The following is a 57,671-nucleotide window of genomic DNA, read 5'->3' on the forward strand; positions in this document are numbered from 1 at the left end:
AGATGACGGGGCGGAATGTCAATCCTGGTCTAACAGAGCCTATAGAATTCTTATCGGTCATGCTGATCATTTCCTCTCCGGGCCTCCTTTGGTAGATACGAAGCACCACCAAGATAGCCCTGCGATCTGGTCAGCATGCCCCTTGCGGGAAGTGTCGACTTTATGCTGCCGTTTTTGTCGATTTAGATGTTACGGAATACAGCCGTTCTTCGATTTGCCCTTCTTCACGACCGCGGCGGACCCGCAGCGCGGGCAGCGTTCGATTTCGTAGGCGGAGCCGGCCGCGTCGTCGAACGCCGCCGCGCGGATCACGTCCCTGACGGACTCGATAGCGCGGCGGCGCTCGGTCTTGCTGAGGTTCGCCATGCCCTTCTTGAAGTTGAGGACCAGGTCTTCGGCGTTCATGCTGCCCCCATCATCGCGGTCTATGGGGTCAACGATATGGCACCGTGGGGACACATGTATGTCAATCCTGGTCTAACAGAGCCTTAAATAATCATTTGGCTGCCCGCTGGCTAAGTGAGTAGACTTTTTTGGAAATGCCGAGCACCCAACATATTTGCCTCAATAAAACCGCAGATCACAGACTTGTATTATGTCGGTGTGGTCGGGGATTCGGTAAAAGTCTACTCACTTAGTTTTGCGTGATGCATATTGTCCGCAACCGGACCCCAGCCGGGGTGATTCCATCGCAAATTCCGGTTTCGGGGGCAGCTAATTAGGCTCCGTACGGGTTCCGGTTTCGCTCGATGCGCTGACGGATGTGGGCGTACTCGATTATCAGCAACACCAGCAGTAGGGCCATGACCGCCAGGTAGCTCACCACAGCGCCCATCAGGCCCAGCAGCTCAATCAGGATCACCGGCAGCACCACGCTCACGGCGAAGCAGATCAGGTAGATCTTGGTGACGTCGCCGGCGTGGCGCAGCACCGTGATGATGGCGTAGATAAAGTCGATTGCCGCGGTGACGCCGCCGGCGACAACCATCAGCAGTGCCAGCGTGCGGTAGCGCTCAAAGTTAAGGCCGTACATAAAGCTCATGATGGGGATGCCGGGGCCTGCCATAAATGCGGCGCACGCTCCGGTGATGACTACGATCAGCGCCATAACGGCAACAATAATCAGGTCAAAGCGGCGACGCTTGCGCGGATTCGCCCAAATGCTCGATAGACGCAGGAGCTGCGGTTTATAGATAAATCCAATGCTCAACAAAATAGCCTGCGCCGGAAAGAACAGGGCATTAAAGTACAGCTGATACTTGTAGGCCAGTGTGCCTTCCATCACAAACTTGGGCATGCTTTCGATAAGGTTGAACAGGAACAGCGCACCAAAGAGCGGGGCGCACTGGACAAACAGGTGGCCGACCTCGCGCAGGCTCACGCGGCGCGATTTTTCGGTCTCGAGCAGGGCGAGCGGGGCGGTGACCAGCACGAGCGAGGCAACCGCGGCGATGCCCATGGCCATGGCGGCGATGGGCATGCTGCGCGTGAGGAGCAGGGCAACGCCAAAGACCGCGATGACGCCAACGGAACGCAGCGTTTGGCTCATACCGGCCAGGTAGAGTTTATCGGCCTGCTGCAGGCGGCCTTCGTACGCGTCGGCGACGCCGTCGATCACCTTATACAGGTAGACGCCCAGGCCAATCGTGGCCATCTGCGCATCGTAGCCGCGGGCGCTGCTGTATACCAGTCCGCATGCCAGCGCGAGCGCTCCGCAAAGCCAGCGGTTGAGCTGGTAGGAGGCGAAGGAGGTTTTTTCGTCGATGTCCGAGACCTGAAAGTTGCGCACACCGTAGTTGCACGCGATCATGATGAGCGTGCCGGTGACAAAGGCGATGGAGAACTTGCCGGCTTCCTCGGCGCCCACGAGCTGCGTCGACACAATGGTGAGCAGCGGAAACGCCATGCCCCATACGGCGGTGCCCAGGGTATTCCAAAGGTAGTCGCGATGGGTGGCGTGATCTTCGTACTCGGCTTCTTGCGCGGAGAAGCCGCCGCCGTAGACGGCTCCGAGCAGGCGGTTCCACCAGGCATTGACCATGCGGTGGATGGGGCCGGGCTGGCGATCGCGCTCGCGGCGACGGCGTGTGGCCTGGCCGTTGTCGGGACCGCCGGCGTTACGTTGGCTTAGCTCTTGGATGCGTGCGAGCTCCTCGGCGGTGTGAGACGCGGGGAATAGACCGTTCTCGATGCGTCCGCCCTGCCCGTGCGCCCCGCCCGATACGGTGGGGTCGGTGACGCCGTTACGGCGGGCGATGGCGTGGCGAATGCTGTCGAGGGGCGTGATGCTCAAGGCGAGTCCTTTCTATTACTGCGCTCTAGTATAGACGCGACGGCGTCCGCTCGTGTTTTTGAACCGGTTGTTCAATAATTTCGGCGGGCGGCTGTAATTTGTCGGCAAACGTGCGGTATCCTGATGAAGTTTTGTGACACCCCTATGCCGCCCGCGCGGTAGCAAGGAGCTATGAACCATGGACGTCGCCGCATTCCTGCTGGCTCTTGTGCCGATCATTTGGCTTGTCGTGATGCTGCTGTGCTTTAAATGGCCAGCTTGGAAAGCCGCTATCGGATCGTTTGTCCTTTCGTGCGTGCTTGCCCTTGCGTGGTGGCATTTGCCGACGGCGCAGATAGCCACGGCCTCGCTCGAGGGCTTTTTGATGGCCCTGTGGCCCATCGTGCTCGTGATTATCGCCGCCGTCTTTACGTATAACCTGTGCGTGCGCACGGGTGCCATGGACGTGATCGGCAGCATGATCACCTCCATCAGCAGCGACCGTCGTCTGCTGGCGCTGCTCGTGGCGTGGTGCTTCGGCGGCTTTATGGAGGGCATGGCCGGCTTTGGTACCGCCGTTGCCATTCCCGCCGGCATGCTCGCGGGCCTTGGTTTTGGGGCCGTGCCTGCCGTGCTGATCTGTCTACTGGCCAACGGCGTGCCCACGCCCTACGGCTCCATCGGCATCCCCACGGTGTCCGTTGCCGACCTGGTGGGCCTGGACCCGCTGCATTTGGCGACCGTTCAGCTGGTGCAGCTCGCACCGTTCTTTGTGGTGATGCCGCTGCTCATTGTATTGGTCGCGGGCCGTGTCGCCGATGATCAAGGCAACGTTGCGAGCGTAAGCGAGCGTCTGCACGGCGTTGCCGGCGTGGCGCTGCTTTCCGGTGTGTCCTTTGTCGGCGCGGCCTTGGTCGTTGCCATGTTCGTGGGTCCCGAGCTTGCCGTGGTCGTGGGCTCCATCGTATCGCTTGCGCTGACCGCCGCGCTTGCCATGCATGCCGAGAAGTCGGGGCATCTGGATGCACGCTTTCACATGAATATCGAGGCCGGCGAACAGCTCACCGCTAAGTCGGCGCTTTCTGCCTGGTCGTGCTTCATCCTGATTTTTGTGCTGCTGTTGGGTACCTCCAACCTGGTGCCCGTCGTGCACGCCGCGCTCGCGCCGTTTGCGAGTCACGTGCAGGTGTATTGCGGCGAGAACCCCGGCACGCTTACGTTTTCGTGGATCAACACGCCGGGTGTTTGGATTTTCCTGGCTGCGTTTGTCGGCGGTGCCATTCAGGGCGCTTCGCCGCGCTTGATGGGCGAGGTGCTGGCCGCGACCGTCAAGCAGATGATGCCGACGGTCGTGACCATGCTTTCAGTGCTGGGTTGCGCCAAGGTGATGGGCTATGCGGGCATGATCTCTTCGATCAGCGCGTTTTGCATTGCGGTCGCCGGCGGCCTGTACCCGATTCTGGCTCCGTGGATCGGCGCCGTCGGTGCGTTCGTGACCGGTTCGGGCACGTCCTCAGGCATGCTGTTTGGCCCCATCCAGAGCCAGGCCGCTACGGCGCTGGGTGTGAGCGACTACTGGATGGTCGCGCTGAATGCGCTTGGCGTTGCCGCCGGTAAGATGATTTCGCCGCAGACGCTCGCGATCGGTCTTGCCGCCGTGCATGTACGCGGTAAGGACGCTGAACTCCTGGGCGCGGTGCTGCCCTACGCTGCCGGCATGCTGGTCCTGATGAGCGCCATAGCCATGCTCGGCCAAAACCTGCCGCTGTAGTTGGCACTTGGGGACGTTCCTTTTAATATGAGCAGGACATTGTCAAGAGGCAAAATCGGGCCTGGCCCCAACGATATGGGGTCAGGCCCTCTCCCTATATCAACCCGTCCGCGGCGACCTCGGCGTGTCTTACCGACGCTCGTCTTTGCAGTTTAATATCCGCCCGTGGCGATCTCTCGCTGGGCAATCCGTTGCTACGGCTGAGGCTTCTACGTCGAACCGACAGTCTGTGCACGCGTGTGGCGCCCTGGGCGCTCGCAGAAAAGGGACCTGAGGTTCGCCTCAACGGCTTCGGATCGAACCGCTTCCGGGGTGACTGGCTTATGTTCGGGGGACCGCCCCCTATGCCTCCTCTGCCATGAGGCCGACCGCCCACACCCAGCAGGCGAGCTCGCGCGCCGTGGCCACGTTCGCCTTGTTGCCGTGCACCCCGCGCGCGAGCAGCGCCTCCCGCCTCTCGACCAGCCTCCGCACGCCCTTGGCGGCATGCCTCCGGGCGGCCGGGTCCGGGGCCTGGCCCTTGGCGAGGTCCTTCGGCCGCCCCGAGCACGTCAGGTAGTGCCACGCGGCCTCGACCAGCGTCTTCCTCAGGTGCTTGTTGCCGGCCTTGGTGATCGCGCCCCTGCGGTCGCTCTCCCCGCTGGAGTGCTCGGAGGGCGTCAGGCCGACCCACGCGGCGAACGAGCGGGCGTTCCTGAACCTGGAGAACTCGCCGGCCTCGAACACGAGGTCGGCGGCGGAAGCGGTGTCGACGCCCTTGAGGCAGCGCAGGGAGTCGACCCTCTTCCGCCACCTGGGCTTGCGGGCCTCGGCCTCGACGAGCCCCTCGAGCCTCGCCTTCTCCTCCGCCGCCCGCCTGACCGCGTCGACGTAGTAGGCGAGCACCTCCTCGTCGGCCCCCTCCGCGAACCTAATCGACTCGATCCAGGACCAGTGCGCCCGGGTCCAGTTGCCCTTCCTGCGGCCGGTGGGCGTCCTCTCGTCGAAGACGAGCCCGTGCCTGAGCAGGAACTTGGAGAGCCGCTGCTTCGAGCGCGAGAGGTCGTCCCTCGCGTCCTCGAGCGCCCTGGTCAGGTCGCGGGCGGCCTCGCACTCGTCGTCGGGGACCCACACCTCGACCACGTTGCCGACCGACAGCATGCGGGCGAGGAACTCGGCGTCGTTGCGGTCGTTCTTCCTGCGCCTGTCCGCGCTGGGCTTGATCATCTTCGAGACGGCGCCGACCACGCAGTCGACCCCCAGGCCGGAGAGCCTCTTCTGCAGGTCGAAGCCCGTGACCCCGGACTCGTACACGCACCTGGCCCCGGGGTCCACGGACCGGACCCACTCCGCGACGGCGCCGGCGTCGTAGCCGAAGGTCGCGGCGCGCACCTCCCCGGTCATGACGTCGAGGGAGACGGCCTTTATCGAGCGGGCGTGGACGTCGAGGCCGACGAAGGTGGTAGTATCGAGCATGGGAGCCCCTTCCATGAATGCGGCGTGGCCGCCACGGCTGGATTAGACACTCACCATTGTCGGCCTGATCCGCGGACTTTCATGCCGGGGGCTCCCAATGTTTTATGTCCTGCTCATATCGTCTGTGCCGGCACTTTGGGAACGTCCCTAAGTGCCAGCATCTGGGGACACTCCTTGGTTGTTGCCTGTTCAAGAATGTCCCGAATGGCTAGTCGTTTAAGAACGTCCCCAATGACTAGGCCGCTTGCGTGCGATTTTTGACCGTTGGGCGGGTGCTTCGCGGTTGCCGCAAAAACGTTTTTGCATATCGGGTACAACGGGCTTTATGTGAGTAAAGTGCGCGCCGCGTCCACGTGCCGCGTTTTTAAAGGAGGCCCCATGCCTGGTGTTACCCCTGCAGAAGTTCTGTCCAACTTTGGCATTACGCTGGTCGAAGATCCCGCCGAGAACGAGCCCCGTCTGCTGGTCGATCTACCCGCCGCGGAGCTCGTCGAGCACGCCATCCGCCGCGAAGAAGGCCGCATGGCGTCCAACGGCGCGCTGGTGATCGAGACGGGGGAGCGTACTGGCCGCTCGCCCAACGACCGCTTTATCGTCGATACGCCCGATGTGCACGACAAGATTGCCTGGGGTGCCGTCAACCGCCCGCTGTCTGTCGAGAGCTACGAGGCCATCAAGGCCGGTATCGTCGACTACCTCAACGAGCGCGACGTGTTCGTCACGCGCGGCATGGCGGGCGCCGACCGCAACCACACGCGTCGCCTGCTCGTCGCCTGCGAGCGTGCCAGCCAGGCGCTCTTCATTAAGCAAATGCTCGCCCGTCCGCTCGCTCGCGAAATTGCGCGCACCGGTGAGCCGGACTTCTGCGTGCTCGCCGCGCCGGGCTACCAGTGCGATCCTGCCATCAAGGGCCTCAACTCCAGCGCCGCCGTGGTCATCAACTTCCAGGAACGCGTGATTCTGGTCGCCGGCACCGGCTATTCCGGCGAGATCAAAAAGTCCATCTTCAGCGTCATGAATTACCTGCTGCCTGTCGAGGACGATGTGCTGCCCATGCACTGCTCGGCCAGCATGGATCCCGTCACGCACGAGACCGCGGTGTTCTTTGGCCTGTCGGGCACCGGCAAGACCACGCTTTCGGCCAACCCCACGCGACTGCTGATCGGTGACGATGAGCACGGCTGGTCCGACATGGGCATCTTCAACATCGAGGGCGGCTGCTACGCCAAGTGCGAGGGTCTGGACGCGTTCCACGAGCCCGAGATCTTCAACGCCGTTCGCTTTGGCGCCATCTGCGAAAACGTGGTGCTCGACGAGAACCGCAAGCCCAACTATGATGACGTCTCGATCACGCACAATACGCGCGTGGCCTATCCCGTTGAGCATATCCCCAACGCGTGGACCAAGGGCATGGGCACCACCCCGAGCGTCGTGCTGTTTTTGACCTGCGATGCCTTTGGCGTGCTGCCGCCCATCTCGCGCCTGACGGCCGATGCCGCCATGTATCACTTTGTGACAGGCTTTACGGCCAAGATCCCCGGCACCGAGGTCGGCGTCACCGAGCCCACGCCCACGTTCTCCTCGCTGTTTGGCGAGCCGTTTATGCCGCTCGACCCTATGGTCTACGCCAAGATGCTCGGCGAGCGCATTGCCGACGGCCGCACGCGCGTGTACCTGGTCAATACCGGCTGGATCGGTGGCGGCTACGGCGTTGGCCATCGTATCGAGCTTGCCTACACGCGCGCCCTGGTGGCCCGCGCCCTCGACGGTACCATCGAGGACAGCGAGTTCGTGCACGACGATATCTTTAACGTCGACATTCCCACCACGTGCCACGGTGTGCCCGACGGCATCCTGGTGCCGCGCCAGTACTGGCAGAGCACCGCGCGCTACGACGAGGCCGCGCACAACCTGGCGGTGATGTTCGAGGAGAACTTCGAGAAGAAGTACTCGCACCTGCCCGAGTCCGTCAAGGCCGCCGGCCCGCACGCCCAGGTGCCCGCCGAGGCCCGTCATCGCGGCCGCGGCCTGCTGGGATTTCGTCTCTAGCATCGCCGCGAGTTCAAAACCACCACAAAGGGGACAGGCACCTTTGTGGTGGTTTTGCTCGGGCGGAAGACTCGGGTTACAATACGCCTGACATATCGCCCCCTTCTCCGGATGGGGGCAGCGTAAGCGCTCTTGTGGCGGCACCGTAGGACTTTGAAGGTGGCCGTCGTAAGGGCGCTTTTTGTTTAGGCGCCCGGGCTCGGGCGCACGCTATGAAGGGAGAGCACATGAAGAGTTTCGTTGCCGAGGATTCGTTTTGGGAACTGTTTCCGCAGGCGGCTATCGGCGTTGTGGTCGTAAAGGGCATGAAGCCCGCGGCGCAGATTTCCCAGGAGGACGTGGATGCGATTGCCGCGCTGCTTGACCGCGCCAATATCGATGCGGAGCGTCACCTGACGAGCGATACCATCAGCGAGAATGCGCCGGTCAAGGCATGGCGCGAGGCGTATCGTCTGTTCAAGACTAAGAAGGGCGCGCGTTGTTCGATTGAGAACCTGCTTAAGCGCGTGCTCAAAGGCAAACCGGTCGGTCATATTACGCCGGCGGTGGATATCTACAACACGGTGTCGCTGACCTATGCGCTGCCTGTTGGCGGTGAGGATGTGCACGCGATTGAGGGCAATCTGCGCTTGGCGGTGACCGATGGCGGCGATGCGTTCCTGCCGCTTGGCGAGGAGACAGATGATCCGACGCTTTCCGGCGAGCTCGCCTATATTGACGATGCGGGCGCCGTGTGCCGCTGCTGGAACTGGCGCGACGGCGTTCGCACGGCGCTGTCCGACGATTCGGCCGATGCATTCCTGGCGATTGAGTGCGTGGAGCCCGAGCGGATGGGGGATTGCCAGGCTGCCGTTGATCGCCTCGCTGAGTTGCTTGAGCGCTATCTGGGAGCGACGGTTGTCGTCAAGACGCTTGTGACTCGCGACAATCCTTGCGTGGAACTGTAGCGACGCCTGCGGATCAAACTCGACGGTCACAACCACCACAAAGGTGCCTGTCCCCTTTGTGGTGGTTTTTATGTTGATGGGTTAACAAATGGGGCGCGTGGGGCTGCCGGTCGCTGAGTACGGCTAAGATGTTTACCCGTTAGCATCATGCAAGCGAAAGGCGGTTGTCTCCCATGCAGCAGAGCGACGAGACACGTTTCGAGGACTTTGTCGGACTGATCAGCGGTCTCTACAAGGAGATCCAGCGCATTAAGGCATCTGAGGGCGCAAGGCTGGGCCTCAAGGGCTCCGATGTTATGTGCCTGTACTATCTGGAGCGCAGCAAGGACGGCTTGACTGGGGCCGACCTCGCCCGCATGGCAGGCGTGACCCGTGCCGCTGTCTCGCGCACGCTGGCGCATCTGGAGGAGGGCGGCTACGTCGAGGTCGAAGATTCGGGCGATGCTGCCGTTAAATACCGTGCCCCGGTTCGTCTGACCACGTTGGGTGGCGAGAGCATGAACGAGGCCGATCGCATTATTCGCGAAGTGCTCGACACCACCGGCAAGACCATGGGCGTGGAGCAGCGCGAGCAGATGTACGCGTCGTTGCGCACGATTCTCAACACCCTGCGCGAGCTGTAGAGCCGCTGGGGCATTTGCTTCCGATAAACAACTCCAGAGTCCCGTTTGAGCGCGTTCGCCGTGCCGGGGCATTGCTGTCGAAATTCCCTGCGCGAGGCCCGCGCAAGAAAGGATCAACTATGTCTGTCCGCATTATTACCGATTCCGCAAGCGATATGTCGCCGGCCGAGCATCCGGCGCTGGCCGTTTTGCCGCTGTCCGTCACCTTTGGCACCGATGTGTACATGGATGGCGTCGACATCGACCACCAGCGTTTTTACGAGATGCTCGTGGAGCGCGATGAGCTGCCCATGACCGGCCAGGTCAACCCGTATGCCTTTTCGCAGGCGATTGCCGAAGCACGTGAGGCCGGCGACGAGGCCGTGATTATTACCGTGGGCGCTAAGCTTTCGGGCACCAATCAGAGCGCCCGCACCGCACTTGCCGAGGCTCCGGGCGGCGACGTGTTTATCGTGGACAGCAATAACGTGACCTTGGGTGAGCGCGTGCTGGTTGAGTATGCCCTGCGCCTGGTGGACGAGGGCCGCAGTGCGGTGCAGATTGTGACGGCTGTCGAGGCCGTGCGCGACCGAGTTGTGGTTATTGGCCTGCTCGAGACGCTGGAGTATCTGGTGCGCGGCGGTCGACTGTCTGCTGCGGCGGGCGCCGTGGGTACGCTGCTCAACGTAAAGCCCGTGGTGGCTGTAGAGGACGGTCTGATCGTACAGCTGGGCAAGGCGCGCGGCTCCAAGAACGGTCGTAACCTGCTGAACCAGAAGGTCGAAAAGGCGGGCGGCGTCGACTTCGCCATGCCCCTGGCGCTTGGCTATACGGGACTTTCGGATGCGGTGCTCAAGAAGTATATTGAGGACAGCGTGGCGCTGTGGGCTGGCCACATCGAGGGCGAGCTGCCCGTCCATACCATCGGCGCCACCATCGGCACCCACGTAGGTCCCGGCGCCGTAGCCATAGCCTTCTTCCAGCCTACCAACTAACCGACCTGCCATAAACCACCACAAAGGGGACAGGCACCTTTGTGGTGGTTTATGCTTTTCCGGATGGAAAGGAGTGAGCAATGGCGTCTGAGGGCTTTTTTGAACGGGTGTACGAGGTGGTCGAGCAGATCCCCGAAGGGATGGTCGCCACGTACGGTCAGGTGGCGCTGCTCGCCGGTCGTCCGCGGAGCGCGCGTTTTGTGGGCTATGCGCTGCACAGCAATCCGCGCCCCGGCGAGATTCCCTGTCACCGTGTGGTGTTTGCCGACGGGCACATTTGCGAGGGTTTTGCTTTTGGCGGTCCCGATGCTCAACGTGAGCTTTTGCTAGGGGAGGGTGTGGCGTTTAAGGACGACATGCACGTCGATCTGGGCGCCTGTCGCTGGCCTGCCGGACTCTAACGGTTCTGCCGTGGCTAAAACCACCACAAAGGTGCCTGTCCCCTTTGTGGTGGTTTTAGTTTACCTGAGCTAACTTATGGAGAAGGCGTGGCGGAGCATATTGACACTACAAAGTAAACCATGGTGAACTATATTGTATTCAGCAACGGAGCAGGCCATAGGCGATGAAAAAGCCTGCCCTGTTGAGTTTGATTCGCATTCCTCCCCTCTGTGCGATTCAACGGTGCACTTCGGGAACGGGGCCGCTGGCAACTGACTGCCAGCGGGCCCGTTCCTGTTAGGGGAGGATTTAGCCTCACCGTCTGTATGTGTCCAAATCCCGGCGGCAGCGCCGCAGAGCTTGTCTCTAGTACACCATACCCATGGCGTCCTGAACCTCGGCCAGGGTCTGCTCGGCAATCTCGTTGGCACGACGGTTGCCCTCGTGCAGCACGTCCTTCACATAGTCCAGGTCGTTCTCATAGCGCTGGCGACGCTCGCGGATCGGCGCGAAGTACTCGTTGACCGCCTCGGTCACGTATTTCTTAAGCTGACCGGAGCCGCCCATGCCAATCTCTTCGGCAATCTCAACCTCTGAACGACCGGTGCAGATGGCGGCTGTCGAAAGCAGACCGGACACGCCGGGGCGGTTCTCGGGGTCAAACGTGATCATGCGCTCGGAGTCGGTCTGGCTCTTCTTAATGCGCTTGGCCGTCTCCTCGGCGGTCATCGAAATATTGATGGCGTTGCCGTAGCTCTTGCTCATCTTGCGACCGTCCAAGCCGGGCAGCAGTGGGGTCTCGGACAGCAACGCGTCAACCTCGGGGAACACCTTGCCGTAGCGGTTGTTAAAGCGGCGGGCGATGGTGCGGGTAAGCTCGATGTGCGGCAGCTGGTCGCGGCCGACGGGCACGACGTTGCCCTTGCAGAACAGGATGTCGCAGGCCTGATGCACCGGGTAGGTGAGCAGAAGGCCGGTGAGCTCGTGGCCCGAGGCATCCATCTCGGCCTTTACCGTGGGGTTGCGCGCCAGCTCGGCCTCGGACACCAGCGACAGGAACGGCAACATGAGCTGGTTGGCGGCGGGCACGGCGGAGTGCGCGTAGATCATGGTCTTGTCGGGGTCGATGCCGCAGGCAAGGTAGTCCATGACCATGTTGTACACGTTGTCCTGGATGTGCTCGGTGGTGTCGCGGTCGGTGATGACCTGGTAGTCGGCGATGAGCACGTTGGTCTTGGCGCCCATGTTCTGCAGCTCAACACGGCCCTTGAGGGTACCGAAGTAGTGGCCCAGGTGCAGACGGCCGGTGGGGCGGTCGCCGGTGAGCATGGTGAACTTCTCGGGCGTCTTGGCCAGGCCCTCGCGAATGGCGTTGCTCTTTTGCAGCGCGACTTCGTAGCTGTTCTCGTTTGGCATGATTGCTCCTAACGTTCGTTCGCAGGTCTTGATGATAGCGTGTTTATTGAGGGGTGGGCGTGAGTGGGTGAGGGACTGTCGGGAGCCGGCTTTCATGTCCGTCACGCCGTCCGCGCGAACGGCTGCCAACGCCTTAGCCCATCCTCGCCAGCAAACCCTAGCGCCTGTGGTGCCGCTCTTCCTTACGCTCTTCCGCCGCCTGCTCCTCCTGCTTAAAGGCGGGGTCGTCGGGGGTTACCAGCTCGTCCTCGTGCGTGCGCTTGTTGTAATGGTGGCGCAGCACGGGCTCAAACAGGTGCAGGTGCTTGGCGAAGGCTGCCGAGCCAATGGCGAGCACGGTAAAGATGAGCACGCGCATGGGGACCTCGACCTGATTAATGGCGGCGGCGCCGGCCGAAAGCATGATGCACCAGGCATAGATGAGCAGTACGGCCTGCTTTTGGTTGTAGCCCTCCTGAATCAGGCGATGGTGGATGTGGCCCTTGTCGGCCTGCCCGATGCTAATGTGGGCGCGCTTGCGGCGCACGATGGCGCTAAACGTGTCGATGATGGGCACGCCGGCAACGATGAGCGGGATGATAAGCGAGGTGAGCGCGGCGGTGCGGCTCACGTTGAGCAGCGAGATGGAGCCCAGCGCAAAGCCCAGAAGCAGCGACCCCGAGTCGCCCAAGAAGATGCTTGCGGGGTTGAAGTTGTAGCGCAAAAAGGCCAGGCAGGCGCCAAAGAGCGCAATGGAGAGCGCGGCGGCGTCGATGCGCCCCGAGAGAACGGCCATCGAAAACATGGTGAACGACGCGATGCCGCAGATGCCTGTGGCCAAGCCGTCGAGGCCGTCGATGAGGTTAATGATGTTGGTGAATGCCACCAGATAGATCACGGTGATGGGGTAGGCGAGCCATCCGAGCATGATTTCGCCGGGGGCAAACGGGTTGACGATGACGACGATCCGCAAGCCGCCGATACAGGCGATGAGCGCGGCGAGTACCTGACCGGCCAGTTTTTGTTTGGGCTTGAGCTGATAGACGTCGTCGATAGCGCCGGTCGCAAAGATGACGGTAAAGGAGAGCGCCAGCATGGGATAGCTAATGTGAAGGCGTGGGTGCGGCACCAGGACGGGCGGCCAGCCTAGGTGCCAGGTGCCTAGGATTTGCACAATGCAGGCAACGACCAGGCCCAAAAACACCGCCGTTCCGCCCAAACGCGGGATGGGCTTGGTGTTGATGCGGCGCTTAGAAGGATAGTCGACGGCGTCGAGCTTAATTGCCAAGCGCTTGACCAGGGGCACCGTGAGGAAGGTCGTGATAAAGGCCGCCGCTGCCACGCATAGATACGGTATGTAGCTCGGGGATAAAGCCATGAATCTAAAAACCGCCAAGCGTCGAAGGAAAAGGTCAAAGGTTGCTGCGCAAAAAGGCGTAGCTGACCCATGATACTCGACCGAGGGGGTGCGGAGGTTTGCACCGTGCGATTATCACGCGCTTACCAGATATTGGGATGTTGGTGGGGATTCTGCTGGATGCCACTGAGCGTCCATGTGGGGCCTGCAGTGGCGGTATTCAGAAAAATCGGCAAAAGAAAACCACCCCCCACGTTACGAAAATGAACCCACCTAAAACAGGTGGGTGCCCTCATCGACTGTTCCAGCGTCCTTAACAACGAAGGATACCTGTACTAGGTACGACTGTGTGGGCTCCCTAAATAAACGCGACGGTTCACCCAGTTGCTCCGCGGGGGGCGGAATATCTACATCATAAAGCGGCACTTTGTCGATTCCAGTCTTGACATTACAAAAATCGTGTCGGACGATTACGGCGCTTTTAGGCTCGAGCCGTCTGTGCGGCCTAGCCCTTTACGTTTGAGCTGCTGAATCGTTGTTTTGGAGCATGTTTTTATGCCGACGTCGTTGACCGAACTTTTTTCGCCCGCCTGCCATTTGTGTCCGCGCCGTTGCGGTGCGGCGCGCGATGAGGGCGCGCGCGGCGTATGCGGTGCTAACGACACGCTTAAGGTGGCCCGCGCCGCACTTCATATGTGGGAGGAGCCGCCTATCTCGGGCGAGGCCGGCTCGGGCACGATTTTCTTTAGTGGCTGTTCGCTCAAATGCGTCTACTGCCAGAACCACGAGATCTCGAACGGCAATTTTGGCCTTGAGATTTCGCCTGAGCGCCTGGTCGAGATTATGCTGGAACTGCAGGACCAGGGTGCCAACAACATCAATTTGGTGACGGCGACGCACTATGCGCACCTGTTGCCTGCCGCGATTGCCGCGGCACGGACGCGCGGGCTGGTCATCCCAATCGTCTACAACACGAGTGGCTATGAGCGGGCGAGTGCCGTGGCGGCGCTGGGCGATCTGGTCGACGTGTGGCTCACCGACTTTAAATATGCCGATGCCGGGCTTGCGCAGTCGCTTTCTCATATCAAGGACTATCCGCGCGTGGCCGTGTCGGGCTTGGCACAGATGGCGCGCGAGGTCGAGCGCCGCGGGGGAGAGCTGGTGGACGAGGACGGGCTCATGAAGCGCGGCATCATCGTGCGTCACCTGGTGCTGCCGGGGCATGCGGATGACTCGTGCCGCGTGCTAGACCTGGTGTGGCAGACGGTGGGCGATGTGCCGATCTCGGTCATGAACCAGTACACGCCCAATGCCCTCATGCGTGAACAAGGCGGCGATCTGGCGCGCGCCGTAACGCGCGAGGAGTATGAGCAAGTGCTCGACCATGCCGACGACCTGGGCTTTACGACGATGTTTTGGCAAGAGGGCGGAGCGGTAGACGAGAGCTTCACCCCAGCGTTTGACACCACCGGTGTTCTTACCAGCGCAAAGTAGCGCATTTGCCGATGATTTTTCTGGGACGGGGATTAAAAAATCATCGGTTTGTTCGCTCGCTCGAAAAGTAGTCAAAAAAGCCCCGTCCCAAAAAGACTGGGTATTGGGCGTTGACAGTTGGCGAGCCGTAGGTAAAATATCGACTTGTCCTGGGGACGTAGCTCAGTTGGGAGAGCGCTGCCGTCGCATGGCAGAGGCCGAGGGTTCGACTCCCTTCGTCTCCACCCTTGGATTTGATAAGCCGTCGACATTGTGTCGGCGGCTTTTTTTGAAAGAAAGGGCTGTACCATGGCCGAGCTTGAGTCCCAACCACTGTCTGCCGAGGAGCGCGCCGAGTTGGAAGAGCTCCGCGCCGAGAAGGCTCGTCGCGAGGCCCAGGAAGAGGCACGCCGCGAGCGTGAGGAGCTGGCCGCCCTGCGTGCCGAGCGTGCGAAGGCCGAGGAGGTCGCCGCGAACGCCGCATCCGCACCGGCGCCCGCGCCCGCACTCAAGCCCGCTGCTGCGAAGCCTGCACCCGCCGCGCCCAAACCTCAGCCTAAAAAGGTCGCTCGTTCCAAGTCCGTCGAGCCCAAGCCGAGCCGTGACGAGATGACCTTTGCCCAGCGCATGGTTACCTCCAAGGAGCCTACGGGCGAGAACGAGATCCCTGGCATGGCGCCGGCTCAAAAAATCATCATTGTCCTTGCCCTCATCGCGTTTGTCATCTTTATGGGCTACACGATCCTGACCAGCATGGGCCTGCTCTAACCGATTTACATCGGGTGCCATGCCCGAACACTCTGCTCTCGTCCAACCTTCAACCTCTGCACAACGCATCCGAAAGGTCGCCCCATGGCTTTGACCGATATCTCTCATCCCACCGACATCGCAATGCTCACCGATCTGTACGAGCTCACTATGGCCCAGGGCCTGTGGGAGAGCGGCAAGGCCAATGAGCAGGGTTGTTTTACCGCGTTTTACCGCGACCATCCCTTTGGCAGCGCCTATGCCGTCATGTGTGGCACCGCCGAACTGCCCGAGCTGGTCGAGAATCTGCGCTTTACGCCCGAGGACATCGACTACCTCGCCTCGCTCCAGGCCCCTGCCGGCGGCGCGATGTTCAAGCCTGGATTCCTCGACTACCTGCGCGATTTTCGTGCGCATGTAAACATCGACGCCGTGCCCGAGGGCGAGCTCGTCTTTCCGCGCGAGCCCATGGTGCGCGTCACTGGCCCCGCGCTGGAGTGCCAGCTGCTCGAGACGGCGCTGCTCAACATCGTCGGATTTCAGACGCTTGTCGCCACCAAGACGGCGCGCGTGGTGCTCGCCGCCGACGGTCGCCCCGTGGCGGAGTTTGGCCTGCGCCGCGCCCAGGGTCCCGATGGCGGCCTTGCCGTCGCGCGTGCGAGCTACGTTGCCGGCTGCTCCTCTACGTCCAATGTGCTCGCCGGCCGCCGCTACGGTATTCCCGTCTTTGGCACGCATGCGCACAGCTGGGTGATGAGCTTCGATTCCGAGCTCGAGGCCTTCCGTGCCTTTGCCAAGTCGAGCCCCAAGAACTGTACGCTGCTTATCGACACCTATGACGTGCGCGAGGGCTGCGAGCATGCCATTACGGTTGCCAAGGAGATGGAGGCGGTGGGCGAGCGCCTGTCGGCTATTCGCATTGATTCGGGTGACCTTGCCAAGCTCTCCAAGTATGTTCGCGGCCGTTTTGATGCCGAGGGCCTGCCCTATGTGGGGATCTCGGTTTCTAACGATCTGGATGAGTACACGATTCAGTCGCTGCTCGACCAGGGCGCGCCCATCGACAGCTTTGGCGTGGGTACCAAGCTTGCGACCTGCTATGACCAGCCGGCGCTGGGTGGCGTGTACAAGCTTTCCGCCCGCCGTGCGAGCGAGGCAGATCCGTGGACGCCGGTGGTCAAGCTCTCCGAGCAGCCCTACAAGCGCACGATCCCGGGTGTGCAACGCGTGCGCCGTTATTACGACGGCTTTGGTGGCCCGGTCTGCGACATGATTTATGACGAGGACCATCTGGCAGGGGAGGGCGCCGCGCGCGGCAATACCCTCGTGGCCGTGAACGATGCCGCTCTGGTGACAGACGTGTCCGAACTTGAGTATCGCGAACTGCTGGTGCCGATCGTGCGCGATGGCAGTGCGGTGGCTCCGCGTGAGAGCATCCAGGACGCGCGCGAGCGCTGTGCTTGGGCGCTCGATCATCTGGACACAGCTTTTAAGCGCTTCCTGTACCCGCAGACCTATGTGGTGGGCATGGAGCAGGGTTTGGCCCAGGTACGCGACGAGCTCGTGCGCAAGAACATGGCAGCGGCTTCTGCCTTTCCCTGGGCTCACTAATGGACTTGGGCGGTAGGGGGGAATCGCGTTCCTTCGGCCGCTAGCTCGCCCGTTCGCTGAACAGTTGATTGGTTTAACGCATGACGACTTCATATAAAACGATGGTGGTAAAGATCGGTTCGTCCACGGTGGTGGGTGCCGATGGCAAGGTCAACCGCGCCTTTATCGGTGGGCTTGCCGATCAGGCTGCTGCCCTGCGCAAGCTCGGCTGGCGTCTGGTCGTGGTGAGCTCGGGCGCTATCGCCTGTGGCTATCCCGTGCTGGGCTTCGACCGCAAGCCGGTCGGCGACCTGCCGAGCCTGCAGGCCTGCGCCTCGGCCGGTCAGTGTATCATCTCATCGGCCTACGACGAGGAGTTTCATGCGCGCGACCTGCTCACCTCGCTCGTGCTGCTCACGCGCCACGACACGGCGCGCCGTACGTCCTATCTGCACGCTCGCGACGCCCTGCTGCGTCTGGTGGAGCTTGGCGTGGTGCCGGTCGTCAACGAGAACGATACCGTTACCGTCGATGAGATCAAGTTTGGCGACAACGACACGCTGGCGGCGCTTGTAAGCTGCCTGGTCTCTGCTGATCTGTGCGTGACGCTCTCGGACATCGATGGCCTCTATACTGCCAATCCGCATGAGGATCCTGCGGCCGAGTTTGTCCCGGTCGTGCATAAGATCGATGCCAAGATCATCGCCTCTGCGGGCGATTCTTCCACATCGGTGGGAACGGGCGGCATGATTACCAAGATTCGCGCGAGCCGCATTCTGATGACGGCGGGCATTCAGAGCGTCATCTGCTCGGGCGAGGAGCCCGATGCACTCGTGCGCCTCGCCCGCGGCGAGAGCGTGGGCACGCTGTTCGATCCGCCGGCGGAGCGTCTGGACATCGCACCCCGCAAGCTGTGGATCGCACTGGGCGACAAGGCACATGGCTCGGTGACGGTCGATGATGGTGCTGCGAAGGCGCTGGTCAGCCGTGGCTCTTCCCTGCTTGCGGTGGGTATTCGCGAGGTCGATGGCGCGTTTGCCGAGGGCGATGTGCTCGACGTGTGCGACCCGAGCGGCATGGTCGTCGCCCGCGGTATCGCCGAGGCCGATTCGGACGTGCTGGAGCTTGCAGCCGGCCGCCGCCAGGATCAGATTGTCAGCAACCGCCTGCTGGCGGATCTGGCCGAAAAGCCGGCGATACACAGGGATAACTTGATCGTATTTGCATAAAGAAAGACAGTGCTGTGGATCGTTTCCCGCAGAGCTGTCTTTTTCGTGCCGGCACTTGGGGACGTTCCTTTTGTGCCGGCACTTTGGGACGCTCCTTTGCTAGAAGATTCGACGCAGGTCTCCGCGGTTGAGGGCTTCGTCGAAGAGGTGCTTGAATACCACGCTGCCGTGCAGGCCGTCGTGCTCGAACTCGTTGGTCACCCAGGCGTGCGAGTTGCCCACGCGGCTGAGCGTGTCGAGCTGCATGCCCGAGTCCACGTACATGTCATCGAAGTATACTGCGGCCTGGAGCGGTACCTCGTTACAGGCCAGGCGCTGCGGGTCGTAGATCTTGTCCCAGCTGGTGTCCTCCATCAGCAGGTCCATCGCCGGCTTGAAGGGCTTAAGTTCGGGCATCTGCTCAAACATCCACGGGAACATGGCCTCGCCGGTAAACATGAGCGGGCGTGCGAGGGTGTCGAACTCGGCACGATGGGCTTTCTCTTCTGCTGCGGCCCAGCGAATGGGCATGGTGTCGCCGTCGGCGTAGATGAACTCCTGCAGTGTCCAGTACAGCGGGTTCGTGCGCGTATTGGTGCGCTCGAAAGCGCGCATCAAAAAGCTGTCGGATACCGAGGCGCCGCAGCTCAGCGTGCCGTCACCATCAACAAACGCGTGGTCGATAATCCAGTGCATGCGCTCAAAGCTCGGCTTCATGCCAAAGTCGCTGCCCATGAGCTGCAGGCGCTCGACCGTCATCGGCGAACCGTCGGGCAGTGCGGGTTTTTGCACCTCGATCGCATCGGCCAGCGCCGCCACGCGCTCGACATCGGCGGGGTAGCGGTCGTAATACTGCTGGGTCTTGGCCGCCATGCGCGGGAAAGTGTGCGCGTAGACCTCGCTGGCGCTCGCCGGCACGTGCGGAATGCCGCCGCAGGTAAAGCTTGCCGTCACGCCCTCCGGGAAGAGGGACAAATAACTCAGCGTCAAAAATCCGCCGTAGCTCTGGCCGATCGTGACCCAGGGCTTGCCGCCAAAGCCCACCAGACGCAGGTACTCAAAATCGCGCACGATGGAGCTGGCGAGGTGACGCTTGAGAAAGTCTGCCTGCGAGCGGGCCGCATCGGCGCCGGTTGCCTCCGCGCGCTCGCCCAGGGCTGCGATCGTGCGTCCGTCAACACAGCTGCTGCGTCCGGTGCCGCGCTGGTCGGGCAGCACGACACGGAAATGCTTGACGGCCTCCTCGATCCAGCCGTCGCTGGTGGGCGACAGCGGACGCGGGCTCTCGCCGCCGGGGCCGCCCTGCAAAAACAGGAGCAGCGGCAGATCGTCGTTGATGCGGTCGGGTGCGCAAACCACGCGGTAGAAAAGCTTGATGCTCTCGGGCGCGCCGGCGATGGGCGCCGGCATGGCGCCGCGGCGCATAGTGCTGCCGACGGCCAAAAGCATTGGCTCAAGGCCGCGCCAGTCGAGAGGGACATCGATGCTGTGGTCCTCGACATACAGGCCGGGGACGTGGTACGAAGTGATGAGCGCCATGTAATGCTTCCATTCGTTGCGGTGTTTCGGGTTGACCAATTCTACCGCCGTCGGCGAGGATGCGCATAAATCGGCTACCATGGTTGGCAAACATCTAAGAGAAAGGGCCGCCCATGTCGGTCGATATAGCCACGTATGTCCACGATCTTGCCGTCGAGGCCAAGGCCGCTTCTGCCGCGCTTGCCACGGCGAGCGATGCCCAGCGCCAGGAGGCCGTGCGCGCCATGGCCGCGGCGCTGCGCGACGGTGTCGATTGCATCATTGCCGCCAACGAGCTCGATATGTCTTCCGCGCGCGATGCGGGCACCTCGGCCGGACTGCTCGACCGCCTGCTGTTGACGCCCGAGCGCGTTGACGGCATGGCCGCCGGCCTGGAGAAGCTCGCTGAGCTGCCCGATCCCGTGGGCCGCGTGCTCGACCATCGCGTGCTTGCAAGTGGTGTGGACCTTACGCGTGTGACTGTGCCGCTGGGTCTGGTTGCCATGGTCTACGAGGCACGTCCCAACGTGACGGCCGACGCCGCGGGCATCTGCATCCGCACCGGCAACGCCTGCATCCTGCGCGGCGGTTCGCTGGCGTATCACTCGTGCGCCATGATTGCCGAGCTGCTGGCCGATGCGCTTGAGGCCCAGGGTTTCCCGCGCGAGGCAGTGTCGATGATCGAGTCTACCGACCGCGAGGCCACCGGCGAGCTCATGAAGCTCCGCGGCATCGTCGATGTGCTCATTCCGCGTGGCGGTGCGGGCCTGATTCAGCGTTGTGTACGTGAGTCGCTCGTACCGGTGATCGAGACGGGCACGGGTAACTGTCACATCTACGTGCATGAATCCGCCGACTTTGATAAGGCGCTCAACATTATCGTCAACGCTAAGACGCAGCGCGTGGGCGTGTGCAATGCCGCCGAGTCGCTGCTGGTCGACCGCGCCGTGGCAGACACGTTTTTGCCCGCGGCTGTGGCTGTGCTGCACGACCACGGCGTGCTCATTCACGGCGACGAGGCCACGTGCGCCGCATGCGCCGACGCCGGTCTTGCCGAGGGCGACGACTACGTGGCCGCGACCGAGGAGGATTGGGGCCACGAGTATCTGGCGCTCGAGATGAGCGTGAAGGTCGTGGCGGACGAGGATGAGGCCATCGCGCACATCAACCGCTACGGCACCATGCATTCCGAGGCCATCATCGCCGAGGACGCGGACGCTTGCGAGCGCTTTTTGGATGAGATCGATGCCTCGGCCGTGTATGCCAATGCCAGTACGCGCTTCACCGACGGCGGCGAGTTTGGACTGGGCGCCGAGATCGGCATCTCGACCCAAAAGCTCCACGCCCGCGGCCCCTTTGCCGCCGAGGCCCTCACCACCTACAAATACAAGCTCCGCGGCACCGGCCAGGTCCGCCCCTAAACCTCTCGTAAGCAAAAACCACCACGAAGGGGACAGGCACCTTTGTGGTGGTTTTTGCTTCCTCGCGCATTCGTTCGTTGCTCAAGTGTATCTAAGCATATTTTCGTTAAGCAATAGATGGCATTTCGGCAGGTGGGCGGCATAATCGGTGAATAGATTCTCGCCGCTTTGCGTGCGTCGCGGGGTTATTTTTGACATGAGAGCAAGGAGATGCCCATGTCAAGAAAACCTCGGCAGAAATCGCAGATTGGCCTATATCACATTACGATGAGGGGCAACGGCAAACAGCTTCTATTTGAGGATGATGCAGACAGGGGGCGGCTGTTGTCGCTTGTCCGGTCGTCGTTATCGAGGTTCAACGTCAAACTTATTGCTTGGTGCCTGATGGGCAATCACGTGCATCTTGTCGCGAGCGATCCCGATGATAACGTAAGTGAGTCCATGCACCTTGTCATGTCTTGCTACGCAACATGGTATAACCGCCGGCATGGGCATGTCGGCCACGTTTTTCAGGATAGATTTTCGAGCACTCCCATTTCGAGCGAGGAACATCTTCTCGATGCTATTCGATACGTGCATTTCAATCCGCAAAAAGCCGGTATTTGTCCGTATGGCGAGTATCGATGGAGCAGCCATCTGGATTATGCTGAACGCGACCCAGCTATTGCGACGGTCGATTTGGCGTTTGTTCGCCTTGCGTTTCCGCGCGCTTGCGACTATCGGGCCTTTATGGACGCATCCGATGTCGTGGTTGTTCGTCCGTCAGCGGGTGGGCGCATCGATGAAGATGAAGCTTTAGATGTGGGGATATCGCTGGTTCGCTCGTTTGGGCTGAGTGAGTTTTCCGATGTTAAAGCCCTCGATAAGGCCAAACGAAATGAGATTTTGGCTGCGATGCGGAGCGCCGGCCTTTCGATCCGTCAGATTCAGCGCCTGACGGGTGTAGGGGAGTGGTCGATTCGCAAGGCAGGTTAGCTCGTTCTGATGCAAACAAAAACCACCACAAAGGTGCCTGTCCCCTTTGTGGTGGTTTTAGTGTTAGGCCTGGAAGGTGTCGCGATCGGGAGCGAAGGACTGCATGGCCGCGATGGTGCGGTCAAAGAGCTCGGGGAGTTCCCAGCCCAGCATCTCGGCGCCCTGCGAAATCACGTCGCGCGAGCAGCCGGCGGCAAAGCGCTTGTCCTTGAACTTCTTCTTGAGCGACTTGGTCGTAAAGTCCATGACGCTCTTGCTCGGTCGCATGATGACGGCAGCTCCGATCAGGCCGGTAAGTTCGTCGCAGGCAAACAGGATCTTCTCCATCTGCAGCTCGGGCTTGGGCAGCGAAGTGTTGAAATCGGACGTGTGCGACTGAATGGCACGGATGAGCTCAGGAGAGGCACCTTCGCCTTCGAGGATCTCGGCAGCGTAGATGGTGTGGTTCATGGGGTCGTCCTCATGCTCCTCCCAATCCAGGTCGTGGAGCAGGCCGACGATGCCCCAGAACTCCTCGTTCTCGGGGTCGAACTCGCGCGCAAAGTAGCGCATGGTGCCCTCGACGGTTTCGCCATGGGTGATGTGGAACGGATCCTTGTTGTGCTCGTTGAGCAGTTCGAATGCGCGGTCGCGGGTGATTCCGGCGGTAAGCGACTCTGCCATAACAGACTCCTTGTGCTCGTGGGTATCGATAAGATTGAATACTACTAGAACAAGAAAACCACCACAAAGGTGCCTGTCCCCTTTGTGGTGGTTTTGGCGTGGGCAGGTTAGTTGAGGGCGGCTTGGGCTAGGCGGGCTTCGGCGGCCTCTTCGGTGACGCCCAGGGCCACGGCGAACTCCTCTATAGAGCGGCGCTTGGCCTCCTTGAGCACACGCATGTAGTAGGAACTGGGCTTTTTATCAGCTTCCTCGGCCTGGCGAATGCGGTGCATCATGGTTTTTGCCACGCGGACCGTCTCGGGCGCGCCCAGCTTGAGCTGCTGCTTAAAGTGCGTCTCCTCAAGCGAGCTGTTGCGCTCGGTAAAAGTGTCGCACTCCAGCTCGTCGTAGTGGCTCAGCAGGTGCTCGGCATCCTGCTGAGAGATGGCGGCGTGCAGACGGTCGGCTTGCGCCACGGGGTACATGAGGATCGTCTGCGCATGTCCCTGCTTGGTCTCGAGCAGCAACATGGGCTGCGGCGTGTCGTCCCTAAAACCGACGACGGTGCAGACTCCCTGGCCCGGATGAATGACGTGTTGACCGATTGAGAACATGCTACCTCCAGCTTATACGAATTTGCGTATGTCTAGAATACCACGCTGACGTGCGCAAACCATCGCTTTATGCAGGAAAAGCACACAATTCCGATAGGTAAGAGTATTCGATATTCCGAGCAGCTCATGAACGTGTTTATGCATTTTCGGCAGGTGCACAATCAGCAGGCAAACCGCCATCTTTGAGTGGCCCTGTGCGAGCTGTAGTCATTTTTGTGCATATGCAATATCGATTAACTTTACCCTGCGACAGTAGCTACCGCTTGTGATAGAGTGCTACAAACTCTGGCTTTTGCCCTACGAGTGACCAAGAGCTCGGGGGCTTTAACACAAGGAGGATCTATGCCCGAGAAGATTGAAGAGCTGGTACGCGCTGCGCTTGCTGCGGCCCAGGAGGCCGGCGACCTTTCCGCATTTGAACTTGATGATTGCGCTATCGAGCGACCGGCCGACACTTCTCATGGCGAGTGGACCTCCACCATGGCCCTGAAGTCCGCCAAGCTGGCCCACTGCGCCCCGCGCAAGATCGCCGAGGCCGTCGTTGCCCATATGCCCGAGGACCCCGCGATTGAGAAGGTCGAGATCGCCGGTCCTGGCTTTATCAACTTCTACCTCTCCGTCGCCGTCAAGAACGCCATCTTTGGCGAGGCCCGCGAGAAGGGCATGGACTTCGCTAAGTCCAACGTTGGCGGCGGCCTGAAGACCCAGGTCGAGTTCGTTTCCGCCAACCCCGTCGGCCCCATGCACATCGGCCATGGCCGCTGGGCCGCGCTGGGCGACTCCCTCTGCCGTGTTATGGACCACGCCGGTTACGACATCCAGCGTGAGTTCTACATCAACGACCATGGCTCTCAGATGAACACCTTCGGCAACTCCATCAGCACGCGCTATATGCAGCTTGCCGATATCATTGCCAAGCAGGGCGTTGATATCGACGAGGCTCACAAGCTGCTGATCGCCGACCGTGACGCCTTCGTTGCCGACGAGAACGACGAGCATCCCGAGACCCATCCGTACCAGGACAACTTTGCCGAGACCCTGGGCAAGGACTCCTACGGCGGCGACTACATCATCGATGAGGCTGCCGAGTTCTGGCGTACCGACGGCGACAAGTGGGTCGACGCCGATCCGCAGGAGCGCATGGAGAGCTTCCGTGAGCGCGGCTATGTGAAGATGGTCGACAACATGCGCGACCTCTGCCACGCCGTCAACTGCGACTTCGATCGTTGGTACTCCGAGCGCTCGCTGTATGTGAAGGACACCGAGGGCGAGACCGCCGGCACCTCTGCCGTCGACCGCGCTTTTGAGAAGCTCGACAAGATGGGCTACCTCTACACCAAGGACGGCGCCCTGTGGTTCCGTTCCACCGACCTGGGCGATGACAAGGACCGCGTCCTAATCAAGTCCGACGGCGAGTACACCTACTTCGCCTCCGACGTTGCCTATCACTGGGATAAGTTCCAGCGCGTTGACCACGTCATTGACATCTGGGGTGCCGACCACCACGGCTACATCGAGCGCGTCCGCTGCGTCTGCGATGCTCTTGGCTATCCCGGCAAGTTTGAGGTTCTGCTGGGCCAGCTCGTCAACCTGCTGCGCAACGGCAAGCCCGTCCGTATGTCCAAGCGCAAGGGCACCATGGTGACCCTGCAGGAGCTCGTCGACGAGGTCGGCTCCGATGCCGCTCGCTACACGCTCATCTCCAAGAGCTCCAACCAGATGGTCGACTTCGATATTGAGGCCGTTAAGAAGCGCGATAACTCCAACCCGGTGTACTACGTGCAGTACGCTCACGCCCGTGTGTGCTCCATCCTGCGCCGTGCCGCTGACGTTACGCCCGAGCAGGCTGACGAGATGGGCATGAAGGCCGTCGCCGCCAAGGCCATCGGTGAGAACGTCGATTACTCGCTGCTGACCGACCCGACCGAGCTCGCCCTTTCGCGTAAGCTCAACGAGCTCACCGACCTGATTGCCAGCTGCGCTCGTGATCGCGCCCCGTTCCGTCTGACGCATTTTGCCGAGGAGCTCGCCGGCGACTTCCATAGCTTCTACGCTGCCTGCCAGGTGCTGCCGAGCGAGGGCCGTCCCGTCGACCCCGAGCTTTCGCGTGCCCGTCTGGCCGCTTGCGACGCCGTTCGCGTGACGCTCGCCCTGGTGCTCACCCTCGTTGGCGTCTCCGCGCCCGAGCAGATGTAATCTGCGGTTCATTTGACCGTGTAGGTTCGGCTTTGCTGAGCTCTATAAGCCCGATCTCCATGCGGAGGTCGGGCTTTTTGCGTTTGGCGGGGCTTTTTGGCGTGTTGGAAAATGCTACAAAAAAGCAACTATACCGCTTTACGGGGCTGAATCGCTGCCTAGCGACCATAGCGACAGCAGTGAAAATAAAACCGCAGGTAGACGGCTTGCCGAATATTAAAAATGCAGGGTATGGTTGGCTTGCGCCGTTCTTGCACCGTAATCCGCCATAGTTTTGAAAATGACCCCTTGGGGACGGAGGAAAACGGATCATTTATGTCCCGGGGGAGAGCGGTACGAAACCGTCCGCCACGAATCGGGCTTATCTACTACGTTTAGTCGCATACCCCGAACCATGTCGAAAGGCGCGATATTAAAACCGCAGGTAGCGGGATTGCGATTTTAGGAAGACCGAGGGAATGGTCAGGGGTCGCGGGCCAAACGTAGTAGATAGGCGTGATTCGTAGCGAGTCGATCCTGGGACTGACGATTCTGCTCCCGTGTCTCGTGGTCACCACGATCTTTGGGGGCTCGGCTGGCCTCTCCATATAAGTTGCAGTGGAATAGTTCCTGTTTGGGGCGGCTGCCGGATTTTTCAGGAGCGCTTTCACCGCAACTTAAGAGAGCTGGATTTCGCCGCCCGCGGCTTTGTAAAGAGTGCCCCTTTTGACTAGTCGTTTAAGAACGTCCTCAATGACTAAGTTGCAGGTGGCGGCGGTTGTGTTACACTAACGCTGCGTAGTTGACGCAATCATCTCGATACAGATCAATGATGTCCGTCGTTTTGAACGGAACTAGACTGTTTAGCCGCCCTGAAGGTTTATGCAGGGAGCATGTGATCACAGGGCTTGAAAAGAAAGTTGAGCAAACACTGTGTCTGATCAACAGCAAGAAAACGAAATAACGACGACGCAGGCCGCTCCCGCTGCACCGGTTGCGTCGGACCAGGTCACGGCGCCCGCGCAAGCCTCGGCTCCTGAGACGCCCAAGGCTGCTTCGACGCCTACGCCTACAGCGGCTGAGAAGGCCGTGTCTGCAACTAGTGAGGAGGCTGCTCCGGCAAAGCCCAAGCGCACGCGCCGCACGGCCAAGCCTGCCGCTGACGGCGAGGAGGTCACCAAGCCCAGGCGCCGTACCACGCGCACGACGCGCGTCAAGCGCACCGTTGCAACTGACTCCTCGGCGCCGATTTCCGATGAGGTCGCGCAAGCACGTGCGTTGGCGCAGATTAGCGAGGCTCAGGTGGTGCGTGCCCGCCGTCGTGCTGCCGAGCGCGAGGCCGCGGCTCTGACCGAGCTTGCAGCTCCGTCTGTGCCCGAGACGTCTGCCGCCACCGAGACCCCTGCCTCCGACCAGCCGACCGAGAAGCCGGCACCGCGCACACGCCGTCGCACGGCTGCTAAGGCAGAGCAGGTTGCCGAACAGGTAACCCCCGAGCTCACTGAGGCTTCGGTCCGTTCCGCGGCAGGGAAGGGCGCATCGCCTGCTGAGCCTGCTGTGCCTGTCGAGGCCGGCGAAGTTCCCGTTGTCGATCCGGCTTTGCGCCCGCACCGTCGCGGTCGCAAGCCCAAGGCCTTCGTCGAGGCCGAGAAGGCCGCAGCCGCAGCCGCCGCCGCTCGGGATGCTGCGGCGACCGCCGAGTCTGCAACCGCTGCCGACGCGCCCGTCCAGGATGCTACGACTTCCGAGGCCGCTCCCGCCGATGCCGAGCCCGCCGACGTCCGTCCCGGTCGCAGCCGTCGCACCGCTGCTAAGCGCACGTCCAAGGCTAAAGCCGCTAAGAAGGGCGCGTCCGAGGATTCCGCCGAGACGACCGCCGATGCATCGACTGATGTCGCCGAGCCTCAGGACGTCGAACAGCCTGCGTCCGAGAAACCCAAGCGCGGCCGTAAGAAGTCCGCTAGGGCCAAGGCCGCCGAGCAGCAGGCTGATGTCGAAGCGCAGGTCGATACCGGCGCCGAGGCCAATGACGCCGCCGCGGCCAATGCTGACACCGCCGCAACCGATGGCACCGCGCCCGCCGAGGGCGAAGACGGCGCTCGCCCCAACCGTCGCCAGCACAAGCGCAACGACGAGCGCAACGAGCGCAAGGATGACCGCAACAACGACCGCCGCAACCGCCAGCGAGATCGCAAGCAGCGCAACAAGGAGCGTAATGCCGCTCCCACCGAGCCCACGCTTTCGCGCGAGGAACTCGCGGCCATGAAGGTCGCCGAGCTGCGCGAAAAGGCCAAGGAGTTCGAGATCGAGACGACCGGCAAGAAGAAGGCCGAGCTCGTCGAGGAAATCTACACCACCGCTGCGAAGGCCGAAGGCTTCCGCGACATCAAGGGCATTCTGCAGATTCGCCCGGACAGCTCCGGCATCATCCACGCCCATGGCTACATGAAGTCCAACGACGACGCCTTCGTGCCTGCCTACCTCATCCGCTCCGCGCGCCTGCGCACGGGCGACGTCATCGAGGGCTCGCTGCGTCCTTCGCGCGGCGGCGACAAGCGCGCCGGCCTCGCCAAAATCACGACCGTCAACGGTCTGGACCCCGAGCAGATTCGCAACCGTCCCAAGTTCGGCGACCTCACCCCGGTCTATCCCAACGAGCCGCTGCGCATGGAGCACGGCAAAGACTCCATTACCGGTCGCGCCATCGACATCGTGTCGCCGATCGGCAAGGGTCAGCGTGGCCTGATCGTGTCCCCGCCCAAGGCCGGCAAGACCACGATCCTCAAGAAGATCTGCCAGTCTATCTCGATTAACAACCCCGAGGTGCACCTCATCTGCCTGCTCGTCGACGAGCGCCCCGAAGAGGTCACCGATATGCAGCGTTCCATCAAGGGTGAGGTTGTGGCGTCGACCTTCGATATGCCCGCCGACAACCACACTCGCGTGGCAGAGCTCGTCATCGAGCGCGCCAAGCGCATCGTGGAGCTGGGCGGCGATGTCGTGGTGGTGCTCGACTCCATTACGCGTCTTGCCCGCGCCTACAACTTGGCGGCGCCCGCCTCGGGCCGCATCCTTTCGGGCGGCGTCGATTCGGCGGCCCTGTATCCTCCCAAGCGCTTCCTGGGCGCAGCCCGTAATATCGAGAACGGTGGCTCGCTCACCATCCTGGCCTCTGCCCTCATCGACACCGGTTCCAAGATGGACGAGGTCATCTTCGAGGAGTTCAAGGGTACCGGCAACATGGAGCTTAAGCTCGACCGCGACCTGGCCGACCGCCGCATCTTCCCGGCTATCGACCCCGTTGCCTCCGGTACGCGCAACGAAGACCTGTTGGTCGACGAGCAGATGCGTCCGTTTGTCTTTGGTCTGCGTCGCATTCTTGCCGGCATGAACAACACCGAGCGCGCAGCCGCGTCGTTTATCAAGGGTCTTAAGGGCACCAACACCAACCAGGAGTTCCTGGTGCGTTCGGCCAAAAAGCACAGCGACTACGAGCAGACGTTCTAGGTTGTCATCCACGCGCAGCGATAGTCATCAATGCGATAAAGGGTCGGGGCTTTGAGCCTCGGCCCTTTTCCATATCGCCGCTCCGCGCTTATTTTTGACCATAAGACTGGCAAGCAGCAGGTTTCCCGTTTCAATCCGACATCGTCGCTTGCAATCGACAGGGCGGTTTCGCATAATAGCTTTTAAGCTTCGCGACGGAAAACGCAGATGAAACGAACCATATACCGTTGCTTTGGGACATAGCCCCGCTTCATCTTCTCTCGCGCAGCCAACTGAATGATGCGATTTGGGTGCTGGAAGATGGGGAGAGCTCATGGCTTCTTCTGATGCAACACAACGAGCAGTCCTTGCAGGACTTTCGTGCGGGATCGGCCTTGCCGCTCCCGTGGTTATGTATGCCGCGACGCTGCCGTTTTCGTCGGTGAATGAGACGGTCGTGGCGGGTGCGGTTCCCTTCGCCGTGGGCGCGGTGGCGGGCGTGGGCATCTATGCCGCCTCGCTGGGTATCTCCGAGTATCGTGCGCAGCGTGAAGAGCGTCTGTTCCAGCCCGATGCCATGGGCGGTGCCGCCAATCTCAATCAGCATCAAAGCGAGTTCAAGACCGCCTCGATTCCAGCTCAGCAGCAGGATGCGACTCCTTACGCTGCGGCTTCTGCTTCTCAGGCTCAGGCGGAGCAGTCTACCTCGGCATTCCTTTCCGGCCTGACCGGTGCGTTCCAGCGCCGTCATGCCGATGATGGTGTCCCTACCATCGCTCGAGCCGCAGATGCTATGGACGAGGCGGAGGCTTGGTCCATGATCGACAGTATACTCGACGACGATTCGCCGGTGAGCTGCGACCCTGCACGCTCGCGCGACGTCTATCAAGTCGCCATCGACGAGCTCACCAATGGCGGGCAGACTGGCTCCTTCAATCGCGATGACATCGCCGCCGCGGCACGTGCCGTGTCTGGCTCCCAGGCCGCCCCTGCGGGCAGCACGGCGGCTTTCGTGGCGCTCGTTGCCAACGCCGCAGCCAATAACGCCTGCAGCGCCACCTCGGCGGACGTGAACGCTTCTGCCGATAATTCGTACGTTGATGAAGCCATGGCCGCGGATGAGGAGGCCGTTGCCGCCCGCCGTGCCGCCGAAAGCTCGCTTTGGGGCGCTCCTGCCCAGCAGCACGCGGCTGAGGCTGCGCCGTACAACGCAAACCTCGCCAGCATGCCTATCATCTCCGGTGCTGCGGGCATCGATCTCGATGACCTCGATGAGCCTGCAGCCATCACCGCATCGATTGATGCCCAAGATCGCATCGACACCGGCGACCTTCCGGACGCCTCGCTCGAGGTTGATGTCCCTATGGCCGACTACTCGGGCCACGAGAACATGTGGGCCGCCGCCACCGCGATTCTGGATGAGATCGACGAGCCTGCTCCTGTTGCGGCCCCCGCTCCCGTCGCTGCCCCTCAGCTTGCTGCCCCCGCCTATGTCGGCCGTCACAGCGCTGTGTTCCCCGAGGATACCGCCCGTATCTCGCGCGAGAGCATCGAGCGGGCCGAGGCTATTGCCGCCGGCATTATGGAAAATCGTCGTCACGAGCGCGTCAATCAGATCCTAGAAGAAGAGATCGAGCGCCTGCAGTCCTCTACTGCCAAGCGTACGGGCCGTGCCTATCTGAGCGTTATCGAGGGCGGTACCGCCAGCTTCGCGCCGCTCCGCGCGGAGGCATAACTTCTGCATGGTTAAGATCAATCGAAAATGGGCGGTCGTGACCTGCCTGATGGCACTCTTGATCTGGGGCAATTCGCTGGTTCCCGGCTCGGGGTCGGGCTCGCTGAGCCTGACGGTCATGGAAGCTATCCGCGGTTTCCTGCACGGCGTGGGACTTCCATATGCATGGGTGACCAACTTTGTTGTTCGCAAGTGCGCGCATTTTACCGAGTATATGGTGCTCGGCATCCTGGCAACGCATGCGTTTGATTTTGAGGGCCGGCGCACCTTTGACGTGCTGCTGCCCACGGCGGTGTTCCTGCTGCTGATTCCCTCGATCGACGAGACGATTCAACTCTTTGTGCCGGGACGCGCCGGCATGATCACCGATGTGATGATCGACTGCTGTGGAGCGGCAACGGGCGTTGTGCTCCGATATCTCTTACGGTCGCTGATGTGCGCCAAAAAGGCCGCCTAGGACGTATTGTTTGGTCCTAGGCGGCCTTTTTTATTTGGGGGTTTATATGAGGCGTGGTGGCGTTGTTCCGTAGGTCGGATTTGCCGGGCGTGCCACGCCCCGTGGGTGCGTCTGCTACTGAAGCGCCTGTGCGCCCAGGGCCAGGCAGCCCATAATGCCCTGCTTGCCCTCGAGGCTGTTGTTGACGATGTAGTTATCGATGTCGGCCATCTCGGGCGTGACGATGTAGCCGTTGAGCATCTCGGCGCACTTCTTGCGCGCGAGCGGCACGATGGGGGTGTGGTCGGCCACGCCGCCACCGATGACGATCTTCTGCGGCGCATAGCACAGGATGTAGGTCATGAGTGCCTGCGCCAGATAGCCGGCGAGCAGGTCCATGGCCTCCGGGTCATCGGCCATCTCTCCGGCGCTCTTGCCATTCCAGCGCTTTTTAACACCGGGGCCGGCGATGAGGCCCTCGAGGCAGCTGTCATGGAAGGGGCAGGCGCTGTGCTCGCCAATGGTGTCGCGCGGGTCGCGCGTGACCAGGATGTGACCGGCCTCGGGGTGCATCATGCCGTGCACAAGCTGGCCGCCCGAGAGCACACCGGCGCCCACGCCGGTGCCGATGGTCAGGTAGACCACATCGGTGAAGCCCTGAGCGCAACCAAAAGTGACCTCGCCCAGGCAGGCGACGTTGACGTCGGTATCGTAGCCGCAGGGGATATTGAGCTCGTTTTGGATGCTGCCCAGCAGGTCAAAGTAGCGCCATGCCGTCTTTGGGGTCTCTAGGATCTTGCCGTACTGCGGCGAAGCGGGGTTGACCGCGGTGGGGCCAAACGCGCCGATGCCCAACGCGGCGATGCCCTTGTTCGCAAACCACGCGTTGACGGCCTCGACGGTCTCCTGTGGAGTCGTGGTCGCGATCCGCTCGCGCTCTAGGACCGTACCGTCCGCATAGCCCGTGGCGCAGACCATCTTGGTGCCACCGGCCTCGAGCGCTCCGATAAGCTGCTGCTCTGCCATAATGTTCCTCTTTCTGGGACGAGTTGCTCCTTCTCTAAAGTATAACGCTCTAAACCATTTAAGAAAGCGCTATAAAAAGAAGCTTCGCAACGCGGCAGGCGGTGCGGCGCTTCTTTGGTTACTGTAGCCGCCCGTCCGTCCTTACCCGCGTGGCTCGATTTTATCACGCAGGGACTTGAGGTTTTCGAGTGCGGCGATAAGCGTTTCGTCGCGCTTGGCAAAGTGGAGGCGAATTAGATGGTTGACGGGCTCGCGGAAGAAGCTCGATCCGGGAACAGCGCCCACACCCACCTTAGACGCGAGGTCCTCGCAGAAGTCGAGGTCGCTGTCATAGCCAAACTCCGAGATATCCATCATCACGTAGTAGGCGCCCTGCGGCACGTTATGCTCAAGACCGATGCTGTCGAGTCCCTGGCAGAACAGGTCGCGCTTGGCGGTATAGAGGTCAAGGACCTCATCGTAATAGCTGTCGTCGAAGTTGAGGGCGGTGACGACGGCTTCCTGCAGGGGAGCGGCGGCACCCACGGTGAGGAAGTCGTGGACCTTCTTGATGCGCTCGGTGATCTGGGCTGGGGCAATGGTGTAGCCCAGACGCCAGCCGGTGATGGAGTACGTCTTAGACAGTGAGCTGCAGCTGATGGTGCGCTCAAACATGCCGGGCAGCGTGGCCATATAGACGTGCTCGTGGGGCGCGTAGACGATGTGCTCGTAGACCTCGTCGGTGATGCAGTAGGTGTCGTACTTTTTGCAGAGGTCGGCGATAAAGGTGAGCTCATCGCGTGTAAAGACCTTGCCGCAGGGGTTGGAAGGGTTGCACAGGACGATGGCCTTGGGGTCGTTGTCGCGGAAGGCCGCCTCGAGTGTCTCGCGGTCAAAGTCGAATGTGGGCGGGTTGAGCGGCACGTAGATGGGCTCGGCACCCGAAAGGATCGTGTCGGCGCCGTAGTTCTCGTAGAACGGCGAGAAGATGACGACCTTGTCGCCGGGGTTGGTGACCGTCATCATGGCGGCCATCATGGCCTCGGTGGAGCCGCAGGTGACTACGATATTCTCGTTGGGGTTCACCGGCATGCCCATAAAGTGCTCCTGTTTGGCGGCGAGCGCCTCGCGCATGGCCTGGGAGCCCCAGGTGATGGAGTACTGGTGATAGAGCGGCTTGGGGTCGCTGGCGATGGCGCTGAGGCTATCGAGCAGCTGTGCCGGGGGATCGAAGTCAGGGAAGCCCTGCGACAGGTTGACGGCGCCATACTTATCGGAGATGCGCGTCATACGGCGGATGACGGAATCGGTAAACGTTGCCGTGCGGTTGGAGAGTTCTTTCATGCTTGTCCTTTCGAACTTCAGGGTGGGGCAAGTTTACTCCTATGAAACCGGTGGGATTTGCTTGAAATGGTCTCGAACTACTCTTTTCAAAATTCTTGAAAATTGGGGCTTGCATCGCGTGGCGTTCCTTGCAATAATAGTCGAGCGCGAAGCGCACAGGACACGGTGGGTGTAGCTCAGTTGGCTAGAGCGACGGGTTGTGGTCCCGTAGGTCGAGGGTTCGAGTCCCTTTACCCACCCCAGTTCTTGCTTCGTGTTGATATCGGGTCGTTAGCTCAGTTGGTAGAGCAGGGGACTCTTAATCCCAAGGTCCAGGGTTCGACCCCCTGACGGCCCACCACACGATATCTCCTCTAAAGTCCGCCACAACGGACTTTATCTTTGGGTCGTTAGCTCAGTTGGTAGAGCAGGGGACTCTTAATCCCAAGGTCCAGGGTTCGACCCCCTGACGGCCCACCCAAAGCAAGTTAAGACGGTCAACGAAAGTTGGCCGTCTTTTTTATTAACCTCGCATGGGGTCGAGCCCGTCGGGGCGCGAAGCTGAGGAAATGCATGAGCATTTACCAGCGCAGCGCGCAAGGCGCAAAGCGCCGCAGCGGCCGCCTGCGCAGCAGGCTGACCCCCTGACGGCCCACCCAAAGCAAGTTAAGACGCTCAACTTCGGTTGGCCGTCTTTTCTATTAACCTCGCACGGGGTCGAACCCGAAAGGACACAGCCCCTTTCGCAGATCGAGTCTACCCTGGGGATCGGTAAAACCGGCGCGTCTGCACGGCGAAGTACGCCTGTGCGAGCGCGACTTCCGGCTTGTTTGGGTCCCCGTTTTGGGCGATTAAATAGCATGCGTAGCGCGTTAACTTATAGTCTTTGACTGCTTTTTGTCCTATTCCTGTAGGTACTTTTTTGCTGGTTTCAACAAAATAGGAATCAACAGGCATTTCATTGACTTCACACGATGCCATTGCCCTCTTAATTGCAGTCTCAAAATTGCGCCATTGGGCGTATCCGAGGGGTTCCATTAAATCGCGTGCGAGCCAATACTCAACGCCGTCTTCCATATTGGCGTAGCTATCAAGTTCGACACGCCACTTCTCGATATCTCTACTGTCCATATCTCCTCCTCGCTGGTCTATTGTCTATGCGGGCTTTGTCCGCTCTGTATTCAGATTAAGGATATGCTGCCGTGCGGACACGAATGGGCCCCGTGACACTTTGAGCTCACGGGGCCTATAGATATCGATTAACTGTGCTCTGTTTTAGATGGGTGTTCGACTTAGTCCGCTCGATAATGGGAACCGAGACTTTCGGTTCGGTTGCGCATGGCTTTGACTATTTCTTTTGCTAGCTGAATCTGCGATTCTAGGCGGGCAAGGGCTGCGACTTGGCTGTCATGAGCGTTTCGCATGCTCAGAGTCGTTGCTTCCGTCTCTAGGCTCTCAATCTCCTGCAGTGCTGTGGAGAGGCCCCTTTCGGTCCTGTTGATCATGCAGTAGGTGCTCATTGTGTGTTTGAGGCTGCGGGTCAGGTGCTCGGCGTCTGTTGTGGCAATGCCGTACTGGGGGAGGGCGATATCCGCCTTAGGGGCCTCCTCAAGTGCATTCTGTGCTGCTTGGGCTGCCGATGCGCCCGCGATCCGCCCAAACACGATGCCGTTGGCGCTTGACAGGCCACCAATACGATCGGCGCCGTGCATGCCGCCTGTTGCCTCGCCACAGGCGTAGAGGCCCTCAACGCCCGTGTACGCGGTTTTGTTGATCCTGATGCCGCCGTTGGCGGCGTGGGCATACATCGCCACGCGCATCTCGTCGCTCGGCGCGATACCGTGCTCGTCTTGTAGCCAGGTGGCAAAGGTCTGCACAAACTCGGGGACGTCCTCGCGGGGGAAGTCGTAGTGGAGCGCCAAGCCCTCTGCACCTGCCTGATCTATGACGAGGTCGATGGCGCGGGAGGCTAAGCGCGAGGTGAAAGGGCCATATCCGGAGCGCTGCTCAAGCAGACCGTCCAGCTTGCCGTCGGCAATATCGACCGGCTGGTCTACATGTACGTAACGCCAGGTCTTTTCGTTAAAGACAAGGTTTCGCTTAGGCTCGATGAAGCCGGGCATCATCTGCATGAACTCTATATTAGTAAGGGACGCACCGTGCGCCAGCGCGATTCCCTGTGATGAGCTGAGCACGTCGGCGGAAGTGAGGCTGCGCTCGAATAGGCCGCCCGTGCCGCCCGCAGCGACGATAATGGCCTTAGCTGCAATAGGTACGAGATGCTCGCTTGCGCGGTCGTAGAGCACGGCGCCGGTAATCTTCCCGGTTGTGTCCTCAACAAGGTCTATAAGCTCGTGGCGGGGGAGCAGGCGAATGCCGAGCGATTCGATCCGGGCCGTACACGCGTCCTCAAGGGGCTTGCGGGTGAGGCCGCGCCACATGCGCGTCTTGTGGTCAAAGCAGGGGATAAACTGCTTTTGCTGAGCGCTCTCAGCGCTTTGCGGACGCTGGAGCTCAACGCCTAGGTCTTGCTCGAGCCATTCAATTGCCTGGGGAATGCCGTGGACGAACGTCTGGACGAGCGTAGGGTCGGCGACGCCGCCACCAACGGTCTGGATGGAGTTGATGAGGTCCTGTTCGTCGTCTTCGTCGACGGGGCCAATAAGACCAAGGCCCCAGGTGCCCGGGAAGAAGCTCGATCCGCTCATGGTCTTGCCGGCGCTTGCGACGGCAACGGTCGCGCCCGCGCTCGCCGCTTCGATAGCGGCACAAAGGCCCGCAATGCCAGATCCAATTACCAGTACATCAGTCGATTCCATCGGATTCCTTTCTCGTCCGGCGCATTGTCGCATGGGTGATCGGCAATGGGGCCGCAAAGACTCGGCAAATCGGTAAAGGGCAAATATGGCAGGTGGGCGTCATGGACGCGTGATGGTTCCGTCTCGCTGCAACTCATATTCCCCTCCAGCTGATATATCGGTAGTAGATGGTCTTGCGACGGGGTAGCTAAAATAGCCCCGTCCCAAATTAGCTACCCCTCTGGAAGAAAAAAAGAGCCGCTACCCGGGTGGGTAGCGGCTCTAAAGCTCAACTATATGAGCATCGCGCGGGCGCGATTAGGCCTTGAGGGCCTCCTCGACGGCGACAGCGCAGGCGACGGTGGCACCGACCATGGGGTTGTTGCCCATGCCGATGAGACCCATCATGTCAACGTGCGCAGGCACGGAGGAAGAACCGGCGAACTGGGCGTCGGAGTGCATACGGCCCATGGTGTCGGTCATGCCGTAAGAGGCAGGGCCGGCGCCCATGTTGTCCGGGTGCAGGGTACGGCCAGTGCCGCCACCAGAAGCGACGGAGAAGTACTTCTTGCCAGCCTCGATGCGCTCCTTCTTGTAGGTGCCAGCGACGGGGTGCTGGAAGCGCGTGGGGTTGGTGGAGTTACCGGTGATCGAGATATCGACGTTCTCGTGCCACATGATGGCAACGCCCTCACGGACGTCGTCGGAGCCGTAGCAGTTAACGGCAGCGCGGGGACCATCGGAGTAGGGGATGGTCTCGACGACCTTGAGCTCGCCCGTGTAGTAGTCGAACTGGGTCTTCACATAGGTGAAGCCGTTGATGCGGGCGATGATCTGGGCGGCGTCCTTGCCCAGACCGTTCAGGATAACGCGCAGCGGCTTCTTACGAGCCTTGTTGGCGTTCAGAGCCAGGCCGATGGCGCCCTCAGCGGCAGCGAAGGACTCGTGGCCAGCCAGGAAGGCGAAGCACTCGGTGTCGTCGGAGAGCAGCATAGCGCCCAGGTTGCCGTGGCCCAGACCGACCTTGCGGTCCTCGGCGACGGAGCCGGGAACGGTGAAGGCCTGGATGCCCTCGCCGATGATGGCGGCAGCCTCAGAAGCGGACTTGGCGCCACGCTTGACAGCGAGAGCGCAACCGAGGGTGTAGGCCCACTCGGCGTTCTGGAAGGCGATGGACTGGGTGTTGTTGACGATCTCACGCGGGTTGAAGCCCTTGTCGGTGCAGATCTGCAGAGCTTCCTCGAGGGAGGCGATGCCGTTGTCGGCGAGGCACTTGTTGATCTTGTCAGCGCGGCGCTCGTAACCTTCGAACGTAACAGTCATAGTTATTTCCCTCCCTTTCTACTCGTGAACCGGGAACACGCTGGCGACGGAGTGAGTCTCCTCGTCGGTGCGCGGGTCGATGTACTTGGCAGCGTTCTCCCACTGACCATAGTGGCCCATAGCGCCAGCGATGGCCTCCTCGGGGGTCTTGCCGGCCTTGACGGCGTCGGTGAACTTGCCGAGGTTCAGGAACTCGAATGCGATGATCTCGTTCTTGTCGTTGAGAGCCATGCGGGTGACGTAGCCCTGAGCGAGCTCGAGGTAACGAGCGCCCTTGGCCTTGGTGCCGAACATGGTGCCGACCTGAGAGCGAAGGCCCTTGCCGAGGTCGTCGAGGGAGGCGCCCACGGGCAGGCCGCCCTCGGAGAACGCGGTCTGGCTGCGGCCGTAAACGATTTGCAGGAAGATCTCGCGCATAGCAACGTTGATGGCGTCGCAGACGAGGTCGGTGTTGAGGGCCTCGAGGATGGTCTTACCGGGAAGGATCTCGGAAGCCATGGCGGCAGAGTGGGTCATGCCCGAGCAGCCGATGGTCTCAACGAGGGCCTCCTCGATGATGCCGTCCTTGACGTTCAGCGTGAGCTTGCAGGCGCCCTGCTGAGGTGCGCACCAACCCACACCGTGCGTAAGACCGGAGATGTCGGAAATCTCCTTAGCCTGGACCCACTTGCCCTCCTCGGGGATGGGTGCGGGGCCGTGGTATGCACCCTTGGCAACGGGGCACATGTTCTCCACTTCCTGTGAGTACTGCATGCCTCTCCTCTCTATCGTGTTGGCGTCCCGTCTGGGGGTCGTGGCTGGCGATTGCCGGGCGACCCTTCGAAAGGGACATGACATGCAGCCCCTATAATACCGCGAAATGCACGGAATATTCGGCGAACGGCTCAGTTTTCGTAGCGAGAAGTCCGGAAGTTTAAATTGAAACGGTTTAACTCTATGTTCTGTGGTCGCGAACTTCCGTAGAGGGGGTTCGTCTTGGGCAAGCTTTTGGTCAGCTCTTGTATGCGTTGCGGGGGCTGACCTGTTGCAACGGTGCCGTTCGCCGCCTATTTACCGCCTTTGGCCGCGCGAGTCCATTGTTTTGCGTGGATGTTTTGATGGCACGCTTCAATCGTGCTGTATTAGATGGCAAGCAGATCCCGGTGAAGGGAGCGCCATGCAGCGCGTTTGGAGAACGGTTACCGGCTTTTACCATGTCTGTGCCCGCGGTACGGGCAAGCAGCTCATCTTTGAGGGCGACGAAGACCGGTGGGAGTTTTTGGAACTGATGCGCGACTGCTGCCGCGAGGCGGGTGTGACGGTTATCGCCTGGTGCCTTATGGGCAATCACGTGCATCTTGTGCTTGCAGATTACGAGGACGCGATGAGCGCGGCGATGCACCGGCTGCTTTTGACGTACGCGCGGCGGTTCAATAAACGCACGGGGCGCACGGGCCATCTGTTCCAGAACCGTTTTGACCGGCGCTCGCTCGATACCGACCGTTATCTAATGGCTGCCATTCGCTATGTTCACGCTAATCCGCAGGAGGCGGGTATCGCCCTGATCGAGCGCTATCCGTGGAGCAGCTTTGCCGAGTATCTGCGAGCGTATGACAACGATATGACGAGAGGATTTTCCGACCCTTCTTGTGTGCTCGAGCTCTTTGAGTCTGCCAAGGGGTTTCTTGATTATTCTCTGTCGACGCCCGATGGTTCCGATCCGGTGATTCACGATATGGATGAGACGGAGTGGGAGCGGCGTGCGTTTGCCGACAAGATGGCGAAGCGCCTGGGCGTGCCGCTCAACGAACTCAAGACCGTAGCACCGTCGCGTCGAGACGGAATCATTTTCGTCCTGCACGATGGCGGCTACACGGTGCGCGAGATTGAACGCTATACGGGAATCAGCAAGAGTACCGTCTCTCGTATCGTGCGCGCTTATGCTCGGGTGAAGGCTCAGGCTGAGGGCTCGGAATAGACAATGGCCGAATCACTCTTGTCAAGCGATTCGGCCAACATAATTCTTAAGATTTGGGACAAATACTACTGATTATTTTGTCCCGTGAGCATGCCGTCGAGGGTGCGCCAGGCGAGCTCGGCACATTTGACGCGGGCAGGCATGTGCGAGATGTCCTGGAGCTGGGCGGCCTCGTCCAGGTCTTCCAGGTCCTCCTCGGAGAGCTGCTCGCCGCGAATCATGGCGAGGAAGAGCTCTGCCAGGCGGCGAGCTTCCTCAACGGTCTCGCCGGTGATGAGGTCGGCCATGATGTCGGCGCTGGCCTGACTGATGGCGCAGCCGTGACCGGTAAACGAGGCCTCCTCGATCACGTTACTCTCGACGCGCAGCTGCAAGGTGAGCTCGTCTCCGCAGCTGGGGTTGATGCCGTCGTGCTCGTGCGTGGGGGCATCCATCTCGTACTTATAGTCGGGGTGCGAGTTGTGCTCCATAAATGTGGCGGAGGTGTACAGATTACCCATTGAACGTGCTCCAAACGTGATGCAGACCGGCGATGAACTTGTCGATGTCGGCCTTGTCGTTGTAGAAGGCCACGCTGGCGCGGCAGCAGGCGAGGTTCTCGACGCCCAGCCAGGTGAGCAGCGGCTGCGCGCAGTGGTGACCGGCGCGGATGCAGACGCCGTCCATGTCCATGATGCTCGCGACGTCGTGCGGGTGGATGCCGCGGACGTTAAAGCTCACGACGCCGTGATGGTTGTCCCAATAGATGGAGCCGATAATCTGGACAAAGTCGAGCTGCATGAGTTCGCCCATCAGATAGTGGACGAGTGCCTGCTCGCGAGCCTGGATGTTCTCGTAACCCACAGTGTTGACCAGGTAGTCGAGTGCCGCACCCGTGGCGAAGATGCCGGCGGCGTCCTGCGTACCTGCCTCGAACTTCTCGGGGACAGGAGCCCAGACGGCGTCCTGCTCGGTGACCGAATCGATCATCTCGCCGCCGGTGAGCATGGGCGGCATGGCGTTGAGCAGGTCCATCTTGCCCCACAGCACGCCGATGCCCATGGGGCCCATGGCCTTGTGCGCGCTAAAGGCAAAGAGATCGGCGCCCAGGTCGGCCACATCGACCGGCATGTGCGGCAGCGACTGCGCGCCGTCGACAACCAGATAGCCGCCGTATTTGTGCACGAGCTTGCCGAGGTTCTTGACCGGGTTCTCGACGCCCAGCACGTTAGAGACCTGACCCACGGCCAGAATCTTGGTCTTGGGACCCACCTTGGCAAGAACCTCCTCGGTGGTGAGCTGACCGGTCTTGGTGGGGTAGAGGTAGACGAGCTTGGAGCCGGTCTCGCGGCAGACCTGCTGCCACGGAATCAGGTTGGAGTGGTGCTCCATGATAGTGATGACGACCTCGTCGCCCGGTTCGAGGACCGTGGGCGCAAAGCTCTTGGCGACCAGGTTGAGCGACTCGCTCGTGTTGCGGGTGAAGACGACCTCGTTGGCCTGGGCGGCGCCGATGAGGTCGGCGATCTGCTGGCGCACCTTTGCGATGGCGTCGGTGGCCTCGACGGACAGCGAGTACAGGCCGCGCAGGGGATTGGCGTTCATGCGCTGATAGAAGTCGCGTTCGGCGTCGAGCACACAGGCAGGGCGCTGCGCGGTGGCGGCGCTATCGAGGAAGGCGATCTCGGGGTGCTGCTGGAACAGCGGGAACTGGCCCTTGTAGGGGTTGGTCTCGATGTCCACAGTGGGCCAGCCGCGCGAAGCCTCGTCGCTGGCGTCGAGCTCCATGGGCTCGGGGGCAGTACAGGTATCGCATTTAACGTGCTCGGTGTCGATCATGCGAGCTCCTCCTCAAAGTTGTCGATCAGGTTGTTGCCCAGGCGGACGACGGCGGCGCGGGCGCGCTCGTCGGTGGCAGAAAGCACGGCGTCCTCCAGCTTGGCGCGGATGAACAGGTCCTCGGCGGCGTTTTGGTCAAGGCCGCGGCAGGCGAGGTAGAACAGCTGCTCGTCGCGGACGTGACCGATGGTAGCGCCGTGATTACCGGCGACGTCGTCCTCGTCGCAGAGGATGACGGGAACGGTCTTGTTGTCGACGCCCTTGTTGGCCAAAAGCACCGTTTCGCGCTCGGTGCCGGTTGCACCCTTGCAGCCGTGCACGAGGTCGATGGTGCCGCGGTAGACCTTCTTGGACGTGCCGGTCAGCACGCCGTTGGCGTCGATCTCGCACTCGGTCTTGCGACCGCGGTGGCGCAGCTCGTAGTTAAAATCGCGCACCTGATCGCGGGCGCCCAGGTAATCGGTATCGATGGTGACCTTGGCGGTATCGCCCAGCAGGTCGCCGGCAAGGCCGGTGGCGCTGGCGCCAGCACCCAGAACGGTGTGCTGCACGTTGACGCGCGCGCCCTCGTCCAGGAACAGGCCGGTGTCGTCGAGCGCGATCCAGCTATCGTCGAGCGTCTGCGTGCAGGCCACGTTGACGGTGGCGTACTCGTGGGCGCACACGCGTAGCACAGAACCCACGACGCCCTCGCCGGCAACGGGGGAGTCCAGGGCGATCTGCAGGTCGAGCGTCGACTGGGGACGGGCGACGACGTCGATGGCGGCGATGGCCGCGGCTGCATCGACACCGCTCACGCGCACGGTAACCGTGGCGTGCTTGTATGCGGGCACATCGATGACGATGCGCTTGGTAGCGTGCTCGGCCAAGTAGGCGTAGGCAGCCTCGCCCATGCCGGTTTCGAAGGCCTCAGCGGGGGAGAGCTCCTCCTCCAGCTTAATGGCACCGGCCTGGTAGACGGAGGTGGCGGGCACATCGAGCTCGGTTTCGGGCGTAATGCGGGCGCGGTCGGCGGCATCACCGGGGGCGGAGGCGCGGCGCTCGGGGAAGCGCACGGCCATGGCGTCCATGGCGGCTTCGAACGCGTCTGCCACGCCAGTAAACTGCTCGTCCAAGCCCTCGACCTCAACGGCCTCGGTGGGAGCGGCGGCAAGCTCGTCAGAGAGCTCGAGCTTGGTCTGGTTCATCTTGAGCCAACCCCAAGTGGCAGCCGGCATCGCATTGACCTGCTCAAGGGCGGTAGCAGCGGTGTTGGTGGTCTGTTTCATTATCCGATCGCTCCTTCCATCTCGAGCTTGATCAGGTTGTTCATCTCGACGGCGTACTCAAGCGGCAGCTCCTTGGAGACCGGGTTGGCAAAGCCGTTGACGATCATGGTGCGGGCCTCTTCCTCCGAGATACCGCGGCTCATCAGGTAGAACACCTTGTCGTCGCCGATGCGGCCGATGGTGGCCTCGTGGCCGATGTCGACGTTCTTGGCGCGGATGTCCATGGCCGGAATAGTATCGGAGCGGCTCTGGTCGTCGAGCATCAGCGACTGGCAGCTCACGGTTGCCTTGGAACCCTCGGCCTTGGGTGTCGCCACAATAGAGCTGCGGAAGGTCTGGATGCCGCCGCTCTTGGAGATGCCCTTGGTCTCGACGGTCGCCGAGGTCTCGGGGGCGTTGAGCACGACCTTGCAGCCGGTGTCGAGGTTCTGCCCGGCGCCGGCAAAGGTGATGCCGGTAAAGCTCGAGCGGGCGCGGCGGCCGTTGAGCACGCTCATGGGGTAGAGGTAGCCCACGTGGCTGCCGAAAGAGCCGCTGATCCACTCGATGTCGCCGTCCTCGTCCACGCGCGCACGCTTGGTATTGAGGTTGTACATGTTCTTGGACCAGTTCTCGATGGTCGAGTAGCGCAGGTGCGCACGCTTGCCCACAAAGAGTTCGACGGCGCCGGCGTGGAGGTTGGCCACGTTGTATTTGGGCGCGGAGCAACCCTCGATAAAGTGTAGGTCGGCGTCGTCCTCGACGATGATGAGCGTGTGCTCAAACTGGCCGGCGCCCTTGGCGTTGAGGCGGAAGTAGCTCTGAAGCGGAAAGTCGAGCTTGGTGCCCTTGGGCACGTAGACAAACGAGCCGCCCGACCACACGGCGCCGTGCAGGGCCGCAAACTTGTGGTCGGTGGGCGGGATGAGCGTCATGAACTTCTCGTGGATGAGCGGCTCCCACTGCGGATCGTGCAGGGCCTCCTCGATGCCGGAGTAGACGATGCCCATCTTGGACGCCGTGTCCTGCATGTTGTGGTAGACCAGCTCGGAGTCGTACTGCGCGCCGACGCCCGCCAGATAGCTGCGCTCGGCCTCGGGGATGCCCAGGCGCTCAAAGGTGTTCTTGATGTCGTCGGGCACCGACTCCCAGTCGTGCTTTTGGTCGGTGTTGGGCTTGACGTAGGTGACGATGTTGTCCATGTCCAGGCCCTCGATGGAGGGGCCCCACGTCGGGTTGGGGAAGCGGTTGAAGATCTCGAGGGACTTTAAGCGCAGGTCGAGCATCCACTGCGGCTCGTCCTTCTTGGCGCTGATCTCGCGCACGATGTCGGGTGTGATGCCGGCGTCGAGGCGCTCGAATCCCTCCTCGCCATAGGTGAAGTCGTAGAGGCTGCGGTCAATGTCCGCGACCTCGGTGCGGTTCTTGGTCATTGCGTCGCCCCTTTACGCCTGCTGCTCGGCAGCGGCGGCCTCGGCCTGGGCGCGCTGCTCGGCGGCCTCGCGCTCGAAGGTTTCAAAGCCGTTCTTGTCGATCCAGGGGATGAGCGAGGCGTCGTCCTCGCGCACGATGTGGCCCTTGACCATAACGTGGACGCGATCGACATCCAGGTGCTCCAGGATGCGCGTGTTGTGCGTGATGATGAGCATGGAGCCGTCGCAGCTCTTGCGGTAGGCGTCCATGCCGTGGCTGACGGTGGACAGGGCGTCGACGTCCAGGCCCGAGTCGGTCTCGTCCAGGATGGCGAGCTTGGGCTGCAGCAGCAGAAGCTGGAGCATCTCGACCTTCTTCTTCTCGCCGCCCGAGAAGCCCACGCCCAGCTCGCGGTTGAGATAGGCGGTATCCATGTTGAGCTCGGCCGCGAGCTCCTTCACGCGGCGGCGGAACTCCTTGCCCTTCATCTCCAGGCCGGGGCGGCCGGCGATGCTGGCGCGCAAAAAGCTCGACAGTGGCACGCCCGGAATCTCGACCGGGGCCTGGAAGCTCAGGAACAGGCCGGCGCGCGAACGCTTGTCGGTGGTGAGCTCGGTGATGTCCTGGCCGTCAAAGACGATGCGGCCGTCGTTGACCGTGTAGACGGGGTCGCCCATGACCAGGTGGCCGAGGGTGGACTTGCCGGCGCCGTTGGGTCCCATCAGCACGTGGGTCTCGCCAGCGGCGACGTTGAGGTTGACGTTGTGGAGGATGGTCTTCTCGTCCACGGAGGCGGTCAGACCTTCGATGGAAAGCAGCGGATTTGCGCTCATGCTGTCCCTCTCTGTATATGGTGTACTCATAGGTGTACTAAACCCTAGGAATCTTCTCGGAATAAAGTTACTATGGGTTCGGCTTTAGTCAAGGGAAAACCCGACTAATCCACTCGACTTTTCAAATTCTGGGACAAAATAACCTGTTGTGTTTGTCCCACTTAATTAAGATTTGGGACAAACAAACCTGGTTATGTTGTCCCAGATGCGATGGGAGGGTAGGTATGCTCATTTCTTCCAAGGGCCGCTATGCCCTCCGGCTGATGATCTATATCGCGGCGCTGGGCGACGCCGAGGGCAAGATTGCCCTTCGTGAGGTTGCCGACCGCGAGCGCATTTCGCAGAAGTATCTGGAACAGCTGGTTCGTCCGCTTATGAAGGCTGGTCTGCTTAAGAGTGTGCGCGGCAAAGGCGGTGGCTACATGATGGCCAAGGACCCGGCCGAGGTGCGCGCCGGCGACATCCTGCGCGCCGTCGAGGGCAGCACGGCGCCCGTGGCGTGCGATGGCATCGACAACAGCTGCACCCGCAGCGATTTGTGCTCGACCGTCAAATTCTGGCGCGGTCTGGACGACGTGATCGAAAAGTACGTCGACGGCGTGACGTTGGCCGACTTGGCTGCCGTTCCAGAAATTAACTTCGACATTAAGCTGTAGGTTGAACGCAATTCCTTAAGATTTTGCGGAGGGTTGTTGCCGTTTACCGAGGGGTTGTTGTGCAACAACGGGTGAGCTGCAATACTTAACTCTATCTTTGCAAACCGCACTTTAACTACACCAATGCAGGGAGGATCTTATGCAGCCTAAGCATTCTGCTATTGTCGCGGGCCTGACGCTGGCGCTTTCGTTTGGCGCCGTTTCCGCGCCGGCACCCGCCGCTGCCGAGGAGCCCACGCCGGGCGTTGCCTCGGATGCCACCGATATCGATAAGGGCCTTTACACCCAGCAGTCCTTCTCGGGCGTGCTGAGGTCGGTTCAGGGCGTTTCGTTTGTCAACGTGACCGCCGAGATGAAGTACTTTACCAAGTACGAGAGCCACGGCAACTATAACCAGGGCTTTTCGTATGGTGACGGCTACAACGCGCTGGGCTATTACCAGTTCGACCGTCGTTGGTCGCTCATTCCGTTTATGAAGCAGGTCTACAACTACAGCCCCGAAAAATACAGCATGCTCAAGGATGCGATTGATCGCGGCAGCGAGATTTCCAACGCGAGCAATGCCATGTACGAGAACGGCCAGCTCACCGAGCTGGGCCATATCGCGCAAGATGCCTTCCAAGGTGCGTACAACACCGATCCTGTTGAGTTCTCAGCACTTCAAGATGCCTATGCGTACAACTCGTACTATGCGGTGACCGAGGCGTGGCTCAAGAGCGGCTTGGGCATTGATGTTTCGGGCCGCGCCGATTGCGTTAAGGGCATGGTGTGGAGTATCACCAACATGTGCGGCACCGGTGGTTGCAGGGACTTCTTCCGCTGGGCAAACCTTTCTAACAGTATGACCGATCGCGAGTTTGTGACGGCGCTTTCCAACAGCGTGGTCAACAATGTCGCCACCAAGTATTCGAGCCAGCCCCAGTATCATGAGGGCTGGAAGAATCGTTATAAGAATGAGCTGAAGGACTGCTTGGTTTATATCGCTGAGGACGAGGCTGCCGCTGCGACGCCCGTGCAGCCCGAGCCTACGCCGGCGCCCTCGCCGACACCTGATTCGAATGACGACTCGAGTGACGATGCCAACGATGACAGGATGGACGCGCCCTCGACCGATACTGACGGTGATGGTTCTGCTGGTGGTACTACCGACGACGGCTCTACCTCGAACGGCTCCGATTCGAACGGCTCTGCTGCGGGCGATTCGTCTTCAAGCTCTGCCGGCAATACGGACAGCGACGCTTCTGGTTCGACCGACGCTGACACCTCTGACTCATCCACCGGCTCGAGTGATTCGTCCGCTGACACCGGCCCTAACAACGGCTCTGGCTCTGCCGCAACCCCTGATTCCGATGCTTCCAAGGACGACTCGAATAAGGCGCCGGACACTCCCGTTGCTTCGCCGGACAAGAAGCCTTCTTTCTCCGTGCAGCTTGGTTCTACGCTGGGCTCTTCGCTGATGGCTGGTGTCAATAACGGCTCGACCCAGAACAAGGACAACTCTGATCAGGTTTCCACGGAAAAGACCGAGGCCGCAAAGGGCGACTCCAAGGACGAGGCTTCCGAGAAGACCGAATCTGATAAGGGTTCTAGCTCTGATGAGAAGGGCGACAAGTCCGGTCAGAAGAAGGACGAGAGCAAGACCGAGGGCGAAAAGAAACAGCCCGAAGACGACGACAAGAGCGGTGCTGACAACCAAGTCCAAGAGCAAAATGACTCCAAGACGGTGACCACTACAACCACCACGACCACCACAACCAAGTCCTCGGGCGGAAACATGCCCAAGACAGGCGATCTGATTGTGATGGCGAGCCTTGCCAGTGCGAGCTTGGCCACGCTGGGCGCTACGTCTATCGTAAGTGGTAAGCATAAGCTCGATCAGCAGAAGAGGGCTTCTGGGCAGAACGACTCCGAGGAGTAGTCCCTTTCGGTTGCCCGACAACTAAAGATTCGCAATGGGGGCCGGTGCAGTTGCATCGGGCCCCATTTTGTTGCACAACGATTTGTTATGCCCCCTCAAGGCCTTTGTTCCTACCGTTGCCCGATGCCTTTGCACGGATCCAGCGTTGCACTTGAACTGCTCGCTACAATGGGCTTCGTGCTGCGTTTTAGGGAGAAGTTACGGTGTCTGAACAGGAGTATTGCAACAGTGACGATACTTTTGGCGTACGGCTTGTCAACCATGTCGATGATGCGGTTTTGCCGGTCGGTGTGCATGATTTTGCCGATGCCATTGGTCGTTGCATGCTGGTTGACAAGACCATGTTTATTGCCGATGTGTTGGACTGCGACGCGTCCGTTGTGGTGTGCTGTCGACCCGAGGGTTTTGGCAAGAGCATGAACTTGTCGATGCTCAGGGCTTTTCTGGAGCGTCCAGCGGTCGGTCGCTCTGGTCAGCGTTTGTTTGCCGATGCTCAGATTTGGGATGCGAACGGCGGGCGCTATCGGGATGAGTATGCTTGCTATCCGGTGATATCGCTGGACTTTTCTGGCGCTGGGAGGCGTGGCCCCGCTGTTGCCGGCGTCGTGCGCGATGCCCTTTCGGGCGAGTGCGCTCGCTTGTTGGCGCTCTTGGAGGCTCCGGATTTAGCTCGAGATAAGGTGCGTCACATCGAACGTGTCGCGCGTGGCGTGGCGAGCGCGGACGAGGTTGGCTCGGTGCTCGGTGTGCTCATAGAGCTGCTGGAGATTGCCTGCGATGAGCAGGTTGTATTGCTCGTTGATGGGTACGATGCGGCGTGGTCTCGCCGTGCGAGCGCGAGGGACGCTTCCGACGCCGATCCGGCAGAACTACTTGACCGTGCGCTGTTTGACGCCATTGCCACTGCGCGCGATTCGTTGCGGCTGACGTGTCTGATGGGGGAGTGTCCCGGTCCTGCCGAAGCGGCGCTTTCTTCGCGCGGCTGCTCGTATTGTCTGACGACGCCGCTGTCGGCGTGGTGTGACCGTTGGTTCGGTTTTTCGGATGCCGAGGTCGAGGCTCTTTTGAATCATGCTGGGCGCGAGGAATACCTGAATGATGCGCGTGAATGGCTCGAGGGGTATCGGTTTGGCAGGGCCTATTGCTCGAGTCCAGAGCGTGTGATCGGTTTTCTGGGCCGAGGCTGCACGGCGCCTGTGCGTGCCGATCTGTATGGATATGCCGATTGCCTGAGTAGGGTAGTTGCCGGGTGGAATCTCGACCGCCTTTCGGTCTTGTTTGATTTGCTCGAGGCCCATGGGTGCGCTGAGGCCCCGCTTTGTTTGGGCACTGCAGAGCCAGATGTCTCGCCTGACGATGGCATGTGGACAGCGCTGTATCTGTCCGGTTTTCTCACGACGGATATGACTGAGGAGCCAGAGCATGGCGATCGCTTCCGTGCTTTGCGATTGCCCAATAACGAGCTTCGCCAGGCCTTGCGTCTAGTGATTATTGAGTGGTTTGAGTGCGCTGCAGAAGACATTCGAGACGTCGATGCGTTTCGCGACGGGCTGTGCCATGGGAACGAGGATACCGTGAGGCGGGCGCTAAGCCGCATCTTGGGAGATGCGGGAATCGGTGCGACCGACCCAGATACACCGCTGCCATATCACCTACTCTTGCAAGGACTCTGCTTTGGATTGCCGGGCTATGCCAATCCTGCTTCGAGGCGAAAGTGTGGCGCGGATCGCTGGGACATCCAGGTTTTTCCTACGGGCGCCGCGTTCGACATAGCCGATACGATCGGTATGCTCGATGAACGTCCGCTGATAACGATCAACATGATGTATGACCCCGGTGTGGATGCGCTGGGCCTGGAATTGCTGGCCGTGCAGGCGCTGCTCGACATAGAGCGCGACGGCATCGACGAAATCCGTGTGCCGCGACCCGGCGTTGGCCGCATGCGCTGGGGGTTTGGGTTTGATGGACAGCATGTGGCTACGGTGTACCAGCGGCTTTAAGCGCTGAGGTGTTTCCGGCTTCCGTTACTCGGTGTCCTTCATGGGTGGCATGGGCTTCCAGTTGGGATCCTTGATGATCTTGCGGGCGTCTTTCATGCCACGGCGCAGCGCCGGAATACCGGTCTTATAGCACTTATCGACCGCAGCCAGGCGAATGAATTCCTTGCAGAAGGTCGCGGCATTGCCCAGGCGGAACAGCATGGGGTGGTAGTCACCGTAGATCTGCATATAGCGAGCGAGGAAGCCTCGGTTGCGCATGATGTAGTAGCGGTTGGTGTCGCTCGTAGAGTTGAGCTGGCGCTTGCCGGCGATATCCCAGTTAGAGACGGCGCGGGCGCGCTTGAGCACCACGTCGGCCACAACGGCGGCGGGGAAGTGCTGGCTGGCCACGTAACCATAGCAGGCATCGTCGCCGTAGATGAAGAATCGCGCATCGGGCAGGCCGATCTTGTCGACCACGCGGCGCGAGAACATGCCGCCCTCAAAGCATAGCTGGTTCATGGCGCGGTAGCCCTCGGGTCCCAGGTCCCACTTGGCGACAGGGTTGGGAATGCCGAGCGAAAGGATGAGTTGGTATTGCCAAAAGAAGGCGCCGCCGTCAAAGTCCAGGCGCGAACCCTGGATGACGTCGTAGCGGTCGGTCCACTTGGCAAGACGCTCGATGCCTTCGGGGATGACGAGCACGTCGTCGTCCATCACCCAGAACCATTGAGCGCCCAGGTCGTAGGCGCATTTAGTGCCGGCGGAGAAGCCGCCCGCACCGCCGCCGTTTTCGAGCTGCGGGGCGTAGATGACACGGTCGGTGCCGCCCTGCGCGTCAGGCTGCTCGGTGTCGATGCCCCACAGGTTGGCCAGGCGCTCGTTGAATGCGGCGCACATGGCCTCGGTCTCGCGCGAATTCTCGTTATCGACAATCACGATGCGCCAGGGCGTTGCCGTGAGCTCGGTCATGGAGTCGAACAAGTTGGCCAGGAGTTCCTGGCGCTTGTACGTAACGACGACGATGGCGAGCTTGTCGATGGGGGCGGGAAGGGTTGAAGGCATGGGGCAATATATCCTTTCACGCGCGGCTGGCGATCGCTGCGCGGAAGCTATCGAATACGTCCTTGGGACTGTCTTATTGTAAAGGCTCGGCGCACCTTGACGGCAAGCTTTGAATAAAACGCAGGAACCTGCCACGGCTGTAGCGGCTTTAGCGTCTGACGGCAGCGTGTCTATTGCCGCTTGAGCTTGCGAGCGATAAGGCTTCTAGCTGCGTCGATGGTGAGAAGTGTCAGGGCAAAGACGATGCTAATGACGGTACCCGTGACGATACATATAACTGCCGGGCTGTTTTGGCTGACCAGTATGTTTGCGAGCAACGTATTGAAGACGGGACGCCACAGGCTACTGGCGAGCGACTGCATCACATAGAAACCGAGCGTGGCGGTCGATAAGGTGACGATGGCACCTGCAGTCCGCGAATTGCCTGAGGCACTGCGTCGGGTAGCCGCAAAGAGCAGGGAGGCGGCAGCGAGGGCAAACGAGATCAGCGAGGTCGATTTGTAGGAGAGGATTGTCATCGCCGTGAGGTTGTCGGTGAAGGAGAGTGCTCCTTCCAGGATGATGGTGAGCACCAAAACCGTTACGAGCGAGCGCATGCCCAAGGCGCCCACCCTGTCCGAATCCATGACATCGGTAACGTCGCGGAGCAGTCCGCCGATCAAAAACGCGACTACGTACGTGGTAGCGCTCATGAGCTTTTGGAGCCAAGAAAACTCGCCGGCGCTTGTCGCACTCATGGCGGCCAAATACCCGTTAGCAACGAATGCGAGGATGCTAACGGCGATGACCGTCGTCGTGTAGCTCTTCTGGGAGAGTCGACTCTTGGCCAGTCCAAACCATGGCGCCATGAAGACCGTGGCGGCATAGACCCAGATAAACTCAAGGCCTAGCGTGTACCAGTAGTGCGTGTTGAGGGTAACATCGGGAATGGGGGAGGCGACCGTGGACCACGCGAGTGCCACGAGGCAATAAAACACAGTGGGCAAGATGACCTTGCCAAGGCGCTGCGCCGTCCGTTGCATTTGCGACTTCCATGTTGCTCCATCGTCCCAAGCGCGCGCGGCCGAAGCGATGAGAAAATAGCCCGAGATCATAAAGAAGACTTCGTTGGCCCAGCAGCCGAGCAGGTTGATGAATCCCAGCAGTCCCGAGTAGGGGAAGGCGGCGAGCGGCGCATATTCCACGGCGCCGACGCAGGTCGCTTGGAAGGTCCACTGAAACGTGTGGAATATCGCAATCCCGGCGACCGCGACCAAGCGCAGCGCTTCGATGGATATGTTGCGTGCGGCTTTGGGCTGCATGACGTCCTTTCGTATCGGTTTGCCTCTGCGAGCTCCATAGATTATATAAACGCCCGCTGGCGCGCTGACCCTTTGATACCATGAAACGACAGGTATTTCCTAAGGAGCACATTTGTCTACTAACGCCTCTGGCAGCCCTGTTCTGTCGCTGCTTATTCCCATTTACAATGTTCAGCGCTACCTGCGCGAGTGTCTCGATTCCGCCCTGGCGCAGACGCTCAAGGATATTGAGATCATCTGCATTAACGACGGGTCGACCGACAACTCGCCGGCGATTATCCGCGAGTATATGGAGCGCGATGGGCGCGTCAAGATGATCGACAAGGCCAACAGCGGCTACGGCGACTCGATGAACCACGGCCTGGAGATGGCGCGTGGCAAGTACGTTGGCATCTTGGAGTCCGATGACTTTATGGCGCCCGACGCACTCGAAAAGCTTGTTTCGGCCGCCGATAGCAATAATGCCGACTTTGCGAAGGCGAACTTTGATTTCTACTGGTCTAAGCCCGAGGAGCGCCGTTCGCTGCACGAGATGTTTAAAGCCAAGGACTGCGGCAAGCCAGTGCACCCGAGCGATACGACGCAGTTCTTTAAGCAAAAGCCGTCGATTTGGTCGGCCGTGTACCGTCGCGATTTTCTTGACCGCAACGGCATTAAGTTCCTGCCGACTCCGGGGGCATCCTTTCAGGACACGTCATTCGCCTTTAAGGTGATCGCGTGCGCCGATAAGGCTGTTTACCTTCATGATGCCGTGTTGTCTTATCGCCAGGACAACGAGAATTCCTCGGTCAATTCTTCGGCTAAGGTCTTTTGCGTCAATACCGAGTATGCCGAGATTGAGCGTTGGATTCGAGAGGATTATGCCCGCGACCACGCAAGTGATGACGTCGCGCGCATGCTCAAGTTCAATCAGCTCATTAAGTACGATTCGTACATGTGGAACTACGTGCGCCTGGCGCCTAAGTTCTATAAGGAGTTCCTGGTTCAGATGGCCAAGGAGTTCCAAGCGGCCTTGGACGCCGGGGACTTTTCGCTTGACGACCTCAAGCCGTGGAAGCGCGCAAATCTCGCTGCCATCCTCAAAGATCCTGAGGGCTGGGTTGACGAGCATCCGAGTTTTGCGACGGATGGTGCCTTGGGGCGTGCTAAGTATTACGCCTCGGTTGGAGGCCCAGGCGTGGTTGCTGCTTTCCTCATCGAATCGCTGAGGGGGTAGGTCGGCATGGGAGAGGCCTCGTGTCCTAAAGCTACCATTGTCGTCCCCGTTTACAACTCTGCGCGCTCCATTCAGCGATGCCTCGATTCGCTGTTGGCCCAGTCCGAGCGCTCGATTCAGGTTGTCTGCGTCAACGACGGTTCGACCGATGATTCGTTGAACGTGTTGCGCCAGATTGCGCAGGCCGACGATCGCGTACTGGTGATTGACCAGGAAAACGCGGGCGTCTCGTGTGCTCGGAATGCCGGTATCGATGCCGCCGAGGGCGAGACCGTCTTTTTTGTGGACGCCGACGATTACATCGATGCTCAGATGGTCGAGCGCGTGCTGCATGCCATGGAGTCTGCAGATGCCGAGGCCGCCGTTTTTGGCGGCGTCTGTGAACCTGCCGATGCTGCCCCCAAACGCGTCCAGCAACTCATGAGCCCCAAAGCTGGTACCTTCGGCGCCCGTGATCCCCAACTGCTGTTCCATTCGAATGCGCAGCCCTATGCCTGCCGCGCGGCTTTTTCGCGCGAGCTGCTCAATCGCGAAGGCATTCGCTTCGCCCCCGGTTTGGCTTTGGGCGAGGACGTCGTCTTCCAATTTGCGGCTTATGCGCTTGCCCACAAGACCGTCGTCATGCCGGACAAGTTCTACCACTACGTGATGGAGAGTGAATCGGCGACGCACGAGTTCAACAGTGTCGAGGCTCGCGCCAAAAAGCTCGATGCCCATATGAGGATGCTCGAGGAGGTCTTGGAGGACTGGGCGGCCTACGGTCTTTTGGACCTGTGTCCCGGCGAGCTGATAACTTGGTTTTTGGACCTAATTGTGTTCGACCTGGCGCGCTTGGATGCTGATGACTTCCAACGCGTGGCGTCTCGCGTCAACATGGACCTCACGACGTTTTTGGGAACGGCGTGGGCGGATATGCCCGCCAAGGGCGCCGTTTGCCGTGTTGCCCACAAGCTCGTTGCGGCGACCTCGGGCGTTTCGATGGCAGACGCCACGCTGTTCTATCTTTCGACTCGCGGTCTCAAAGCCTGCCTGGAGCGCTTTCTCTAATTCCAAGCGCTGCCGCCCGCCGCAACTCGGCTGTTAAAATAACCCTGTTACACGCTATTCAACAGGAGGTTCTCTTGCAGAACTCTGATACCCCTAAAGTTTCGCTGCTTGTCCCCATTTGCAATGTGGAGCGCTACTTGCGCGAGTGCCTCGATTCCGCCGTGGCGCAGACGCTCGAGGACATCGAGATTATTTGCATCAACGACGGCTCTACCGATAGCTCGGCGGATATCATCCGCGAGTACATGGAGCGCGATGGGCGCGTCAAGATGATTGACAAGGCCAACAGCGGCTACGGCGACTCGATGAACCGCGGCCTGGAGATGGCGCGCGGTGAGTACGTGGGCATCCTTGAGTCCGACGACTTTATGTTTGAGAATTCGCTCCAAAAGCTGGTCGCCAAGGCCGATGCTGAGCATGCCGATGTGGTAAAGGGCGACTTTTACCTGTATTGGTCCACGCCCAGCGAGCGCCGTGAGCTGTTTGGGATTATTGACGAGCATATGACGGACGCGGCGTATCGCCCCGTCGATCGCCCGGGGATCTTCTACCGCAAACCTTCCATTTGGTCGGCTATCTATCGACGCGAGTTCCTCAACGACAATCAGATTCGGTTCCTTCCCACGCCGGGCGCCTCGTATCAGGACGCAGGCTTTAACTTTAAGGTTTGGGCTTGTGCCGAACGTGCCGCGTTTATTACGGACCCCATTTTGTGCTATCGCCAGGATAACGAGAAGAGCTCTGTTAATTCGCCCAACAAGGTGTTTTGCGTGTGCGACGAATATGCCGAGATGCAGCGCTTTTTGGACGAACGCCCCGAGCTCAAGGCTCAGCTTCAGGGTATTTTAATGCGCATGAAGGTCGATACGTACCGCTGGAATGATGAGCGCCTGGTCGATGGGCTGCGTGGGCAGTTTTGGGAGAAGGCTTCACCCGAGCTCAAGGCCGACTGGGATGCCGGTCGCTTTGACCTGTCGCTGTTTGATCCACGCGGCGAGACCGATTTGCGCCTGATGGTCAAGTCGCCCCGCGCCTATATCGATTCGCGCTTTGACTTTAAGAAGCCGGGCAAGCTCAATACGTTTAAGCATTACTTTAAGATTGGCGGCCTGCCGCTGGTGTGGCGCGTGCTGACGTATCAGCGCACCTACGGCGACAACCCGCACCCTGATGACGTTCCGGCCGCACAGTAGGAGCGAGTGATTATGGCTACCCCCAAGATTTCCGTTGTCGTTCCCATCTACAAAGTGGAGGAGTGCCTGGCCTGGTGCCTGGACTCCCTGCTTGCGCAGGACATGCCCGATTGGGAAGGCGTGTTAGTCAACGATGGCTCGCCGGACGGTTCGCGCGATATTGCGGCTGCCTATTGCGAAAAGGACGCGCGCTTTAGGCTGGTTGATAAGGAGAACGGCGGCCTGTCGAGTGCGCGTAATGCGGGTATCGCCGCGTCCACGGCGCCTATCGTAGCGTTTTTGGATTCCGATGATCGGTTCACGCCCGATGCATGCCGCGTGATCGTCGATGCCTTTGAGCGCGAGGACTGCGACGTTTTGACCTTTGGTGCGAATCCGTATCCGCTGGAGGCGGGGTATCCGTGGCTTAACTATGCACTGAGTCCACGCGGTGTGTCGTTTGAAGGCTATAGCTCTGACCTGCTGTTTAAGGAAGCATCTCGCCCCTTTGCATGGCGCACCGCCTGCAGGCGTGAGTTTTTGCTGGGTAACGGGATCGTGTTCGACGAAACCGTTAAGTATGGCGAGGACCAGGTCTTCGATTTTGCCGTGTACGGTCGTTCGCACAAGACCGCGCTTATTTCGAACAAGCTGTACGACTACCGCGTGGCGCGCAAGGGTTCGCTCATGGACACCATGCGCTACGACGACGAGACACGTCTGCTGGAGCACGTGAAGATTTACTCCGCGGTGCTGGCTGACTGGCAGCGCGACGGTCTCGATGCTCAGCATGCCAATGACCTGGCGTACTTCCTCTGCGACCTGGTGCTGTACGATGCGCTCAGGTTGCTGGGTTCGGACTGCGGCAAGGTGTTTGCTGCCGTTGCCACGGCACTTGCCGGTTCTGCCGTGGGCAGCGATGCTGCGCTCGCACAATGCGCTCCTTCTGTTGCTGCTATGGTGCGTGCGGCGCTTACCAGCAAGGCCCCCAATGCCCGTGGGCGCAAAAAGCTCATGTTCGATTACGACGTCTTGAGGTTTGGGCGCCTGGGTGCTTGCAAACGCATGGCAGCGAACGCCTTGGGAAAGCGAGAAGTGTAGATGAGTATCAAGCGTTTGGCACTTTGCCGCAGTCAGGGCCGTCTTTTTGTGCTGCTTCGTTTTGCCGGTCAGGATGTCGCCGCGCTTATTGAGCGGGAGGGTTCTCAAGCGTTTGCCCGCGCGACGACGAGCGGTTCTTGTGTGTCGTCGCTGGTGCTCCCGGTCGATCATGGCCGTGTGCTGGCGCTTTGCACTTCCGTTTCCGATTACGAGCACGAGCTCGCCGTCTTGGTGCTTCCGTTTTTGGACGGCTCGTCGATGGATGTCGTTTTTGCATCCGGTGGCCAAAGGTTGGGCTCCATTCGCCTCGATAGCCGCGTGGCCAAGCTGGAATCCAAGATTAACTACAAAGCAAAGGCTGCGATGTGCGCGCTCGTTCGCGATGCACAGCGCGGCGAGTGCTGCGGTCGCTATGAGATCGATGCCGTTCGTTATTTACCGGCAGACGCCGGCGCGGTGTGGCGCTATGAGGTTACGTGGGTGGGAGACCCCCAGTGCGCACCTGAGCTCCAGGTCTTCGATACGCATATGAACGCCATCGATGCCACCATGCATGTGTTTGAATCGCAGGTCGATGTACCGCAGTGCAACGGATGCCGCGTCAATAAAACGTATCTGAGCGTTGAGATGCCTCGGGATATACGAGATTTTGTCTCGATTGTGAGCGATCCTACGGAGCAGATCCAGAGCGGGTTTTGCGCCATGGATGGTCGCCTGTACAACGGCATGGTCGACGACAGCTGGAACCGCATGAAGGATGCACGCGCTGACGACGCAGCTTATCGACGTTGGTTTGAGCAGCATCGCGCAAAGCCGGGCGATCTGGCGTGCCAGCGTGTCGCTTCGGCGGCCTTTGCCTATAGGCCGCTCGTGAGCATTGTGGTGCCGTGCTACAAGACTGATCGGGTCTACCTGCGCGAGCTACTGGACTCGGTGCTAGCCCAGAGCTATGACAACTGGGAATTGCTCCTTATGGATGCCTCACCTGAATGGGATGCGGTTGCCGACCTTGCGGCAGGCGCCCACGACGAGCGCGTTCGTCGCATTGGGCTGCCCGGCAACGGCGGCATTGTGGTCAACACCAACGCAGGTATTGAGCAAGCGATGGGCGACTACATCGCGTTCTTGGACCACGATGACATTCTGGAGCCGGACGCGTTATTCCACTATGTTTCCGCGCTGAATAAGGCGGCCGAGGGCGAGCGCCCCCAGGTCCTATTCTGCGACGAGGACATGTTCCAGAAAACGGGGGAGT

At 60.6% G+C, this 57,671-nt stretch carries 46 protein-coding genes and 4 tRNA genes (1 of these 50 running past the window's edge); 29 read left to right on the plus strand and 21 right to left on the minus strand.

Translation table 11 applies throughout. The annotated features are described in order from the left end of the window. Positions 1–189: 189 nt before the first annotated feature. On the minus strand, positions 190–405 hold the full coding sequence (locus DXD49_RS07395; protein ID WP_117794624.1) for a hypothetical protein: 216 nt from the start codon (positions 403–405) through the stop codon (positions 190–192). Between the two features lie 313 nt (positions 406–718). Further along, on the minus strand, positions 719–2,293 hold the full coding sequence (locus DXD49_RS07400; protein ID WP_233540298.1) for a lipopolysaccharide biosynthesis protein: 1,575 nt from the start codon (positions 2,291–2,293) through the stop codon (positions 719–721). Positions 2,294–2,471: 178 nt separating this feature from the next. Here DXD49_RS07400 and DXD49_RS07405 point away from each other — a divergent pair, with 178 nt between their 5' ends. After that, positions 2,472–4,043, plus strand: coding sequence for an L-lactate permease (locus tag DXD49_RS07405; RefSeq protein ID WP_117794625.1), 1,572 nt, complete (start codon positions 2,472–2,474; stop codon positions 4,041–4,043). Positions 4,044–4,385: 342 nt separating this feature from the next. Here DXD49_RS07405 and DXD49_RS07410 read toward each other — a convergent pair whose 3' ends face one another. After that, positions 4,386–5,498, minus strand: coding sequence for an IS110 family transposase (locus DXD49_RS07410; RefSeq protein WP_233541769.1), 1,113 nt, complete (start codon positions 5,496–5,498; stop codon positions 4,386–4,388). A 378-nt stretch (positions 5,499–5,876) separates the two neighbouring features. On the opposite strand from DXD49_RS07410, the gene pckA reads away from it, so the two are divergent. From pckA to DXD49_RS07435, 5 genes are all read left to right on the plus strand, one after another. Beyond that, entirely contained in the window at positions 5,877–7,547 is a 1,671-nt protein-coding gene (gene pckA, locus DXD49_RS07415; RefSeq protein WP_199569000.1) for a phosphoenolpyruvate carboxykinase (ATP), read from the plus strand. Positions 7,548–7,774: 227 nt separating this feature from the next. Continuing rightward, positions 7,775–8,494 (plus strand): B3/4 domain-containing protein, encoded by a 720-nt coding sequence (locus DXD49_RS07420; protein ID WP_117735595.1) that lies wholly within the window; start codon positions 7,775–7,777, stop codon positions 8,492–8,494. 173 nt (positions 8,495–8,667) lie between these two features. Continuing rightward, complete coding sequence (locus DXD49_RS07425; RefSeq protein ID WP_117735596.1) at positions 8,668–9,117, plus strand: MarR family winged helix-turn-helix transcriptional regulator; 450 nt, start codon at positions 8,668–8,670, stop codon at positions 9,115–9,117. A 119-nt stretch (positions 9,118–9,236) separates the two neighbouring features. Then, a complete protein-coding gene (locus tag DXD49_RS07430) occupies positions 9,237–10,091 on the plus strand; it encodes a DegV family protein (RefSeq protein WP_117794627.1) in 855 nt (284 codons plus the stop codon). Positions 10,092–10,171: 80 nt separating this feature from the next. Further along, the gene (locus DXD49_RS07435) at positions 10,172–10,492 is read left to right on the plus strand and encodes an MGMT family protein (RefSeq protein ID WP_117735598.1); all 321 of its coding nucleotides are present in this window, start codon (positions 10,172–10,174) and stop codon (positions 10,490–10,492) included. Positions 10,493–10,838: 346 nt separating this feature from the next. Here the strand turns inward: DXD49_RS07435 and trpS are convergent, their stop codons facing one another. Next, on the minus strand, positions 10,839–11,888 hold the full coding sequence (gene trpS, locus DXD49_RS07440; RefSeq protein WP_117794628.1) for a tryptophan--tRNA ligase: 1,050 nt from the start codon (positions 11,886–11,888) through the stop codon (positions 10,839–10,841). Between the two features lie 157 nt (positions 11,889–12,045). Further along, positions 12,046–13,245, minus strand: coding sequence for an MraY family glycosyltransferase (locus DXD49_RS07445; RefSeq protein WP_117743957.1), 1,200 nt, complete (start codon positions 13,243–13,245; stop codon positions 12,046–12,048). A 534-nt stretch (positions 13,246–13,779) separates the two neighbouring features. Between DXD49_RS07445 and DXD49_RS07450 the strand changes: the two genes are divergently transcribed. From DXD49_RS07450 to proB, 5 genes are all read left to right on the plus strand, one after another. After that, positions 13,780–14,718, plus strand: coding sequence for a radical SAM protein (locus DXD49_RS07450; protein WP_117794629.1), 939 nt, complete (start codon positions 13,780–13,782; stop codon positions 14,716–14,718). A gap of 151 nt (positions 14,719–14,869) precedes the next feature. After that, positions 14,870–14,942, plus strand: a tRNA-Ala gene (locus DXD49_RS07455). A 64-nt stretch (positions 14,943–15,006) separates the two neighbouring features. Continuing rightward, positions 15,007–15,465, plus strand: coding sequence for a hypothetical protein (locus tag DXD49_RS07460; RefSeq protein ID WP_117794630.1), 459 nt, complete (start codon positions 15,007–15,009; stop codon positions 15,463–15,465). An 84-nt stretch (positions 15,466–15,549) separates the two neighbouring features. Next, entirely contained in the window at positions 15,550–17,055 is a 1,506-nt protein-coding gene (locus DXD49_RS07465; protein ID WP_117794631.1) for a nicotinate phosphoribosyltransferase, read from the plus strand. A gap of 80 nt (positions 17,056–17,135) precedes the next feature. Next, positions 17,136–18,263, plus strand: coding sequence for a glutamate 5-kinase (gene proB / locus DXD49_RS07470; protein WP_117735603.1), 1,128 nt, complete (start codon positions 17,136–17,138; stop codon positions 18,261–18,263). Positions 18,264–18,362: 99 nt separating this feature from the next. On the opposite strand, the gene DXD49_RS07475 is transcribed toward proB, so the two are convergent. Beyond that, the gene (locus DXD49_RS07475; RefSeq protein WP_117794632.1) at positions 18,363–19,781 is read right to left on the minus strand and encodes an alpha/beta fold hydrolase; all 1,419 of its coding nucleotides are present in this window, start codon (positions 19,779–19,781) and stop codon (positions 18,363–18,365) included. A gap of 113 nt (positions 19,782–19,894) precedes the next feature. On the opposite strand from DXD49_RS07475, the gene DXD49_RS07480 reads away from it, so the two are divergent. Next, entirely contained in the window at positions 19,895–21,181 is a 1,287-nt protein-coding gene (locus DXD49_RS07480; RefSeq protein ID WP_117735605.1) for a glutamate-5-semialdehyde dehydrogenase, read from the plus strand. Positions 21,182–21,397: 216 nt separating this feature from the next. Beyond that, positions 21,398–22,156 (plus strand): transposase, encoded by a 759-nt coding sequence (locus DXD49_RS07485; protein ID WP_158564876.1) that lies wholly within the window; start codon positions 21,398–21,400, stop codon positions 22,154–22,156. A 63-nt stretch (positions 22,157–22,219) separates the two neighbouring features. On the opposite strand, the gene DXD49_RS07490 is transcribed toward DXD49_RS07485, so the two are convergent. Next, entirely contained in the window at positions 22,220–22,819 is a 600-nt protein-coding gene (locus tag DXD49_RS07490; protein WP_117743969.1) for an HD domain-containing protein, read from the minus strand. A 107-nt stretch (positions 22,820–22,926) separates the two neighbouring features. Beyond that, a complete protein-coding gene (locus DXD49_RS07495) occupies positions 22,927–23,412 on the minus strand; it encodes a CarD family transcriptional regulator (RefSeq protein WP_006235480.1) in 486 nt (161 codons plus the stop codon). A gap of 342 nt (positions 23,413–23,754) precedes the next feature. Here DXD49_RS07495 and argS point away from each other — a divergent pair, with 342 nt between their 5' ends. The 4 genes from argS (at position 23,755) to DXD49_RS07515 (ending at position 31,265) form a co-directional block, all read left to right on the plus strand. Continuing rightward, positions 23,755–25,608 carry an arginine--tRNA ligase gene (gene argS / locus DXD49_RS07500; RefSeq protein WP_099431884.1) on the plus strand — a complete coding sequence of 618 codons (1,854 nt, stop codon included), beginning with the start codon at positions 23,755–23,757 and terminating at the stop codon, positions 25,606–25,608. A 912-nt stretch (positions 25,609–26,520) separates the two neighbouring features. Then, positions 26,521–29,094: a transcription termination factor Rho gene (gene rho, locus DXD49_RS07505; RefSeq protein WP_233541770.1), complete on the plus strand. Its 2,574-nt coding sequence runs from the start codon at positions 26,521–26,523 to the stop codon at positions 29,092–29,094. A gap of 313 nt (positions 29,095–29,407) precedes the next feature. Next, positions 29,408–30,808, plus strand: coding sequence for a hypothetical protein (locus DXD49_RS07510; protein WP_147347840.1), 1,401 nt, complete (start codon positions 29,408–29,410; stop codon positions 30,806–30,808). Between the two features lie 7 nt (positions 30,809–30,815). Beyond that, positions 30,816–31,265: a VanZ family protein gene (locus DXD49_RS07515; protein ID WP_117735610.1), complete on the plus strand. Its 450-nt coding sequence runs from the start codon at positions 30,816–30,818 to the stop codon at positions 31,263–31,265. A 114-nt stretch (positions 31,266–31,379) separates the two neighbouring features. Here the strand turns inward: DXD49_RS07515 and DXD49_RS07520 are convergent, their stop codons facing one another. Together DXD49_RS07520 and DXD49_RS07525 are read right to left on the minus strand one after the other, a co-directional pair. Next, positions 31,380–32,270 carry an ROK family protein gene (locus DXD49_RS07520; protein WP_117743885.1) on the minus strand — a complete coding sequence of 297 codons (891 nt, stop codon included), beginning with the start codon at positions 32,268–32,270 and terminating at the stop codon, positions 31,380–31,382. 141 nt (positions 32,271–32,411) lie between these two features. Beyond that, a complete protein-coding gene (locus DXD49_RS07525) occupies positions 32,412–33,593 on the minus strand; it encodes a pyridoxal phosphate-dependent aminotransferase (RefSeq protein ID WP_117794635.1) in 1,182 nt (393 codons plus the stop codon). 165 nt (positions 33,594–33,758) lie between these two features. On the opposite strand from DXD49_RS07525, the gene DXD49_RS07530 reads away from it, so the two are divergent. The 3 genes from DXD49_RS07530 to DXD49_RS07540 all read left to right on the plus strand — a co-directional run bounded on the left by DXD49_RS07530 (position 33,759) and on the right by DXD49_RS07540 (position 34,049). After that, a tRNA-His gene (locus DXD49_RS07530) sits at positions 33,759–33,835 on the plus strand. Positions 33,836–33,857: 22 nt separating this feature from the next. Next, positions 33,858–33,933 (plus strand) — tRNA-Lys (locus DXD49_RS07535). A gap of 43 nt (positions 33,934–33,976) precedes the next feature. After that, positions 33,977–34,049 (plus strand) — tRNA-Lys (locus DXD49_RS07540). 279 nt (positions 34,050–34,328) lie between these two features. Here DXD49_RS07540 and DXD49_RS07545 read toward each other — a convergent pair. The 4 genes from DXD49_RS07545 to DXD49_RS07560 all read right to left on the minus strand — a co-directional run bounded on the left by DXD49_RS07545 (position 34,329) and on the right by DXD49_RS07560 (position 38,446). After that, a complete protein-coding gene (locus DXD49_RS07545) occupies positions 34,329–34,703 on the minus strand; it encodes a BRO family protein (RefSeq protein ID WP_233541771.1) in 375 nt (124 codons plus the stop codon). Between the two features lie 161 nt (positions 34,704–34,864). Further along, positions 34,865–36,391, minus strand: a complete 1,527-nt coding sequence (locus tag DXD49_RS10015) for an FAD-dependent oxidoreductase (protein WP_117794636.1) — start codon at positions 36,389–36,391, stop codon at positions 34,865–34,867. Positions 36,392–36,688: 297 nt separating this feature from the next. Further along, positions 36,689–37,693, minus strand: a complete 1,005-nt coding sequence (locus tag DXD49_RS07555; RefSeq protein WP_117640944.1) for a GGGtGRT protein — start codon at positions 37,691–37,693, stop codon at positions 36,689–36,691. Positions 37,694–37,711: 18 nt separating this feature from the next. Beyond that, the gene (locus tag DXD49_RS07560) at positions 37,712–38,446 is read right to left on the minus strand and encodes an iron-sulfur cluster assembly scaffold protein (protein WP_006235554.1); all 735 of its coding nucleotides are present in this window, start codon (positions 38,444–38,446) and stop codon (positions 37,712–37,714) included. Positions 38,447–38,849: 403 nt separating this feature from the next. On the opposite strand from DXD49_RS07560, the gene DXD49_RS07565 reads away from it, so the two are divergent. After that, entirely contained in the window at positions 38,850–39,650 is an 801-nt protein-coding gene (locus DXD49_RS07565) for a transposase (RefSeq protein WP_117743578.1), read from the plus strand. 65 nt (positions 39,651–39,715) lie between these two features. Here DXD49_RS07565 and sufU read toward each other — a convergent pair whose 3' ends face one another. The 5 genes from sufU to sufC are packed head-to-tail and all read right to left on the minus strand — an operon-like array spanning position 39,716 to position 44,961. After that, complete coding sequence (sufU, locus tag DXD49_RS07570; protein ID WP_117794637.1) at positions 39,716–40,150, minus strand: Fe-S cluster assembly sulfur transfer protein SufU; 435 nt, start codon at positions 40,148–40,150, stop codon at positions 39,716–39,718. Then, the gene (locus DXD49_RS07575; protein ID WP_199569004.1) at positions 40,143–41,468 is read right to left on the minus strand and encodes an aminotransferase class V-fold PLP-dependent enzyme; all 1,326 of its coding nucleotides are present in this window, start codon (positions 41,466–41,468) and stop codon (positions 40,143–40,145) included. The genes sufU and DXD49_RS07575 overlap by 8 nt, the downstream gene beginning before the upstream one ends. Further along, positions 41,465–42,736: a SufD family Fe-S cluster assembly protein gene (locus DXD49_RS07580; protein WP_117794638.1), complete on the minus strand. Its 1,272-nt coding sequence runs from the start codon at positions 42,734–42,736 to the stop codon at positions 41,465–41,467. Before DXD49_RS07580 ends, DXD49_RS07575 begins: the two co-directional genes overlap by 4 nt. Then, positions 42,736–44,148: a Fe-S cluster assembly protein SufB gene (gene sufB / locus DXD49_RS07585; protein WP_117794639.1), complete on the minus strand. Its 1,413-nt coding sequence runs from the start codon at positions 44,146–44,148 to the stop codon at positions 42,736–42,738. The genes DXD49_RS07580 and sufB overlap by 1 nt, the downstream gene beginning before the upstream one ends. Positions 44,149–44,160: 12 nt before the next feature. Beyond that, entirely contained in the window at positions 44,161–44,961 is an 801-nt protein-coding gene (gene sufC / locus DXD49_RS07590; protein ID WP_006235561.1) for a Fe-S cluster assembly ATPase SufC, read from the minus strand. Between the two features lie 224 nt (positions 44,962–45,185). On the opposite strand from sufC, the gene DXD49_RS07595 reads away from it, so the two are divergent. From DXD49_RS07595 to DXD49_RS07605, 3 genes are all read left to right on the plus strand, one after another. Next, positions 45,186–45,617 carry an Rrf2 family transcriptional regulator gene (locus tag DXD49_RS07595; RefSeq protein WP_117735619.1) on the plus strand — a complete coding sequence of 144 codons (432 nt, stop codon included), beginning with the start codon at positions 45,186–45,188 and terminating at the stop codon, positions 45,615–45,617. Positions 45,618–45,756: 139 nt separating this feature from the next. Beyond that, positions 45,757–47,535: a hypothetical protein gene (locus tag DXD49_RS07600; RefSeq protein ID WP_117794640.1), complete on the plus strand. Its 1,779-nt coding sequence runs from the start codon at positions 45,757–45,759 to the stop codon at positions 47,533–47,535. Positions 47,536–47,738: 203 nt separating this feature from the next. Then, a complete protein-coding gene (locus DXD49_RS07605; protein WP_117794641.1) occupies positions 47,739–49,535 on the plus strand; it encodes an AAA family ATPase in 1,797 nt (598 codons plus the stop codon). Between the two features lie 24 nt (positions 49,536–49,559). On the opposite strand, the gene DXD49_RS07610 is transcribed toward DXD49_RS07605, so the two are convergent. Then, positions 49,560–50,579, minus strand: coding sequence for a glycosyltransferase (locus tag DXD49_RS07610; RefSeq protein ID WP_117794642.1), 1,020 nt, complete (start codon positions 50,577–50,579; stop codon positions 49,560–49,562). Between the two features lie 170 nt (positions 50,580–50,749). Continuing rightward, a complete protein-coding gene (locus tag DXD49_RS07615; protein ID WP_117794643.1) occupies positions 50,750–51,880 on the minus strand; it encodes an acyltransferase in 1,131 nt (376 codons plus the stop codon). Between the two features lie 112 nt (positions 51,881–51,992). Here DXD49_RS07615 and DXD49_RS07620 point away from each other — a divergent pair, with 112 nt between their 5' ends. From DXD49_RS07620 to DXD49_RS07640, 5 genes are all read left to right on the plus strand, one after another. Further along, positions 51,993–53,096: a glycosyltransferase gene (locus DXD49_RS07620; protein WP_117794644.1), complete on the plus strand. Its 1,104-nt coding sequence runs from the start codon at positions 51,993–51,995 to the stop codon at positions 53,094–53,096. Between the two features lie 6 nt (positions 53,097–53,102). Beyond that, positions 53,103–54,143 carry a glycosyltransferase gene (locus DXD49_RS07625; RefSeq protein ID WP_117794645.1) on the plus strand — a complete coding sequence of 347 codons (1,041 nt, stop codon included), beginning with the start codon at positions 53,103–53,105 and terminating at the stop codon, positions 54,141–54,143. Between the two features lie 74 nt (positions 54,144–54,217). Further along, positions 54,218–55,336: a glycosyltransferase family 2 protein gene (locus DXD49_RS07630; RefSeq protein WP_158564877.1), complete on the plus strand. Its 1,119-nt coding sequence runs from the start codon at positions 54,218–54,220 to the stop codon at positions 55,334–55,336. Positions 55,337–55,348: 12 nt separating this feature from the next. Continuing rightward, entirely contained in the window at positions 55,349–56,416 is a 1,068-nt protein-coding gene (locus DXD49_RS07635) for a glycosyltransferase (RefSeq protein WP_117794647.1), read from the plus strand. Continuing rightward, positions 56,417–57,671: the 5' portion of a glycosyltransferase gene (locus DXD49_RS07640; RefSeq protein ID WP_117794648.1), read on the plus strand. Its footprint extends 1,232 nt past the window's final position; only the first 1,255 of its 2,487 coding nucleotides appear in the window; it begins with the start codon at positions 56,417–56,419; its stop codon lies beyond the right edge, outside the window. It begins immediately after the preceding gene.

This window comes from Collinsella sp. TM05-38, assembly GCF_003466445.1.
Taxonomy (GTDB): domain Bacteria; phylum Actinomycetota; class Coriobacteriia; order Coriobacteriales; family Coriobacteriaceae; genus Collinsella.

Coding starts and splice junctions, on each gene's coding strand:
- DXD49_RS07395 (WP_117794624.1), bottom strand. CDS start 405: ATGAACGCCGAAGACCTGGTCCTCAACTTCAAGAAGGGCATGGCGAAC.
- DXD49_RS07405 (WP_117794625.1), top strand. CDS start 2,472: ATGGACGTCGCCGCATTCCTGCTGGCTCTTGTGCCGATCATTTGGCTT.
- DXD49_RS07410 (WP_233541769.1), bottom strand. CDS start 5,498: ATGCTCGATACTACCACCTTCGTCGGCCTCGACGTCCACGCCCGCTCG.
- pckA (WP_199569000.1), top strand. CDS start 5,877: ATGCCTGGTGTTACCCCTGCAGAAGTTCTGTCCAACTTTGGCATTACG.
- DXD49_RS07420 (WP_117735595.1), top strand. CDS start 7,775: ATGAAGAGTTTCGTTGCCGAGGATTCGTTTTGGGAACTGTTTCCGCAG.
- DXD49_RS07425 (WP_117735596.1), top strand. CDS start 8,668: ATGCAGCAGAGCGACGAGACACGTTTCGAGGACTTTGTCGGACTGATC.
- DXD49_RS07430 (WP_117794627.1), top strand. CDS start 9,237: ATGTCTGTCCGCATTATTACCGATTCCGCAAGCGATATGTCGCCGGCC.
- DXD49_RS07435 (WP_117735598.1), top strand. CDS start 10,172: ATGGCGTCTGAGGGCTTTTTTGAACGGGTGTACGAGGTGGTCGAGCAG.
- trpS (WP_117794628.1), bottom strand. CDS start 11,888: ATGCCAAACGAGAACAGCTACGAAGTCGCGCTGCAAAAGAGCAACGCC.
- DXD49_RS07445 (WP_117743957.1), bottom strand. CDS start 13,245: ATGGCTTTATCCCCGAGCTACATACCGTATCTATGCGTGGCAGCGGCG.
- DXD49_RS07450 (WP_117794629.1), top strand. CDS start 13,780: ATGCCGACGTCGTTGACCGAACTTTTTTCGCCCGCCTGCCATTTGTGT.
- DXD49_RS07460 (WP_117794630.1), top strand. CDS start 15,007: ATGGCCGAGCTTGAGTCCCAACCACTGTCTGCCGAGGAGCGCGCCGAG.
- DXD49_RS07465 (WP_117794631.1), top strand. CDS start 15,550: ATGGCTTTGACCGATATCTCTCATCCCACCGACATCGCAATGCTCACC.
- proB (WP_117735603.1), top strand. CDS start 17,136: ATGACGACTTCATATAAAACGATGGTGGTAAAGATCGGTTCGTCCACG.
- DXD49_RS07475 (WP_117794632.1), bottom strand. CDS start 19,781: ATGGCGCTCATCACTTCGTACCACGTCCCCGGCCTGTATGTCGAGGAC.
- DXD49_RS07480 (WP_117735605.1), top strand. CDS start 19,895: ATGTCGGTCGATATAGCCACGTATGTCCACGATCTTGCCGTCGAGGCC.
- DXD49_RS07485 (WP_158564876.1), top strand. CDS start 21,398: ATGTCAAGAAAACCTCGGCAGAAATCGCAGATTGGCCTATATCACATT.
- DXD49_RS07490 (WP_117743969.1), bottom strand. CDS start 22,819: ATGGCAGAGTCGCTTACCGCCGGAATCACCCGCGACCGCGCATTCGAA.
- DXD49_RS07495 (WP_006235480.1), bottom strand. CDS start 23,412: ATGTTCTCAATCGGTCAACACGTCATTCATCCGGGCCAGGGAGTCTGC.
- argS (WP_099431884.1), top strand. CDS start 23,755: ATGCCCGAGAAGATTGAAGAGCTGGTACGCGCTGCGCTTGCTGCGGCC.
- DXD49_RS07510 (WP_147347840.1), top strand. CDS start 29,408: ATGGCTTCTTCTGATGCAACACAACGAGCAGTCCTTGCAGGACTTTCG.
- DXD49_RS07515 (WP_117735610.1), top strand. CDS start 30,816: ATGGTTAAGATCAATCGAAAATGGGCGGTCGTGACCTGCCTGATGGCA.
- DXD49_RS07520 (WP_117743885.1), bottom strand. CDS start 32,270: ATGGCAGAGCAGCAGCTTATCGGAGCGCTCGAGGCCGGTGGCACCAAG.
- DXD49_RS07525 (WP_117794635.1), bottom strand. CDS start 33,593: ATGAAAGAACTCTCCAACCGCACGGCAACGTTTACCGATTCCGTCATC.
- DXD49_RS07545 (WP_233541771.1), bottom strand. CDS start 34,703: ATGGACAGTAGAGATATCGAGAAGTGGCGTGTCGAACTTGATAGCTAC.
- DXD49_RS10015 (WP_117794636.1), bottom strand. CDS start 36,391: ATGGAATCGACTGATGTACTGGTAATTGGATCTGGCATTGCGGGCCTT.
- DXD49_RS07555 (WP_117640944.1), bottom strand. CDS start 37,693: ATGACTGTTACGTTCGAAGGTTACGAGCGCCGCGCTGACAAGATCAAC.
- DXD49_RS07560 (WP_006235554.1), bottom strand. CDS start 38,446: ATGCAGTACTCACAGGAAGTGGAGAACATGTGCCCCGTTGCCAAGGGT.
- DXD49_RS07565 (WP_117743578.1), top strand. CDS start 38,850: ATGCAGCGCGTTTGGAGAACGGTTACCGGCTTTTACCATGTCTGTGCC.
- sufU (WP_117794637.1), bottom strand. CDS start 40,150: ATGGGTAATCTGTACACCTCCGCCACATTTATGGAGCACAACTCGCAC.
- DXD49_RS07575 (WP_199569004.1), bottom strand. CDS start 41,468: ATGATCGACACCGAGCACGTTAAATGCGATACCTGTACTGCCCCCGAG.
- DXD49_RS07580 (WP_117794638.1), bottom strand. CDS start 42,736: ATGAAACAGACCACCAACACCGCTGCTACCGCCCTTGAGCAGGTCAAT.
- sufB (WP_117794639.1), bottom strand. CDS start 44,148: ATGACCAAGAACCGCACCGAGGTCGCGGACATTGACCGCAGCCTCTAC.
- sufC (WP_006235561.1), bottom strand. CDS start 44,961: ATGAGCGCAAATCCGCTGCTTTCCATCGAAGGTCTGACCGCCTCCGTG.
- DXD49_RS07595 (WP_117735619.1), top strand. CDS start 45,186: ATGCTCATTTCTTCCAAGGGCCGCTATGCCCTCCGGCTGATGATCTAT.
- DXD49_RS07600 (WP_117794640.1), top strand. CDS start 45,757: ATGCAGCCTAAGCATTCTGCTATTGTCGCGGGCCTGACGCTGGCGCTT.
- DXD49_RS07610 (WP_117794642.1), bottom strand. CDS start 50,579: ATGCCTTCAACCCTTCCCGCCCCCATCGACAAGCTCGCCATCGTCGTC.
- DXD49_RS07615 (WP_117794643.1), bottom strand. CDS start 51,880: ATGCAGCCCAAAGCCGCACGCAACATATCCATCGAAGCGCTGCGCTTG.
- DXD49_RS07625 (WP_117794645.1), top strand. CDS start 53,103: ATGGGAGAGGCCTCGTGTCCTAAAGCTACCATTGTCGTCCCCGTTTAC.
- DXD49_RS07635 (WP_117794647.1), top strand. CDS start 55,349: ATGGCTACCCCCAAGATTTCCGTTGTCGTTCCCATCTACAAAGTGGAG.